The organism is Chryseobacterium candidae (assembly GCF_004916905.1).
Lineage (GTDB): Bacteria > Bacteroidota > Bacteroidia > Flavobacteriales > Weeksellaceae > Chryseobacterium > Chryseobacterium candidae.
In genome coordinates, this window is the sequence record NZ_SDLV01000047.1 from 173,015 (window position 1) to 230,685 (window position 57,671).

The following is a 57,671-nucleotide window of genomic DNA, read 5'->3' on the forward strand; positions in this document are numbered from 1 at the left end:
ATATGGCCGAAAGAATGGGACTGGTCTTCATGAAGATCAACGGACCGTCGTTAGGATATGATATCGTATCAACAGATCCATCTGAAGCCAAAAATGCAGGGGCGAGACAGGAACTTGAAAAACTGAATCTCGCCCTGGAAATGGGAGATAATGTCATGCTTTATCTTGATGATATTCAGCATTGTAATCCTGAGTTTTTACAGAAATTTATTTCACTGGCAGATGGACAGAGAAAAATTGAAGGAATCTACAACGGAGAAAGTAAAACATACGATCTCCGATCCAAGAGATTCTGTCTCGTAATGGCGGGCAATCCTTATACGGAGAGTGGAGAAAAATTTAAAATTCCGGACATGCTGGCCAATCGTTCAGATACTTACAACTTAGGAGAAATATCCGGATCAAAAACAGATCTTTTCGACCTGAGCCTTATTGAAAATGCCCTGATGTCCAACGAATATCTGACCAGACTGACCAATCCGGGAATTGAAAACCTGTATGAGCTTTATGATTGTGTGATTACAGATCATCCTGCTGACAACTTGAAAGGAAACTTCAGCTCCAGTGAAATATCGGATTTCAGAGCAGTACTGAAAAATACAATCAGGGTAAGAAATATGGTGCTGAAGGTAAACAAAGAATATATTGCCTCTGCAGCCATGTCAGACGATTACAGAAATGAACCCTCATTCAAGCTGCAGGGATCATACCGTAATATGAATAAACTGATAACACAGATACAGCCTATCCTGAAAGACAATGAAGTTATCCAGATCGTCCTGGATCACTATCAGAATGAATCTCAGACGCTGACAACAGGGGCAGAAGCCAATATGCTGAAACTGAAAGAGCTGATAGGAATTCTCTCAGAAGAAGAAACCGAACGCTGGAATGAGATCAGAAAAACCTTTGTTAAAAATAAAACCTTAAAAGGTCTTGGAGAAAATGATAGAATGTCCCAGATTGTAGCGCTGCTTGCCCAATTTGGAGATGGGTTGGAAGGCATTAAAGAGGTTCTCAGAAAAGAAAATTAACCCTGTGAAGAATAAAAATAAACTGCATCCATTAAGTGATGCAGTTTATGTTTTTATTGACGGATTACCTTGGCATTTTTATCAGAAAGCTTCTCAGAAATCCATTTCTTCATTTTTTCTTCCTGCTCTTTTTCTTCTTTTTCAGATTGATAGAGAACAACGGTACTTACATTGGCACTGTCTGTATTCGGAAAATTGGTTACTTTACCAATAGAAATATGGTTAAAGTCAGGAAATAGAATATTGATTTCTTTTATGAGACTGGAGTCCTTTATGGTATAACGATCCAGTTGCTGCCTTAAACGATTGATAATAAGATCTTTTTCAGATACTGCACTATTTCGCTGGCCAATTTCATTCAATATTTCGGATTTCAGATCTGTAGCATCCTGTTTTATAATAAGTTCAGTATTGGATATTCCAAGATTTTTAAGTTTTTGATTAATAGAATCCAATTCTTTCTTATCAAACTTTTTGGATAAAAAAGCTAATTCTATTTTCTTCGGTGAAGAATTATAGTTTACTTTTTTATAAATCATAGTATATCCCTTCTGTGTAAACTCATTATTGATAAAATTATCAACACTCTGGCTAAACTTTTTTTCATTCAACAGGTTATAAGCCAGATATGAGCTGGGAAGGATCATAATGATAATTAATGCGCTGATCCCAAACCGGATCTGTCTTTCATATTTTCGATCAACAAGTTTTACCGGTTGATATCTAAGGTATTTGATAATAAGAAACGTAGCGATGCAAATAAAAAAACAATTGATGGTATAAAGATAAAAAGCACCTATAAAGTAACTCCATTTAGCCACAGAAAGCGCATATCCTGCAGTACAGAGAGGAGGCATCAAAGCCGTGGCAATGGCCACTCCCGGAACAGGATTTCCCTGTTTTACCCTTGTAATGGCGATAACTCCAACAAGTCCTCCGAAAAAGGCAATAAGGACATCGTAAATGTTTGGGGCTGTACGGGCCAGAAGCTCTGATTGAGTTTCCTTAAACGGGCTTAAGGAAAAATAAATGAAAGAAACCAATAAACTGACCAGAGTGGCTATCAATAGGTTTTTCATAGATCTCTTCAGCAATTGAAAATTATAGGTTCCCAATGCAAATCCTGCTCCTACTATAGGTCCCATTAAAGGAGATATAAGCATGGCCCCGATAATGACGGCAGTGGAGTTTACATTAAGACCCACGGAGGCAATCACTATTGCACACGCCAAAATCCATAAATTGGAACCGCGAAAAGAAATGTTTTCGGTAACGTTTTCAAGAACTTTCTGCTTGTCTTCCTCTCCAAAATGAAGATTGATAAATCTAAAAAATTTTCCCACCATTATATTTTTGATCTTTTTCTGAAAATAAAAATACATAATTAAATGTAATCTTTACCTTCTGTCTGTTCTATAAAATAAAAACTTGGCATACAAATCTGCTTGAGAAGAGAACTCATTCATAATCTGTATCCATAATATTAGATACTTCTGTATCTGTATCCAAAATTAAATACGCCATAATTTTGTTTAGCTAAAGAAGAAAATATGGAAACAATTACTCAACATCAGAAACAGTTTCAATATGCTGAAGCTTATATATCAGACATGTTGATGCTTAAAAATATCTTTCTGGAAACACAGCATCTGAAAAAAGCAGACCACAGTTTCGGACTTCCTTTTCTTTTGGCTAAAAATGATAGGGAAGTCATTGCTTTTGCCAGTCTTATCGTCAATGAAAAAGAAAAAATATCTTTTAAAATCTATGATAAAAACAGCATGACAGAAGCAGAAAAAAGAAACTTTTCTTCCCGGGCAGAAAGATATTGCAGAAATAATCAAACACCCAATTTTCAGGATCCGGAACAATTGAAAAGTAGTATCAGCAGTATGATCAGCTGGCTGAATCCTGAATAAAAACAGGATAAAATTGTACATTTACTTAAAACCCCTGATTCTATGTCTAAAGATGTGCTGTACCTTAAAATAGCCAATTCTGTCACAGAGCAGATTAAAAGTGAAACCCTGCAGTTTGGAGACAGGCTGCCTTCATTGAGAAGTGCCCAGAAATTATATAATGTAAGTCTGAATACCATAAAACAGGCGTATATGGAACTCGAAAGCCGTTCTCTGGTAGAATCACGTCCTAAATATGGATATTATGTAAGCCAGACTTCCCAGCGGAAACTGGCGCTGCCTTCTGTGACTCAGATGAAGGTTTCAGAAGGGAACAACACCCCTCAGGATCTTATTGACAAGGTGTTCGGGAGTATTGGTGGTACAGATGTTACACAGTTTGCCCTTGGAATTCCGGGGAAAAGTCTTCTTCCGGTAGCGAAGATGAAGAAATGCATGATTGACGTGATGAAAAGGAAAAGCGACAGCGGAACCAATTACGAACCCGTGCAGGGGAGCGAAGTTCTGCGTCGGGAAATTGCCAAATGGTCCATGGTCATGGAAGGGAAAATCACAGAAGATGATCTGGTTATTACTTCCGGAGCGATGAATGCCGTTTATAATTGCTTAATGGCCGTGACGCAACCGGGAGATTCGGTGGCGGTGGAGAGTCCGGTGTATTTCGGAATTCTGCAGGCCATTCATTTATTAGGGTTGAAGGCAGTAGAAATTCCAACTCATCCTATCACAGGAGTGGATCTGGATGCTCTAAAGAAAGTGCTTCCAAAGCTGTCTGCATGTTGTTTTGTAGTAAACTATAATAATCCACTTGGATTCCAGATGCCGGATGAAAACAAAAAAGAATTGGTGAAAATGCTTACCGAACACAATGTTCCTTTGGTAGAAGATGATGTCTATGGTAACATCTATTTCGGAGCCGGAAGACCAAAACCCTGTAAGTTTTATGATGAAGCAGGAATTGTGATGTGGATAGGCTCGGTTTCCAAAACATTGGCTCCGGGCTTTAGAGTGGGATGGGTAGCCCCCGGAAAATTTAAAGAAAAAATCATCCGTCAGAAATTGGTTCAGACGGTAAGCGGACCATCTTTGTTTTCGGATGTGATTGCTGATTTCCTTGCTCACGGACGGTATGACCACCACCTCCGAATGTTCAGGAAAAAGCTGTATGCAAATTATCTCCAGATCCAGAAATCGGTGATTGAATATTTTCCCGATAATACAAAAATTTCAGAGCCTAAAGGCGGTTTTATGCTTTGGCTGGAACTGGATAAGAGAATCTGTACAGAAGATCTTTATGATATTGCAGTCAGCCAGAAAGTAAACTTTGCTCCCGGAAGAATGTTTTCACAATATAATCAGTATCAGAACTGTATGCGTCTGAACTATGCATTAGAGTGGACAGACAGGGTGGAAAGTGACCTGGAGAAGCTTGGAAAAATGATAAAAAACAGAATTTAATAAACCTTATAGCGATGAATGATAGTAAAAATGATGTAAAAATTGTGGCCTATGAATCTCAGTATAAAGAAGCTTTCAAAGCTTTGAATGAAGAATGGATCAAAATGTTTTTTGTAATGGAAGCAGGTGATTATAAGCTGTTGGATCATCCGGAAGAGGAAATTTTAAATAAAGAAGGGCACATTGTCTTTGCTTTGCTGGATGGAGAAGCGGTAGGAACGTGTGCATTGGTAAAAACGGAAGATCATCCTCTTACTTTTGAGCTGTCAAAGATGGCCGTAAGTCCTAAGGCTCAAGGAAAAAAAATAGGCTATCTGCTGGGAAATGCTTTAGTAGAAAAGGCAAGAGCATTAAATGCAGAAAAAATCTTTTTAGTCACCAACTCTATTTTGGTTCCGGCCATAAAACTGTACGAAAAATTAGGCTTTATCCATACCCCTATCGGTCATGCTGAGTACGACCGTGCAGATGTCAGAATGGAGTTGACTTTCAATACGTAAACAAAAAAAATATTAGAACCCGGATAGGAATATCCTTGTTCTAATATCAAATTTAAATCTAATTGCTTTACTGTTTTATTTCTTGATAAAAGTCTTTGTCAGTGTTTTTTTGCTTCCGTTGATTTTAATGAAATACACTCCGGACGGAAGATTTCCAATGCTGATTTTTTCATTATAAAAACCTCTTGAAGACTGCAAATGTGATGTGAAAACAAGAGCCCCTTTACTGTCAATGATATCTGCTTTAATTTGCTTATCCTCAGATTGATACTGAATTCCAATGAATGTTGAAACTGGATTGGGATATATTGTAAACTCATCAGTAATTACCTTCGTATCTTTTGCCGCCAATACTTCGTTGGTACATGCCGGAATTCTGTTAACTCCATCTATTCCCCATGAAGACTGCACCGGAATACAAAGCCAGTTCAATACAGTAGGGAAATGATCTGTTTCTCTTGTTGTTGAGGTATAATCATACACCTTGAAGTTATTAACTGTCCCTGCATTATAAGAAGGAGAACCCGTTACAGTCATATCATTGGTGTTCGGACTAGAGTCTGCCAACGTATTTCCTGAAGTGCCATTACATTTCCAATTGGCTAATAATTGAGAATAATAAGGATGTGAAGGGGTAATGTCCTGATTAGCCCAGTTCACGATGACATCATTGGGAAGGGCCGATTTCCAGATTCTTACATCTTTATAAGAAGCCGCCAGATTGATTCCGTAAGTATTCGTTCCATCCTGATTTAAGGTCAAAGGAAGTCCGGAATCAATATTTCCGATCATATTCATTTTAGCAAAAGTTACCGGAACACCATCTTCATACAGTGTTACAAGACCATCTCTGTCAAAGCTTGCTGCAATATGTTTCCATTTATTGGTTTCTACTTTTCCGCCTACAAGGTCAATTCTGTTAGTTCCGTCCCCAATATTCATCTTTAAAGTCTGACCTGAATAACCAGAGAAAACAAATCCTTTATTTTTTCCGTTAGCCCAGTTTTTATTACTGATCATTACCGGATCACTGGAGTAAGCAGCATTAGGCTTTACCCAAAATTCAATGGTAAAATCCTGATTCGCGCCAAAATTAAAAGGATTCTGATTGGCTGGTTTTGCATAAGTTCCTGCAGGGAAATTCAATTGATTAAATGTTTTATTGGATTCCAGCACTGTTTTGCTGATCTGCTGAGGAGTAAATCCGGGATTGGAATACACCGTAAAAATATTTCTTTCAGAAAGATTTCCGCCTCCGTGAGAGCTGTCTACCGCACCGTGGTCTGTAGTAAGAACTACCAGCCAGTCTTCATTATTATAAGAAGGCCTGCTTTTCATTGCAGTTACAATTTCACCAATATAAGTATCTGTTGTCTTAATAGAATTTACATACTGAGGAACAGTGGATGAGAACCCGTAAGAATGTCCTGCATGGTCTACATCATCAAAATCTACAAAGAGGATGTCAGGATTGTCGTTCTGCAGGGCATTTACGGCAGCATTTTTTACCGCAAGATCTGTTGCCAGATTAGTCTTTACATCAGCGTTTTGAATAATTTTATCGTTGATGGGCGACCAGTGAGCCAGAGAAATGGTTCTCAAATTAGCGTTGTAAGTCTCTGCTCTTGTTAAGAAATCAGGGTAATTAACGAAGTTCGGACTGGTAAAATTATTGTCCTGAACATTGTGTTTGGTGTGCCATACTCCGGTGAGCATAGTGCTCCATCCGTTTCCGCTCCAGGTAGTAGCAGTGCAAAGTCCGTCAACAGAGTAAATGGACTGATTGATGAGGTTTTGAATGTTAGGAGTAGGCGTAGACATCATGACATCTGCACGGCATCCGTCAATTCCGATAAAAAGGACTTTTTTAGTCTGTGCTCCAAGGAAACAGCTCATAACAACAGCCATTGAGAATAGTTTTGTTTTCATGGGAAAATAAGGTTTTAGAATTATAAATATTTACAAATAGTAATTTATTTTTAACTATTGTAAAATTAGTTTACTATTTGTAAACATTTGTGAACTGAAAGTTAATTATTTGATAACTAAAAAGTTTAGAAAAAAGAATTCTAAAACCTTCAATTGGCCATACTAAACCGAGACTGTTTCAAAAGTGTTATTCTGAACGAAATGAAATGTAGTGAAGAATCTAATATTGGGAAGATCAGTAAGATTCTTCCTTCGTCAGAATGACAAAAGCCAAATCACTTAGCTTTTGTGTAAACCTCTGTGAAACTTATAATTTGGCGGGATGGTTAAAAACACAAACATTTTCAATAGAAGTATCCATGAAAACGTTTGTGTCAAGAAGTATTAAAAATAATTTGAAAAAGATGTATTTAAAGAAGATCTTCAGCCTCAGAAATAGTATTCAGAATATAATCAGGTGACGCCTTCTCAAGCTCTGATTGGGTTTGAGCTCCTGATAGAACAGCTATTGTAAGTCCGCAGCCTGCATTTTTGCCCTCTTCAATATCAATAACGGAATCGCCTGCCTTTAAAACCTTATTGGCTTCCGTAATATTGAATTTCTTCATTGCGAGATGAATCATTTCAGGGCTTGGACGGCTTTTCGAAACGTCGTCCGCAGTAATCAAAGCATCAAAATGAATGCTTTCCTTCCAGTTAAGTTTGTTCAAAAGCTGATGCGCAATCTCTGATGTATATCCTGTATTTAAAACGATCTTTTTGTTTTGAGACCTCATGCTCAGCAGAAAATCTTCTGTTCCGTTGATGGGTTTTACCTCAAGGTTTTTATAAGATTCTTTTAGCTGATCGGAAAAATTCTCAAAAATGGCAGGAGCATCCTCTTCATTTCCCTTAATTTCTTTTAAAAGGCTTGTGATGGCTTCCAGTTTTTCCATTCCGGCACAGCTGGATAATACTTTTTCAAGGCTTACAGTATAACCGTAATCATTCACAGCATTGGTAAGTGTTTTGTAGACTACATTATCTTCATCAACGGTTGTTCCGGCCATATCCAGAACTAATAATTCTATATTTTTCATGTAAATGTTATGCGTAAATTTTTTTAATATTAAACTTAGAGAAGCCACCGCTTCCCGTCATTCCTTTTCCCCCGATACCCGTTACAATATGAATGTTGGAAGATGGGCTGTGCTCAAAAATATCCTTTGTCTTGCACTGGGAATAGATCCCAAACCATCTTCTCTGAATTTCATACGTAGGAAGATCAATGATTTTCTTCGCTTCATGAATCATAAATTCATCAATCTCCATATTAAGATCATATCCCAGATCATCCGCATTTTTAGCATCCGCATACTCATGAGAATCTCCTATGATCACAGAGCCGTCAAGGGCCTGTTTGAATAAAATATGCACTCCGTATTTCTTTTCAAACGAATTAGGATCTTCTAAAGCCTTGATTTTCTGAAAAGAAGGACACTCGCTAAAAGACTCATACCTTCTCACGGAAAGTCCGGTAAGAATATTTCCCTGAAGTGAATAGATTCCCTGAGGTTTGGTCTGAAGCATCTGAAGTTTGCTCACTTCCAGATCACTGTCATTGAATACTTTAGGATATAAAGTTTTGAACTCATGCCCGCCGCAGATGATGATTTTAGATGCATAAAATTCTATTCCGTCTGCAGTTACAGCGGTACATTTCTGATCATTTTCATGGGTTTCCAGCACTGTAGTATTATAGAAAATCTGCAATCCCATTTTTTCCTGAAGCAGCTTGTGAAGCTTTACAATCATATCTGCAGAATCTACGGAAAGTTCCTGCGGAAAAAACAGACCTCCTTTGCAGTAATCCGAACGGAGACCGTCAAATTTCTTGATGCAGTCGTTTTTGGATAATAAAACAGATTCATAATCATTATTTCTGTTGATTTCATAAAGCTCTTCAATCAGCTGAAGTTCTTCATCATTGGATGCGATATAGACAGATCCGTTTTGCCTGATGGTAAGATCTGCCTGATTATGAAGTTCATTGTATATTTTGAGACTTTCTCTTCCGAAATTCTGCCATTTAAGATCCATTCCGGAGGGTACTACCTGTCCGAAATTCCTTACCGTGGCACCCTGAGGAACAGAATTTCTTTCCAGTAAAGCTACTTTAAGATTTTTCTTCAGCGCATGATAAGCATGGAATGTTCCTAAAATTCCACCTCCTACAACGATTAAATCAAATTTTGTTGTCATTGTTCTATAATTTATAAAATTTTCGACGTATCGAAATTGATGAATTGATTAGTGTTTGAGTTTGATTTCGGTTTTGATTTCTTCCTGAAAGCCAGAAATGCAACCACCGAAAGAACGAAAACCGTTATGGTGATGATATAATTCAAGTTGATATAAAAATGTAACCACGAAGTCTGAGCCGATCCGAAGTTTTTATACAGCAGGATCAGCACACTTCCCAGATATCCGAATGAATCTACAATATAGATCAGAAAACCAACGTTTCCTTTGATTTCAAAGGCCGCGATCATCCGGTCAAAATAGATTCCATTGAAAGGAATATAACAAATGTACATTCCAAAACCTGAAATTGTCATCCATAAAAAAGGTGCCATATAACCCTGCTGAAACAGATAGGTAGAAAGTCCTACCGTAAGAATTCCTGCAAAAAGAATATAATGATAGCAGGCAAACGCTTTTTTATTGTTTTTCACTTTCACCATAAAGCTTAAAATCACAAGTACCATCACCGCAATAGGAATTTCTGTTAAGGTGAAAATAGAACTGTCTAAATTAAAATGCAGTCCGTCCCAGATTTCCCGGTTGAAGTTATCTCTGAAATCTCTTAAAACGGTTAAGCTGATATAAAGAAATATGATACACACGATCGGAACAAAAAACTTTTGAACCAGTGCTTTTCTTTCTGCACCATTCAACGGCTGTCTTTTATTTTTAAGCAAAATGTCTTCTTCCGAAGGTTGGGGAATTCTTTCAAGAAGCAATCCGAATAAAATCAATGGAATAATAAAAATAAGTCCGGCAGAAAATGGCATCCAGAATTCGGAAATGGAAAATGTATCCATTAAAAATTTTCCTGCTGACTTTGTAAATCCTGAAGAAACTACAAAGCTTGAACATAAAAACAAACCAATAATTTCCGTGGTTTTTCGCCCTTCGATATAGGAGAAAACAATTCCCCAGATCATTCCCAGCGGTATTCCGTTGATGAACATACATATGATATTGTAAGGAGCGGGAACGGCTGCGAATCCCAGTAATGCAAGCTCTGCAATAGCAATGAAAACAAACAGATAAGTAAGTCTTTTCTGGGGTTTTAGTTCAGAAATAAATTTGATCCCGATGAATTTTGAAATAAAATAGCCTACTGCCTGTGCAATAATAATCAGTATCTTATAATCTACCCCGAAATAAGAAATTCCCTCGAAAGAAGCTACAGTAAAGGGTTTCCTGAAGCCGTACATGCAGAAGTATACACCGAAAGCGGCGAAAGCGGCCTTCAGTGTTACTAATGTTTTTTTATTGATGGTTCTGGCCATGATAAGGGTTTAGAAGTTCAGTTTTACTCCAAGATTGAATCGTACTCCGTAATATTCTACCTGTTCAGGACGGTCTTCACTTTTTCCGAAGTGATAGATCAGCGGTTTGTTCAGAATATTGTTCACATCCGCGTATAAAGTCAGATATCTGGTAAACTGATAAGAACCTCCGAAATCAAGATTGCTGTATTTTCCATAATAAGAATCGTTGATATCTTCCTCGGCATATTCTACTGCATATTTCCCTTTGTAGTTGTAAGCAAGCCTTGCGTTGAATCCTTTTTTCTCAAAGAAAAGCTGCGCATTGTATAACTCCTTTGCCTGATAGGGAAGGGCTACCGTTCTTCCGCTTGGTTTTTCCATTTCAGAAGTCATGAATGTAGCATTCAGTTGTACCCCGAAATATTGTAGAAGCCCTGGAAGAAAGTCAAATCTTTTATTAATTCCCAGCTCAATTCCTCCCAGCCATGCCGCTTTTCCATTATTAGGAGCGGTAAATTGTACGCCGTTGTTTCCGTTATAGTTTCCGATAAAAGAATCCTGGAAAATAGGATCTGTAATGGATTTATAGAAAACACCGCCACTCAGAATCCCTACGTTGGAGAAATAATATTCTCCCATCAGGTCAAAATTCAAAGAATAGGTAGGATTAAGATTGGGATTTCCCCCTTTGAATTCGTTATCTGCTTCACTATAAGTTCCTCCCGGAGTCAGATCTCCAAAATTGGGCCTTGAGAAAGTTCTTGTTGCTGCAAAGCGAAGATTAGCTTTATCGTTTAAAGTATATTTCAAGTGAATCATCGGAAGAACGGCCAGATAGTTTTTGGTATTTTCTACCGGTGTCAGTACATTATCATTTACGCTGTAACCTTTCACTTTTGTATTGGTATTGGATAATCTGATTCCTCCTAAAACGGTGATCTTGTCATTCAGTTTATAGGTTGCCATTCCATAAGCATCTGCATGTTTTTCAAACACATCAAAGTTCCTTCCCAGAGCTTTATTGTATTCCAGCGCTTCGGAATCTGCTGTGTTGATTTTCAGATTTCCCTGATGGTCATACCAGAACTGGTTCATTCCTGTGGTAGAAAGTACCGGACCAAATGTATTTCCGATGTGAGCATTCATTTCACTTAAATATTTCGGCCCATTAGGCTGTGTTGTGATGTATTGGGAATAATCAGACAGAAGAGGTGCTGTTCCGCTGCTCCAGTTGTAGAAAATATCGGAGAATCTTGCATTACGCTCTTTATCACGGTATTTAAAACCATATTTTAAAGTCAGTTTATCAGATGCATTGATCTCATGGTTGAAAGCCGCTACGATTTTATCCTTTTCCTCTACAAAAACCTTGTAAAATTCAAGATCTGTAAATCTCATTTGGGAAGCATCCATTTTAAAGTTCGGATCACTGTAAAAACCGAATAAATCATCCGGATTTTTATAATCTAATTTCCCGCCATCTGCTTTCCAATACGCTCTAGGTCCATTTCCATGATTGGAAATATAATCAGGATTGATGCCTACACCGGATTGAGTGTACTTGATGACATAATAAGAATTGTTCTGTTTGTCTGGGATGTTTCCATACTTGAATTTGTTGTCATAATAAGAGAGATCCCAGTCAATTTTTCCTTTGTTTAATTGATGAACCGCTCCCAGGGAAGCAGACGTAAGTTCCGTTATCAATAAATTGTGAATGTTCTGAAGCTCCACTCTTGCCGTATTGTTCGCACTGCTGAATTTATCAAAACGGATTCTATGCTTGTAGTGGGTTTCATCGTCTGATAATGTCCCATACATTCCTTTTAAATAGAAAGTTGTCTTTGGAGAAAGTACATATTCAAAAGCCGTATTAATTCCTGTTGTCTTTCTCACCCCGTTATAATCACGGAGTTCCAGTCTGAAAACGCCTTCATCACCACTTCTTCTGGCCTCGAAATTGTCTGTAGACCAGTTTCTTATGAAGTGGGCGAAATTGAAAAGATACCCGAATTTCTTGTCTTTTGTTCTTCCGCCATATAAAAATCCAAGGTTGTAGACCCCTTTATCGGCTTTGGCATTATATCCGCTTCCAATCGTTGATTTAAACTCTGTTTTCATGGGTGGTGTTTTGGTGATGAAATTCACACCGCCGCCAATTCCGTCGGCCTCCATATCCGGAGTAAATGATTTGTTTACATGCACATAGGAGATCAGTTCCGTAGGGAAAAAGTCGAATGCTGTTGCTCTGGAGGTTGTCTCCTCTTCAGCCGTTGGAAGTCTGTTTCCATTAATGGTTGTGGATGCCCAGAATGGCGGAAGTCCTCTGAGGGAAACAAACCTTCCTTCTCCCTGATCTCTTTCAATAGAAACTCCCTGCACACGCTGTACGGTTTCTGCTGCATTTCTGTCCGGTAATTTTCCGATTCCGTCTGAGGCAATTACATTGGTAATATTGATTGCATTTTTCTGAAGATTCAACGCTCTCGCTTCCGTATTTTTCAATGTTCCGGTCACTACTATTTCATCAATGTTTTTTCGGGGCTGGGAAAGTTTAATGATCCCCAGATCAACCGTTTGCTCCGGTTTCAGATCAATAGTAATGTCTGAAGATTCATAACCAATATAACTGATTTGTAATGTATATTGACCTTCTTTGATATCATTGATGGCAAATTTTCCTTCAATATCGGTTGTTATATTTCTGGATAAGCCTTTTATTTTGACTGTTGCCCCAGGGAGAGGCTGGCTCTCATCAAGAACAGTTCCTATAATTAACTGTTTCTGTGCTGAAACAAAGACCATGAAACAGACAAAAACAAGGGTAAGTAATTTCTCTAATTTTGTTTTCATTTTTACATATATTAAATTTTTTATGCAAATCACGCTAATAATTTTAATATATATAAATATTTTATGTTAAGTATTGTTTAACAAATAAACGCCATTTGTTACAGCTATTTTACTTTGAAAAGCATTGAATCTGATCTTTGAAAATTGGATAAAACAGGTTTAGAGATCACTCATACAACGTTTTTTGTAAATAATACCATATACTTATGAAATAGAGAATTGCTTCAAAACAGGAGTGTTTTGGTTAATATTTCGTTCATCTTGGAAGAAAACAGAAAAATAAAAGTTGCATATTTGTAAACTTTCATGTGTGCTTTAATTCAAAAATTGAAGAATGATGTAAAAATAAGATGATTATTATATGGATGTCTATAATGAATCTACACTACATTTGTCATTTTGAATGTTATGAAGAATCTCAAGTTATTGAATGCAAATAAGAGATTATTCCTTCGTCAGAATGACAAAAGCAAAATAATAAAAACTTTGTGTTAAAAAAATGAGATAGTTAAGCCGTATAAAAATAAAGAACAAGCATCACACAGCTCTCATTGCTGATGCTTACCGGAACGTGAGGAAATTTTCCGTTGAAATACAAAGAATCACCCTCTTTTAAGATGATTTCTTCATTGTCAATCATATATTTCACTTCTCCTTTCAGAATATATTTGAATTCCCAGGCATCCGTAATAACCTTTTCCCTTTTAGAATTGGGTTCGAGAGTCAGCAGTACAGCTTCAAACCCTAAAGAATGAAGACTTTTGCTGAAGATATGCATGTATTTGAACCCTTCAGCTTCCACCTCCTTTTCGATGACTTGCTGGCTTTCTTTCGGAACATAGATGAATTTGGCGTTGGATTTTTTCTCAACTCCTTCAAAAAAATAACTGGCGTCAATCTCAAGCGACTGAATCAGATCCAATAAAACAGGAAGTGAAGGAATAGTCCTTCCATTTTCAATTCTGGAAACAAGGCCGTTGCTCACGTTCGCTTTAAAAGCCAGTTCGTTAATGGTTAAATTATTCTTTTTTCTAATATCCTTTAATCTCTTGCCGATACCTATTAAAAAGTCATTCATACTGTGTGGAATTTAACCTGAATTATTTTTTCATCATTATATTCAAAACAAAGGTAATATTATTCTATAGAGTTTGGATATAAGAGGGAATCAATTCATTGAAATTTATTATTGGGTTTCCCGGCTTTCTCAGATTCTTTCGCCTTTTCTCTCCGGCAAAATTTCCCTATTTTTGTAAAACTCCTTATTTCATCTATGAAAAAAATTATTCTTATCGAAGACGAAACCAGTGTTGTCTCATTTATTAAAAAGGGACTTCAGGAAAATGGGTATGAGATTTCTGTTGCTTTTGACGGGCGTACAGGAGTGCAGCTGGTGCGGGCTAACGATTTCGATCTGGTTATTTTAGACATTATGCTTCCGGAAATGAATGGTCTGGATGTATGCAAAGAAATAAGAAAAACCAATCAGAGCGTTCCTATTTTATTTTTGACTGCTTTGGGAACTTCTGAAAATATCGTTCTTGGGCTGGAAAGCGGCGGAGATGATTATCTTGTAAAGCCTTTTAAATTTATTGAACTGGTGGCACGCGTGAAATCTCTGCTTAGAAGAAGCAATAACAATGGTCCACAGGAAATTGCCGAACCGGAGCCGGATAATGAACACGTATTTCAGTTTTCGGATCTCATGGTGAATGATTATACCAAGAAAGTAACCCGTGCCGGAGAAGATATTTCCCTTACTTCCACAGAATATAAACTCCTGTTGTATTTCCTGAATAATCCTGAAAAAGTAATTTCAAGAGCAGAAATTCTGGATGCGGTCTGGGGCGTAAACTATGAGCTGGGAACCAATGTGGTAGACGTTTATGTCAACTATTTAAGAAAAAAACTGGATAGCCAGGACGATAATAAGTTGATTCATACCGTGATAGGAATGGGGTATGTGTTGAAAAAAACATAATGAATGTTTAATAAAGTCATTACAAATCAAACCAAAACGATGGTGCTTTTGATGCTGGTTTTTACCGCCATCATTTTGCTGTTCAGTGGTTTGGTGTACTTTTCTATTGTTAATTTTTCGCATCAGAGGTTTTATGAGCTGCTGAAGATCAGAACGGCAACCATCGTTCAGATAGAAAAAAGCAAAGATCATCTCGATCTTCCGGAAAACTATGTTCTCAACAGTTTAAATGATGAGGAACTTCCGATGGAAAAAGACTATGTTTTTGCTGTTCCCAGTGATTCCAATTTCAAAAAAATATCTCAGGAAGTTCATATTCCTTCATATTTCTTTAAAAATATTATCAAAGAAGGAGAGTCCAATTATAATGATGAAGAATTCTATTATATAGGACAAAGCTTCAGATATGATGATAAAGATTATATTGCCATTGCTTCAGCCAAAAACCATTATGTGGTTTATTATCTGGGCTTCCTAAAAAGAACACTGCTTACCTGTATCGTACTGTCTCTGTTCTTTAGTATGATTTTTTCTTTTTATCTGTCCAAAACTTTATTCAGACCCATCTTAAAAATTACAGGAAAAGTAAAGGAAATCAGTTCCGAAAACCTTCATTTAAGGCTGGAATCACAGCCTGATAATAAAGAACTGAATGAGTTGGTAGACACCTTTAATGATATGCTCAACCGTATTGAAACGTCTTTCGAAACCCAGAATCACCTGATCGGAAATGTTTCCCACGAACTGAGAACTCCTCTTACCTCCATTATGGGTGAGGCGGATGTGGCACTTTCCATCAGCAGAACGGCCGATGAATACAAAGAAACCCTGGGAATCATTCTGGATGAAGCTGAAAAACTTGATAAAAAGATCAAAGCACTGCTTATGATTGCTCAAACCGGATTTGATGGAAAGATCCAGAAAATGGATAAGGTAAGAATCGATCAGCTTCTTTGGGATGTTATTGAAACGCTCAGAAGAATTGATTCCAGAAACAATATTTACCTTGATATCAGCATGCTTCCCGATAACCCGAAGAAACTGAAAGTACAGGGAAATGAACAGTTATTGCATCTTGCCGTAGCCAATATCATCAGTAATGGCTGTAAATATTCTAATTTCCAGCAGGTTAAAGTTTCGCTTGGAGCTACCAATACAGACGTTTATATTATTGTAAAAGATAATGGTATCGGGATTCCGGAAGTGGAAATGAACAAAATCTACGATCCGTTTTTCAGGGCTTCGAATACCAATAATTACGAAGGCTACGGAATCGGGCTTCCGCTGGCAAGAAATATTGTAAGAATGCACCATGGTGAACTGATTGTAAGCTCGCACGAGAATCAGGGAACAACAGTACAGATGCGTTTTCCTAATTTCTACAGCACTCAGAAGAGCGAAGAAATCAATAAATAAGAATCTCTGTTCTGACTTTTTTTACTTGTTTTTAATTTCATTTTGTTTTGAAAATCAGTATGTTATATTGTTGATTTGGTTTCTTTTCGATTTTAGTTTATTGGGGTATGAACTCCTGTTAACAATTTTCTAATCTCATTTTAATCTCTTTAATCACATTTTAATTCCGTTCCAAAGATCTTCTAATATGGTCGTTCTAGTTTTGTATCATCAAAAAAGATAAACACAATACAAAATAATAAGAACATGACTAAAACAATTTTAATTGCAACAGATTACTCTCTTGAGTCATTGAACATATTGAAAAAAGTACTTAAAGAGAAAGATGCAGCAGAAGATCAGAACCAATATAATATCCTTCTGACTTCCGGATATGATTCCGGAGATTCTATCAGAGATCTTTTATTCAGTACCAAAACATCGATATTCAATAAAATCAGGCCTACGGAATTCTGTGATGCCTACGGAATCATCAGCAATAAATATCCACACCTGGTCAATAAAATCATATGTGATGTCTTTACAGGAAGTTTTCAGAGGACATTCAATCAGTACGTTAAGGCGGAAAATATTGTGGAAGCTTATTATTCTCCTGCTATCAAAAGCAAAGGAAAGGGCAAGTTTGATCTGATTCCTTACATCAAAAAGTGTAAAGACCTGAAGTCTTATGAAATCCCTGTTGAAGTAAGAAAAAGACTTCCGGAAAGAGGAAGACTGGCAGAGATCTTTGTGGAAGCCTAAGAAGTTAAACACTATTTAAAAAGATAAAAAATGTTAAGAAATTATAGTAACAGCAGGACACTGGGAGATAATATCAGGTTGGGGACGCTGACTGCCTTTACGGCAGGTACTATAAATATAGCATCCCTATTGATATTTCTCTCTTTTACGTCGAATGTAACGGGGCACTACGCTATTTTGGCGGCGGAAATCAGTAAAGGAAACTGGACGCAGGTGGGAGTCGTAGGAGGATGGATCTTTTTGTTCTTCTTCGGAAGTTTCGTGTCCAACTTTATCGTTATCAATTTTAATAATAAAAGCAAATATTTTGCCCATGCCATGCCGATTGTGCTGGAAATTATATGTCTTCTTTTTGTGGGAATATACGGGCAGTTTTACTATCAGAAAACACTAGAAGAAACAGAATATTTAGTAGCATTAATGCTTTTCGCTACCGGACTTCAGAACGGTCTTACCGCAAGTATTTCCAACTTCTCCGTAAAAACAACCCACCTTACCGGAACTACTACTGACCTTGGAATTCTGACATCGATGTTTACCCAGAAAAAGTACAGAAAAAACGGAGAGCTGATTGGCAGAGCAAAACTTCTCATGAGTATTATGCTTGCCTATGTAATGGGAGCCGTATTTTCAGGATTAACTTATTACTATCTGGAATTCAGGGTGTTCTATGTCATCAGTATATGTCTTCTGATTGTCATCGGGTACGATACCTATAAAATTCATATCCGTCACTTCAATACAAAATACAGATACAGCAGAATCTATAAAAAGCCCAATCTTTTTGCTTACCTGTATGATAAAATCCATGGAATTCCTAAAAGAGAAAAGAAAAGAAAATTGGTCTTTGAGGATTAAATTAGAAAACACACTATTAATTTTTTGTATAAACTAGCTGTAAATGCCCTTATTTTATTATAAAATAGGGGTGTTTTTCTTAAAAATGATCTTACTAATCAGTATTTCTGTTGTTTTTTGCCCTATTTACTGGCTGCTGAAATGAAAGTTTCCTGATCATAAAAATAAACCTGCTAACGCCCTTCATTACAAACATTAAAAAAATCAGTTGGGGATAAATAGGCAAAAATGTTGATAATTAAATATTAAATCACGATTTTAGTATTTTAATTCCCGTTTTCATTAACTATTTTTGTAAGTTGATTTACGTTTTTATGTCAGATATTATTCAGCTTTTACCGGATCATGTAGCCAACCAAATTGCAGCGGGAGAGGTGGTGCAGCGGCCTGCATCCATTGTGAAAGAACTTTTGGAAAATGCTATTGATGCAGATGCAACGAAAATTGAACTGATCATCAGAGATGCCGGGAAAAACCTTATTCAGGTGGTAGATGACGGAAAAGGAATGTCTGAAACAGATGCCCGCATGGCTTTTGAAAGACATGCTACCTCCAAAATAAAAGGAACAGAAGATATCTTTAAGATTGCCACAAAGGGATTCCGTGGGGAAGCACTGGCTTCGATAGCAGCGGTTTCACAGGTGGAGCTGAGAACGAAACAGAAAGATACTTCCATCGGAACCAATATCTATATTGAAGGAGGAGTTTTCCAGTTTCAGGACCCGGTTCAGACAGCAGACGGATCAAACTTTCTGGTTAAAAATCTTTTCTATAACGTTCCTGCAAGAAGGAAGTTTTTGAAAAATAATAATATTGAATTCAGACACGTAATTGATGAATTTCAACGAGTTGCACTAGCTCATGAGAACCTGGAGTTTTCCCTGTTCCATGATGATGAAGCTGTTTTCAGGCTGAGAAAAGGAAGTCAGATGCAGCGTATTGTGGATGTTTTCGGAAGAAAATTACAGCCACTTTTAATTCCCATTAAAGAAGATATTATCTGGTGTAAGCTTCACGGTTTTGTTGCCAAGCCGGAAGGAGCAAAGAAAGCAAGGGGAGAACAGTTCCTTTTTGTGAATGGAAGGTATTTCAGAAGTCCATACTTCAATAAAGCAGTACAGGAAGCATTTGAAGGGCTTCTTCAACCGGGATATGTGCCTTCGTTTTTCCTTTTTCTGGAGCTTGATCCGGAGAAAATAGATGTCAACATCCATCCACAGAAAACAGAAGTGAAATTTGAAGATGAACATCTTATTTTTGCTTTGCTTCGTTCAACCATAAAAAGATCTTTAGGAATTTATAATGTTTCTCCAAGTCTTGATTTCGACAGAGATCCTGAGCTGGATGAAATGATGAATAAACCGATTCCCAGCAAAGGAAATGGAGGCGGAACCGGTGGCGGTGTTTTTAAAATGCCTGAAATCATTGTAGATAAAGACTATAATCCGTTTCTGGAGGAGAAAAATGTAGTACATCCGGAGGAAATTCAGAACCTTACAGAAATGTATCATCAGAATATTACGGCAGAACCTTCAAAGATCAATCTTTTTGAAGATGAAGATTTTGACGAAGACCTGATGAGGCTTCCCAATGGATACTGGCTTTTCAACAAAGGAGATGTCACATTAATGCTGGATTTGGGAAGAATGCACAGATTATTGGTTTCTGAAGGAAATAAATCCACCAGAAAATCCAATACAAACAGCCATGCTCTTCTTTTCTCTCTGGAGTATCATATGAATGAAATCGAAAAGACAAAATACAATTCGATAAAAAAATATCTTCCGGAATTGGGGTTTGACATGAAAATTGCTCATGAAAGTGTACTTCGAATAGATTCGCTTCCTGAAGGACTGAAAGAAACCCAGGCCATGAAATTTCTCGAAAACCTTTTTGAGATCCTGGACTACAAGACGGAAGAAGAATTTATGCAGTATTACCATAACCAATGGAGTAAAATGCAGTCGAAGTCAAGATTTGACTTTATTTATAAAAAAGATGCGGAACAGCTTATTAAAGACTTTACAGCTTTAGGCTTCCCGGAGTTTTTACCGGATGGCAAAAGATGCTTTTATGAAGTTCCGTTTAACGACTTTAAAAACAAATTTTAAAGAATATGTTTAACAATATACCACCCATCACAAAGAATATCATTATCATTAATGTTATAGTATACCTCATATCTAATTTTATTTTTAAAGGATTGTATGATTCCTTGGTAGGCTATTATCCTTTTTCTCCACTCTTCAAATCATGGCAGGTAATTACACATATGTTTATGCATGCTCCTCTTGAAGAACCTGGAGGGATAATGCATATTTTATTTAATATGTTTACTTTGTTTAGTTTTGGACCTGTTTTGGAGCAAACGCTTGGAGATAAAAAATATCTGATATTATACTTTGCAAGTGGTCTTGGTTCCTTTTTCTTGTTCAATTTGTGGAATTTTGTTGAAATTCAACAAATTGTTTCTGGTCTGGAAAGCTTAGGAGTAAATGCTTCTGAAATTTATTCAAGGGTATCTCTTAACACCGCAGATTATTTATCATTCCATGCGTCTACTCAGGAAGCACAGAATTTGTCAGATCAGCTTTATACAGATTTAAGATCACGAATGTTAGGTGCTTCGGGAGCGATTTTCGGAGTAGTAGCTGCATTTGCAACATTGTATCCCGATTCTAAAATTGGAATCATGTTTATTCCTGTGCCTATAAAAGTAAAATATCTTTTGCCTATTATTGTTGTGGTTTCCATATATCTTGGGGTGTCAGGAAATGGAGGAGGAGTTGCTCATCTGGCTCACGTGGGTGGTGCTTTGGTAGGATGGCTGCTGGCAAGAATTTGGAAAAAACATTTGTACAGATTCAACTAAAGAAGCATTGTGAAGGCTTTCCGACTTATATTGTTCATAATCCACCTGGGAATTTTATTTCTACTGTTGGGTACTTTATTAAACGCTTACATTCCACCAAAGATTTTTTCATGGTTTAATCTGCTTTCTTTGGGCTTTCCTGTACTTATTATAGTATATGTGATTCTAACGGGTTTCTGGGTATTCAGCTGGAAAAAACGAGCTTTTGTATTTATGTTTGCAGGTTTAGCGTTTATAAATCCTGTAAAACGTTGGGTTAATTATTCTTCGCCTGAAAGTGGGAATTCTGATATAAAAATAGTTTCTTTCAATACGAGAGCTGGCGGAAGAGGAAGTGCGGAGACAGGACCTTACCTGAAGTCTCTGGATGCGGATGTTCTTCTTTTACAGGAGGATGCCGGTATAATATATCGATTTGATGGATATCAGAAAGCAAATCCTGGTGGAGGTTTGACGATTTTAACCAAACACAGAATTGTTAAACAGCAGCTCATAGATCCGCAGGATGAAAATGTAAGAATTCCCGGATTACAGGTTGATATAGAAATTAAAGGTAAGGTATACAGATTCATTGATGTCTATCTCAATCCTTTTCGCTTTCAAAAAGATATGGTGAGACTTAATGGAAATACCGATACCGATGAACAAAAAATAAAAGATGTTGTTAAAAGGCTGATTCCCACCTTTAAAAAACATCAGGATCAGGTAACACTTATTCGTGAAGCCATTGACAATTCTCCTTATCCTGTAATTCTAGCGGGCGATTTTAATTCTGTACCCAATTCTTACGAATATTATCATTTATCAGACGGGCTTGAAGATGCATTTGTGGAAGCAGGAAGAGGAAGTGCAACCAGTTTTCACGATTATAAATTTCCTATCAGAATTGATTATATTTTTTCTTCACAATCATTAAAGGTAATATCTTATAAAGTTGACCGTTCTGTAAGTATTTCAGATCATTATCCTGTCATAGTTAAGTTTTCTACGGAGAACAGGTAATCATAAAAATAGTTAAAATTATCTGCTTGGTAGGATTTTTGTTGAAAGAAAACCTTACCAAGACCGTTTTTTCATGAAGTCGAACCAGATATTACTATTTATACATATCGTTGTTGCTGTTTTGCTGTTATGCACATTGGGGAATGCATGGATTCCGCCCAATATTTTTGGCAACCTGAATCTTCTGTCTCTTGGTTTTCCTTATCTGATCCTGGCGCATGTGGTTCTTACGCTGATCTGGATCTTTAAAAAAGAAAAAATTGCTATTGCTTTTGTATTAGGGACATTTATTTTCTATAATCCAATCAGAAGATGGATCAACTTTTCTCCCAAAACGGAAAATTTAAAAACAATACGGGATATCAAGGTATTGACATTTAATGTGAAGTACGGAGAGTATGGCTGGGATAAAGTAAAGGACTACATCAAAGCACAGGATGCTGATATTATTCTGGTACAGGAAAAAGATACCAATCGTGTTATAAAACGTGATCTTATAAAATATCCGTCAGTTATTCTTAAAACTAAGCATAAAATTGTAAGACAAGCGGAACTTATTGATGAGAAAGCCCGTGGAAATTCATTCTATGCTGATATAGATATCAATGGAAAAGTAATCAGAATTATTAATGTATATCTTGAACCTTTCAGACTTCATAAATCGATGTTTACGAAACTTGATAAATTAGGTTTGGGAAATGTTTCAACATTACTTTCTCATATGACTCCTACATTCCAGGCCCACGAAGATCAGGTAAAAAGAATCAGAAAAATGGTAGATTTATCTCCTTATCCTGTTATTCTGGCAGGAGATTTTAATTCTGTTCCCAATTCTTATGAATATTACAATCTTGGAAAAGACCTTCAGGATGCCTTTCTGGTAGCAGGAAAAGGTAGTGCGAGCAGTTTTCACGATTATAAAGTTCCTTTGAGGATTGATTATATTTTCACTTCGAAATCCATCATTCCGTTAAGCTATAAAGTAGACCAGTCTGTGAAATTATCGGATCACTATCCTGTAATTGCAGAATTTCTATTAAATTAGTTCCATGAAAAATTTACTGACTGCGATTTTTATTTATACCGTTCTTTTTACGGCTTGTTCCAAGAAAGAATCTCCGGGCTTCGTAGCTGAACAGGAAGTAAAAATACGTTATGATACTACCGCTATCGACTCCTTTTCTACAGGAGCTGTTTCAGTAGATATTGCACGGAAAATAAGAATGTCTTCTCCTCAGTATATTGATTCTGTAAAACAGGCTAAAAAATTGCAGGATGAAGAAAATAAGCTCAAAGCAGAGCTTGAAAAAGAAAACAAGGCAAAACAGGAAGAAGAAAAGAAAAAAGCAGAGGCTGAAAAGAAGCTGAAGACAGCAGAAAAGCCGTCAGCCCAGGAATCCAAACCAGAATAAATCCGAATTCCATTAAAAAATAAACAATATGAAAAAACAAATTCTAGCTGCAATCGTGATCTCAGTATTCACTGTAGCATGTACAAAATCAACAACAAAAACAGAACAGGTAGAGAATCCTGATGGATCTACCACCACTACCACCACTACCACTACCACTACTGAAACACCTAACGTTGTGGATAGTGCAAAGATCAGCAATGCTAAGGAAGATGTGAAGGCTAAAGTAGATGAAGCAGGTAATAAGATTGATGCTGCTGCCCAGAAGGCAAAAGACAAAATAGATGCCACAGCTGATAAGACAAAAAAGGATCTTAACAAAGCAGGTCAGGATATAAAGACTGAAGCTAATAAAGTAGGGCAGGATGCAAAAGAAGCTGCGAAAAAAGGAGCTTCGAAAATAGAGGAAGCCGCTAAGAAAGTGAAAGAAGATTTAAGCAAATAATTTAAAAGCCGTAGTTCAGTAGAATTACGGCTTTTTTAGTCTGCAGTGGAGAGGGTTAGGAATCTCTCTCTTATTTATTCATTTCCAGGAGTGGATCAATATATTCTCTGTCGTTGCTTAATCTTGGCACTTTATTTTGTCCGCCTAGTTTTCCTTTAGCTTCCAGCCAGTGATAGAACAGATTTTCTTTAGCGATATGTACAATCGGCCTTTTTAGAGTCATATTATTGTATCTTTTTGCTTCATAGTCTGAATTAATGGTCTTTAAATGCTTGTCAAAAGCATCAATAAAATTGTCAAGGCTGTCAGGCTGCCGGCTGAATTCAAAAATCCATTCGTGGGCACCTCCTTCATTTCCCTTCATAAATACAGGAGCTCCTGTAAAATCCGTAATTTGTGCTCCCGTTGTTTCACAAGCTTTTGAAAGGGCAGATTCCACATTGGTGATCATGAGCTCTTCCCCAAAAGCATTGATATAGTGTTTTGTTCTTCCTGTTATTTTTATTCTGAAAGGATTGATCGAGGTAAAGACAACGGTATCACCAATCAGGTATCTCCAAAGCCCTCCATTGGTGGTGATCACCATGGCGTAATTTTTTCCTGTTTCCACATCTTCCAGACTTACTACCTTCGGATTTGAAAAATGAAACTGATCCATCGGGATAAACTCATAAAATATCCCATAATCCAGCATCAGCAGCATCTCATCACTGTCTGATCTGTCCTGGATCCCAAAGAAGCCTTCGGAAGCATTGTAAATTTCGTAGTAATTGATGTTTTTTCCGATGATCTGTCTGAATTGTTCCCTGTAGGGCTTAAAGCTGATTCCGCCGTGAAAAAACACCTCTAAATTAGGCCACAGCTCAGAAATGCTTCCTACATTGGTTTCTCTTAATACTCTTTGCAGAAGAACCATCATCCAGCTTGGTACTCCAAGGATACTTCCTACATCTTCATTTTTTACTTCAGAAGTGATTGCTTTAAGCTTGCTTTCCCATTCTCCCATTAAAGAAACTTTCTTACTCGGAGTGGTGGTAATTTCCACCCAAAAAGGAAGGTTGTCAATTAAAATAGCAGATAAATCTCCAAATTTTGTATTAAAATCTGCATATAGCTCGGAGCTTCCTCCTAAACGTAAATTTTTATAATTAAAAAGCTGGTTTTCGGGATGGTTGTTGGCATAAATGGAAACCATGTCCTTTCCGGCTTTCATGTGGCAGTATTCAAGGCTTTCAGCAGAGATAGGAATGAATTTGCTTTTAGCATTGGTTGTACCCGATGATTTGGCAAAATGTTTAATAAGACCAGGCCAGCTTACATCTTTATATCCCTGTCTGGCTTTTTCAATAAAAGGCTCCATTTCTTCATAGGTAACAATAGGAACTTTGTTTTTGAAATCCTGATAGCTTGAGATAGAATTGAATCCGTATAACTTGCCATATTCTGTATCCTCCGCATGAAACAGCTGAGAAAAAAGTATACCTTTCTGGGTTTCAATAGGATGGTCCATAAAATTCTGTATCTGGTCAATCCTTTGACGGATGAACCAGTTGACTACTGTATTGAAAAGTGCTTTGGTTGCCATTTCAACAAATATAATGATATTTGAATTTTCAGAAAATTTTTTACGTGATTAAATAAAAAAACCGTCACAAAATTTGTAACGGTTTGATATTTATTTGATTGCTTGTTAGCAATATTCATCGTACGCTGCCTGAAGGTTTGCTGCAATGGCCCCTGCAGGGTTTCCTTCGATGTGATGTCTTTCCAGCATGTGAACCAATTCACCATCTTTAAAAAGTGCTACACACGGAGAACTTGGAGGGAATGGAGCAAGGTGTTTTCTTGCCTCTACTACTGCTTCAGTATCAAATCCTGCAAATACAGTTGTTAAATGATCTGGTTTTTTGTCTCCAGTCAAAGAATAAACTACTCCAGGTCTTGCAGCACCTGCAGCACAACCACATACGGAGTTGATTACCAATAATGTAGTTCCGGACTGCTTCAATGCATCTTCTACCTGAGCCGGAGTTTTTAAATCCTGGAAACCTTTATCTGTAAGCTCTGCCTTCATGGGCATTACTAAATCTGTTGGATACATATATTTTGTTTTTTATCTCTACAAAGTTAAGCAATTCTTTGCGTTTGTTCAATATATAAAAACTATCAATTGATTAGTCATATAAAATTAACCAAATATTAATATTGTAATAATATGCTATAAATAATGAAATAATACTAGGAATATTAAAATATTATTGTTAAATTTGAAATGATTCTGAAAAACAAACGATCATGAAAAAACATTTATTGCTTTCCCTCGAGCAATTAATAACTTAAATACTTTCTGAAATATGGTAGTAGCTTAATTCTTTTTTCAGTTTAGAATCAAAACTGATTAACAAACTTTAATATCCAAAGAAATGAATCCCGGAACTGAAGAGCTCCGGGATTCTTTAATCAAATCGATATGCAAAGGTTGTATATCCTTAGTTATGGAATGAGATTGTGTTTGCGAAATTAAGATCAACTCAAAATCCCGAAACCCGAATCACATTATGAAAGGAGCTTTTTAGCCATCTCGGAAATACTTTTTCCGTCAGATTTTCCGGCTAATGCTTTTGATGCCACTCCCATTACCTTCCCTAAATCTTTAGCAGATTCAGCTCCGGTTTCAGAAATAATATTTTTAATTTCTGTTTCTAATTCTTCAGCCGTAAGCTGTTTGGGTAAAAACTGCTCAATAACTTTCATTTGAGCATCTTCTACTTCTGCAAGGTCATTTCTTCCCTGTGCAGTAAATTGATCGTAAGAATCTTTACGTTGTTTTACCATTCTCTGAAGAATAGCAATTTCCTGTTCTGCGGTTACTTCGGCTCCGATAGCTTCAGTTTTAAGCAGTAATATCTGGGATTTCACAGCACGCAGAGAATCCAAAGCCACTTTGTCTTTGGCTCTCATTGCTGTTTTTATAGCTTCGTTTATTGTATTTTCTAAACTCATTTTTATATGCTTTATGCTTTATGCAATAAGCAGTAAGCTTTTGGATTCGGCCAGGATAGCCTATAGCTTACTGCGTATAGCTTATAGCGTTTAGTCTACGTCTTTATTTAAAAATCTGTTTTCTCTGATCTGCATAGATCCATTGTTATCAGACAGGTAAGTGTTGATGTTCTGGTCTGATGCATTGTTTCCGTCGATAGAAATATTTTTTCTTTTAAAAGCAGGAATAGATTCGAATTCACTTGTGCTGTCAAAATTTTGGTAGCGGGAGTTGAATTCTTTTAATTTATTTCTTCTTTCAATCACTCTGTCCTGATCTGCCGTTTTGTTCACGAACGTGAATTCTGATTCTTCAGTTTTTGGAGTTTCAATTTCAGTTTTGTTTTCAAAAGTTGATCTTACTTCAAATTTTGGTTCTTCCTGTTTCTGGTAGAAAGTTTCAATCTTTTGAGTGGGTTCAGCTATCGCAGCATTTGCAGGTGTATTAAATTCTGCTTTTGGCTGTCCAAAATCCGTATTTGGTTCGTTTCTGATAGGCTCGTTTACGAAGAAACTGAATTCAACAGGTTTTTCATTTGAAAATGAGTTGTTGAATGGAGTTCCGGATTGTGGTTCCTCTTTTTTGTTTTCAAAATCAAATGAGAAAGACTGGATTTCAAGATCATTAGGATCTTCATTTTCTTCATCAATAGATAATAAGCTGTATTCCTCTTCTTCATCATTTCTCCAGTTTTGTTCCGGGGTGTTTACCGTATCTTCCTCTTTATCAAAGAATTTTATTTCAGTTCTGGGCTGCTCTTCTTCAATAATCATTTTTTTTTCAGCAGACGTCACATTGAACGGAGTGTCATGCTCTTCGTCATCCAGTCTGAAAAGATTTTTTCCACCAAAATCATGGGCTGCCCCAGGAGCTGATTCTCTTTCTTCTCTTGTTTTGAAAGGAGAATTTTTAGGAGTCTCAAAACTGTCGTTAAGACTAATTCTGATTTTTTCTGTAGGCCCTGCAAACTTTTTATTATCGTTAGAGAACCCCGTTGCGATTACAAGAACGCTTACTGCATCTCCTAATTCTTCATCTGCTCCCACCCCGAAAATGATATCTGCAGTATTTCCTGCTTCTTTCTGGATGTGGTCCATAATGATACCGATTTCATCCATGGTAACTTCTTCAGCCCCACTTCTTATCAATAACAGAACGTTCTTAGCTCCTGTAATCTTATTGTCATTCAATAACGGAGAATCAAGGGCTTTTCTTACAGCTTCTTCGGCTTTATTTTCACCTGAAGCTGTTCCTGTAGACATCAATGCTGTACCAGAATTCTGAAGTACAGATTTAGCATCTCTAAAGTCAATGTTTACATCAAAGTAACCGGTAATAACTTCTGCCATACCTTTCGCGGCATTGGTTAACACTTCATCGGCCTTTGAGAATCCCTGTTTGAATCCAAGGTTTCCGAATTGCTGTCTTAGTTTATCATTGTTGATCACAATAAGCGAGTCAACATTATTTCTTAATTTATCAAGACCGTTTTCTGCCTGTTCCAGTCTTCTTTTCCCTTCAAAACTGAAAGGAACGGTAACAATACCTACGGTAAGAATTCCCATGTCTTTTGCCACTTTAGCAATGACGGGAGCGGCTCCGGTACCTGTACCACCACCCATTCCGGCGGTGATGAACACCATTTTGGTGTTTTGTCCCATAGCAGCCTTGATATCCTCAATACTTTCAATCGCGGATTTTTCTCCAACTTCAGGATCGGCACCAGCTCCAAGACCTTCTGTGATAGAAGTTCCCAGCTGAACTTTATTGGCTACCGGGTTATTATCTAAAGTCTGAGCATCCGTATTACAGATCACGAAATCAACTCCGTGAATTCCTTTCTCGTACATGTGCTTCAAAGCGTTGTTTCCACCGCCCCCTACACCGATTACTTTTATAATGGATGAATTTCCTTTTGGCAAATCAAATGAAAATCCTTGTGTACCTATATTTTCCATAACTATACTTTTAATAATTGATAAGTGATAGATGATAATTGATGAATAATATTCGTTATTAAATTAATAAATATTAAATTATTTCCAGCTATCATTGACCATTAATCTTGTATCATTTATATTTATTCTACTTCTTCAAAGAATTTTTTTACTTTTTCCATAAGCGACTGTCCGAAGGTCAGTTTCGCCTTTCTGTTCTCCTGTCTCTCATTTTCAAAAGACTGCTGCTCCTGAACGGGTACTGCCTGTTGAATAGCCTGAACCGTTTCCTGCTGTACTGAAGGCGTTTCCTGCTTGAGCTGCTCAGTAACAATCTCTCTCTCTTCATCAGCATTCTGCTTTTTGTCTCTGATCTTTAAACTCTCCATCAGTAATCCGATAGAAGTAGCAAATTCAGGACCTTTCAGGTACTGATTTTTGTCGTTGGCGATATATTCATTCGCAAAACCGATTCTGCTGTCAAAACCTGTTGTATAATTGGCCAGCTGACGAAGGTGTTTCAGGTTTGAACCCCCTCCAGTAAGAACGATTCCGGCAATCAGTTTTTTCTTTTGTTCAAAAGCACCGTAAGCTTTCAGTTCTGTATTCACCATTTCCAAAACTTCTTCTACTCTCGCGTTAATAATCTGCGCTAAAGTTTTTAAAGAAATCTCTTTGTCCGGTCTTCCGTGAAGTCCGGGAATGGTTACAAAAGTACTGTCTTTTTCTAATTCGGGAACAGCCGAACCAAACTTTACTTTCAGTTGTTCTGCGTGTTTCTCTATAATGGAACAGCCTTCTTTGATATCTTCGGTAATAATTCCGCCTCCGTATGGAATCACACAGGTATGACGGATGATATTATCTTTAAAGATCGCAATATCTGTTGTACCACCACCAATGTCAACAATTGCCACACCGGCTTCTTTTTCTTCTTTTGTAAGTACAGCTTCTGAAGATGCCAATGGCTCTAAAGTAAGGGCTTCCATTTCTAATCCGGCTTCACGAACGCATCTTGCAATATTTCTGATACTGCCCATTTGCCCTACTACAACGTGGAAGTTGGCTTCTAAACGTTTTCCATGCATTCCGACAGGTTCCTGAATTTCACCCTCGGAATCTACTTTATATTCTTGAGGAAGTACGTGGATAATTTCTTCTCCGGGAAGCATAACCAGCTTTTTTACCTGATCTTTTAATGCTTCGATGTCGTCGTCTGTAATAAATTTATCAGGATGTTCACGCATAATATAATCGGAGTGCTGCAGAGAACGGATGTGTTTTCCTGCAATACCTACTGTTACTTTGCGGATAGGAACTCCGGCACTGGATTGTGCTTCGGATACTGCAGCCTTGATTGAATTAATAGTTTGTGAAATGTTATTCACAATACCTTTATGAACACCAAGACTTTTAGCTTTTCCTACACCGAGAACTTCTATTTTCCCGTGTGCATTCCTTCTTCCGACAATCGCGACTATCTTCGTTGTCCCGATGTCCAGACCTACTGAATACTCTTGATTTTCCATTTTATATCGATTTGATTTTTTCTACTTTTTTATCTATAAGGATAGTTTCCTATTTGTGTATAACTTATTCTATTTTAACTTTTGCCTTAGACTTGGACTTGGACTGGGCCTTGACGGGTGGCTTTTTCTCTGCTTTTTTTGTTTCTTTTGTTTCTTTTGTTTGTCCTTTCGGTTTTGTGCTCTCTTTCGGCTTTACCGAGGTGGAGCTGGTCTTTTTTACCTCTGCTATTTTGGGTTTAGCTTCCGTCTTTTTAGCGGCTGTTGGGGAAGGAACTTTTGCCAATTCCATTTTCCCCGCCTTTAAAATACTGTCGTTTTCTTTAAAATAAGGGTTTAAAGTAGTGACAATCTGATTCTGATATTTCACAGAAACCATACTGTATTTCTGAGGGTCCTGATACACCAGGTATTTTTCCACAAATGTTTTAAATCCTCTTACTTTAAAATCAATATTATCAAGATCTCCGATCTCAACTCTGTAGTTTCCTTCGCTTGTCAGAAGATTATAACTGTCTTTATTTTTAGAGATTCCGATAAAGTATTTCTTACTGAAATCATCTTTATCAATTTTTTCTACCAGTTCTGCCAGCTTCTCATATTCATCAGGCTTTACGTTTCCGGTTACCAGCATACATGGATGTGAGTAGGTTCTTGAAATAGGGAATTCAACTCCTTTCTCATCCACATAAAAGTCTTTTCCGTCTTTATTTAATCTGAAAACAGGTACTCTCTGTTTGATATCCAGATTCAGCTTTCCATTCAGGTTCAAGTAGACGTTGGCACTGTCTACCGCCGGAAGAGAATTTATTCTTTTTTCTAAAGAAGGGATATTAAGGTCTCCTACTTTTCCTGATGGATTTTCTTTTTTTACTAGTTCCCTGATGTCTTTTTCATCCACGAAATAGACCGGAGTTTTCTCACTCATTTTTACAGAAATCTTATTGTCTGTAATCTGTTGGTGGCTGAATCTCTTCAATGAGAAACTCAGTAACAATCCAAGGATGATTACCGTGACAACAATTTTTAATATTCTGTATTTATTTTTCATATTTTTCTTTAATCACAAAGGATGTAAAGCAGTTTTATTTTCTTTATAATTTATTTACAACTCGTTTTACTCCATTTTTGAATAATATTGAATGGAAGTTCAAAATCATTCCAAGTTTTATATCTGTTATTCTTAAATAATTTAAAAGCTGGAAAAAATGATAATCATTAATCTCCTGAATTGCCTTTATTTCAATTATTACTTTGTTTTCAACTAATAAATCTACTCTGAACGCTTTAGAAATTTTTAATTCTTCATATTCAATGTCGATATTTTTTTGACTTTCTACATTCAATCCTCTATTTTTTAGTTCATAAACTAAACATTCTTCATATACATTTTCATAAAGCCCAATTCCAAGCGTACGATGTATTTTCATTCCAGCATCGAAAACAATTTCTGAAATTTTATTTTCAATCATACATTTTGTGTTTTTATTTTTAACGCTATGATCGCAAAGCAATCTTTTTATTTTTTCCGTTCGCGAGGGCGTTTCACTCAGCTACGGCTATATTTTTATAATTTGTTTTAATAATATAATTTGTTTTTCTCATTTGCTGAGTGAAACGCCTTTGCGAACGATTTTATATTTTTATTCGCGAACGCAGCGTTTAATCAAACCTTTTCTATCCATTCACAAATAGGATCATACAGGGTGTCTATATTTCCTGCACCTACCGTAAGAAGGATATCAAAATCTTTCTCTTTTATTTTTTCAAAAGCATCGGATAATGTGGATACTTCTTTTTTATCTAATATTACCTTATCCAGCAGCCAGCTTGAAGTAATTCCTTCAAAATTTTCCTGAAGCTCTCTTGCAGGGTAAATGTCAAGAAGGATCAGCTCATCTGCTTTGCTTAAACTTTCTGCAAACCCATCTGCGAAATCTCTTGTTCTGCTGAAAAGGTGAGGCTGGAAGGCTACCAACAGCTTTTTATCAGGATAAAATGTTCTGATTGAACTCATTACAGCATTGATTTCTGTAGGGTGGTGAGCATAATCATCAATGTAAATCTTACCGTTTTGATAAATATGTTTGGTATATCTTCTTTTAATTCCTTTAAAATTGGCAATTGCTTTTTTCAGCGTATCAAAATCTGCGCCTAAATTATGCAGAATAGCCAGTGCTACAGTGGCATTTTCCACATTATGGATCCCCGGAATTTCCCAGACAAAATCTTTAACTGTTTCGGTTGGGGTATGGAAATCAAAATAAATTTTATCATGATCCATACGAAGGTTGTCTGAATAATAATCTGCAGGCTCATTTACCGCATAAGTCTGATGCCCTCTGCCAATTTCCAGACCTTTTCTTACAAAAAGTTGTTTGTCTTGAGGAACTAACGCTGCGAATTGTCTGAATCCTTCTTCAATATGATTTATATCTCCATAAATGTCCAGGTGATCAGCATCTGTAGAAGTTACTACTGCCCAGTCTGGAGACAGGTTCAGGAAGCTTCTGTCATATTCGTCTGCCTCTACCACGGAATATTTGGAACCGTTGTACAGGAAGTTGGATTTAAAGTTTTCAGAAATTCCTCCCAAAAAACATGAAAATGGAAGATCTGCTTCTTTGCATAAGTGAGCCACAAGGGTAGACGTGGTAGTCTTTCCATGAGTTCCTGCAACAGCTATACAATCTGTATTTTCTGTGATTAATCCTAAAACTTTAGCACGTTTCAACACTTCAAACTGATTTTGGTTGAAGAAATCAAGGATTCCCAGTTTTTTAATGGCTGGCGTATAAATAACTAATGTATCTTCTTTTTTAAGGGAAGTGATCCTTTCATCAACAAGGTCTTCAAAAACAATATCAATCCCTTCATTCATCAGATTCTGAGTCAGTTTGGTATTGGTTTTGTCATAACCCAATACTTTTTTTCCGGATGCATTGAAATAGCGTGCTAACGCACTCATTCCAATACCTCCGATGCCAACGAAGTAAAAAGTCTGATATGTTTGTAAAATGTTCATTTTATATTTAATCTTTAATAACTTCTGAACCAGTTCAGAGTTTTATTACTAATATTTTATAATATAAAGCTTTCATCAATGACTCGCTAATGAATTAAACTTTAACGGTGTAAGGCTGAGCTTGTCGAGGCCTTCTAATCTTTCATCCTATTTTTTGATAACATTGGTAATAAGTCCCAGTTATCATTTATTATTGCTTCCTTCTTTTTTCTACTCCAACCTTTAATTTGTTTTTCAAAGCTTATAGCTTGAGTAGCATCATTAAATTCATGATAGAAAACAAGTTCTACAGGTTTTCTTGTATACGTGTAACTTTCAGGATTAAATCCGTCATTATGTTCATTAATTCTTCTTTCCAAATCGTTGGTAAAGCCTGTATAATAAGAATTATCAGAACATTTTACAATGTATACATAATATATTTTCATTCATTTGTGTTTGCTTACTGACCCTTCGACAAGCTCAGGGTGACAGATCTAATACTAACTGTTTTATTGTATTTATGTCAGGCTGAGCTTGTCGAAGCTTTTCCTGATTATTTTATTACTTTAATAATCTCGTCTACAATCTCTTTTGCAGCATTTGGCTTAGCAAAATACTTCAGATTGTCGGACATTTCTTTTCTTACATTTTCATTCTCGCAGATCTCTGATAATGTATTCCAGAATTTTTCCTGCATTTCAGAGTCTTTTACCATTCTGGCTGCATTTTTTTCAACCAGATTCATGGCATTTTTAGTCTGGTGATCTTCCGCTGCAAAAGGGAAGGGAACCAAAAGGACCGGTTTCTGTGCTACAGCCAGCTCAGAAATGGCAATGGCTCCGGCTCTTGAAACGATGATATCCGCTGCAGAATAAGCCAGTTCCATATCTTTAATGAATTCAAGGATCTGAATATTTCTGGTGTCTGTATCTTTTGTTTCTGCTAAAATATCTTTATAATCAAGCTTTCCTGTCTGCCAGATCAGCTGATAATCTTTATCTACAATTTGTTTTAAATGAGATTTCCATGCATTATTCAGAGTTCTGGAGCCTAAAGAACCTCCTACAGAAAGAATCGTAAGTTTATCTTTATCCAATCCCATTTTTTCTTTTGCATGAGATGTTTCCTGCATTCCTGAAACAATGTTTTCACGGATCGGATTTCCCAGGAATTTTATTTTCTCTGCCGGGAATCCTTCTACTTTTGGATAAGCGGTGAAAACGGCTTTAGCTTTCTTGCTTAAAATTTTATTGGTTACTCCTGCATGGGCATTCTGTTCCTGGATGAAAATCGGAATTCCCATTTTGCTTGCTTCATAAAGAGCGGGTCCGCTGGCAAATCCTCCTGTTCCTACAGCAAAGTCGGGAGCGAAGTTTTTGATAATCCTTTTAGATTTTGATAAACTTTTCAGAATCTTAAAAGGAAGTCCCAGGTTAGACAACAAATTTCCTCTGTCGATTCCTGCGATATCAATTCCTTCAATTTTATAGCCTGCCTGTGGAACTTTCTCCATTTCCATTTTGCCGTTGGCGCCAATGAACAAAAATTCTGCATCAGGAAATCTTTTTCTGATCTCATCTGCAATAGCGATGGCCGGGAAGATATGTCCTCCTGTTCCTCCGCCGGATAATAGTATTTTTAATTTTTTGTCCATTTTAAGCGATATCGTTTATTTCTGCTATACTTTGTTTTTTACCCATTCCTTCTTCATCATAAATCTGAATCCTAGAGCTTATATTTAAAATAATGCCTAACTGCAAATAGGTAACCAGCATTGAGGTTCCTCCGTAACTGATCAAAGGCAGCGGCTGCCCTGTTACCGGGATCAGGTTTACAGCAACGGCTATATTTACCGAAAGCTGGATAAAGATCATTACCCCGAGACTGAGCACAAGCAACGATCCGAAGAAGGCTGGCATTTTACTGGCAATCATTACAATCCTTATCATCATGATCAGGTATAAACAGATCAGGAAAGCCGCTCCTATAACTCCATACTCTTCTACGATGACCGCGAAAATAAAGTCGGAGGCCGATTGCGGAAGCATTTGTTTTAAGGCACTTTTTCCAGGTCCCATTCCGGTAATTCCTCCGTGAACAATGGCTGCCTTGGCCTGCATTACCTGGTAATTTTTCGCTTTTACGCTTTCATCATCTACATCAGCTGATTTTGCTTTGCTTGAGGTAAATGTTTCGATCCTGCTCATCCATGTATGTACACGGTTTCCGCCAATCATGTTCGTATTAAGGGCAATTAATAAAAATAACACAATGGCTACAAATGACGCAGAGATAAATCCTGCAATGTATTTCCAGTGAAGCTGTCCTATAACGAGAACGATTACGGATACCATCAGAATCATTAATGCCGTTGAACCGTTATCTTTGGCTACCAGTACAAAGACAAGCAGAATAGGCCCGAAAATATACATGATATTCTCTATCGGAAGCCTTTCTCTGGTGATCTTCTTGGTTAAATATCTGCACAGGTAGATGATCAGCATTAAAAACGCAAATGAGGAAGGCTGGAAAGAGATCGGTGTTCCCGGGATTTTCAGCCATCTGGAAGCACTGGCTCCGTCAATAGTCTGTCCGGTAAACATGGTAACGATCAACAGAATAATCATCAGGCCGAGCAGAATACTGCTGAGCTTTCCGATGTATTCGTATTTTATAGTTCCTACCAGTCTCATAATGGCTAGACCCAGGACTACAAAGAACATGTGTTTGATAACGTGGCCTGTTGTGGTCCCGTTATTGACAATGTATTCAAGATTTGAACTTGCAGAGTATACGGGGAAGATAGAGAAAATGGAGATCACAAGGATGACCATCCAAAGTACTTTATCGCCCTTTAGAAATTCAAATCTGCTTTCTGTGTTCTGTTCGTCCATAATTTTGTATTGATGCATGATGTACAAAGTAAAATGTACTTTTTACATCTGACATTTTACATTTTTACTTTAATACCTGTTGTTTAAACTGGCGTCCTCTGTCTTCATAGCTTTTGAACAAGTCAAAGCTTGCGCAGCATGGAGATAATAAGACCGTATCGCCTTTTTTAGCCAGTGATTTTGATACTTTCACGGCTTCTTCCATGCTTGAAGTATCATAAATAAACTCTTTCTTATCTTTAAAGAAATCGACGATCTTCTTGTTATCTACTCCAAGGCAAACAATTGCCTTTACTTTTCTTTTGACTAAATCTTCAATTTCGGTATAGTCGTTTCCTTTATCTAAGCCACCAACAATCCAAACAGTTGGCGTTTTCATACTTTCTAAGGCGTAGTAAGTAGCATTCACATTGGTTGCTTTACTGTCATTGATGTATTTTACGTTATCAATTTCAGTAACGAACTCTAATCTATGCTCTACGGCCTGGAATGTCATCAATGAATGTCTGATACTTTCATTGTTGATTTTTAAGATCTTACCGGCAATGGATGCAGCTAAGCTGTTGGCCACATTGTGATTTCCCAGCAGAGACAATTCTTCAACTTTCATTGAGAATTCGTCTTTCATTTTTACTACAATTTCATCATTATTAATGAATCCTCCTTCTGTCAGCTTCTCTTTGATAGAGAAAGGAATCATTTTCGCCTTTATTTCAAGCTTTTCAAGAAGATTTTTACTCATTTCGTCATCTTTGTTATAGATGAAGAAGTTATCATTCTCCTGATTTTCCGTGATTCTGAATTTGGCCAGAGCATATTCTTCATAATTGTAGTTGTACTGATCCAGGTGATCCTGAGAAAGATTCAACAATAAAGAAATATATGGTCTGAAATTCTGAATATCATCCAGCTGGAAAGAGCTTACTTCCAGTACATAATATTCATGATTTTCATCTGCAACCTGCCTGGCAAAGCTGTATCCTATATTTCCTCCCAAACCTACATTCAATCCGTCATTTTTCAGGATATAATAGATCAGGGACGTGGTGGTTGTTTTTCCGTTGCTTCCGGTAATGGCAATGATCTTTGCATCTGTAAATTCAGAAGCAAATTCAATTTCAGAGGAAAGTCTGATTCCTTTTTCATGAATTTTATGAATGATGTCTGCCTTTTTCGGAATTCCCGGGCTTTTTACGATCCAGTCAGCATTTAAAATTCTTTCTTCATCGTGGTTTACTTCTTCAAATTCAATTTCATTATCGGTAAGAAACTGCTTATAGTTATCCTTAATGGCTCCTTTATCTGAAAGAAATACTTCCAGACCTTTTTTCTTAGCCAGATAAGCAGCTCCGCATCCGCTTTCTCCACCTCCTAAAACAACTATTTTCATATTATAAAAGCTTTATGCTATAGGCTTTAAGCTTTATGCTTATTGCTTACAGCTTTTAATTTTTATCTCATTTTTAGTGTGATCAGACATACAATCGCCAATATTACTCCAATGATGATCATTCGGTTTACGATTTTGCTCTCGTGGAAACCTTCTTTCTGATAATGATGGTGTAATGGTGACATTTTGAATAGTCTGTTGTTTTGAGCATATTCCAGCCCGAATTTTCTTTTTCTGTATTTGAAAACAACTACCTGAAGCATTACAGACAGGTTTTCAATTAAGAAGATTCCGCACAATACAGGAATCAGCAGTTCTTTTCTTAAAATAATGGCCAAAACGGCTATCACGCCTCCCAGCATCAGACTTCCGGTATCTCCCATGAAAACCTGCGCGGGATAGGTGTTGTACCAGAAGAATCCGATCACGGCACCTACCATTGCCACGGCGAAAATGGTGGTTTCCCCCATGTTGGGAAGGAACATGATATTGAGGTAGTCTGCAAAGATGATGTTCCCTGAAAGGTAAGCGAAAAGAGCCAGTGTAAGTAATATAATGGCACTTGTTCCTGCTGCGAGACCGTCAATTCCATCGGTGATATTAGCTCCGTTTGAAACGGCTGTTACAATGAAGATCACGATAGGAATAAAGACAATCCATGCCCACTCATGGGCATCTTTATCATTCATCCAAAACAAAATTCCACTATAGTCGAACTCATTATTTTTGGCAAAAGGAACGGTGGAAACAGTGATTTTTTCTGTAGGCATAAAGTTTTGCTCTACATTATTTCGGTTCACCACCTTGGCATCTGCATATTTTCTTTTAACGGTAATATCAGGGTGGAAATACATTGTAATTCCGACAATTAGCCCTAAACCAACCTGTCCTACAATTTTAAATTTACCACTTAAACCGTCTTTGTTTTTTTTAATTTTCTTTAAGTAATCGTCCAGAAAACCAATAGCACCCATCCAGAACATTGAAACAAGCAACAGAACGATATACACATTGGTAATTCTTGTAAACAGCAATACCGGAATGATGGTTGCCAGAATAATAATAAGGCCTCCCATGGTAGGGGTTCCCTCTTTTTGTTTCTGCCCGTCCAATCCCAGATCTCGTACCAATTCTCCCATTTGTTTTGTTCTCAGGTAATTGATGACTCTTTTTCCGTAGACAAGAGCAATAATCAATGAGAATAATACAGCCATTCCGGCACGAAAAGAAATGTATTTCAACATTCCTAATCCCGGAACGTGAATTCCATGGTTGGTTAGATATTCGTATAGATAGTATAGCATAGTTTCAATTGTTAATAAATGATAATTGATAATTGATGAATGATTGAGCAATTATTCTTTCAGTTATCACTTGTAATTTATTTGCTCATTAATTTCCAAAGCTCATTAATTACTTCTTTGTCATCAAAATGATGTTTCACACCATTGATCTCCTGATAGGTTTCGTGGCCTTTGCCGGCAACTAAAACAATATCTTTGGGTTCTGCAAACTTGATGGCCATTTTTATGGCTTCTTTTCTGTCCGGAATTGAAGTGTATTTGCTGAAATTCTGAGGTTCAACACCTGCTTCAATTTCTTTGATGATCTGTGCAGGATCTTCTGTTCTCGGATTGTCTGAAGTGATGATTGCCAGGGTTGATTTTTTAGTGGCAATATTTCCCATTTCAGGTCTTTTTGAGTGATCTCTGTCTCCTCCACAACCGAATACAGTAATTAATCTTTCGTTTTTGGTTCTGATATCGTTAATGCTGTCCAGGATGTTTTCCAAAGCATCCGGAGTGTGTGCATAGTCTACGATAAAGAATATTCCGCCATCAGATTTGAAGGTTTCAAATCTTCCGGAAACTCTTTTTAACTGGCTGATAGCCTGAAGAATTTCATCCTGCTGAAAGCCGAGTTCAGCAGCAATTCCGAAGACAAGCAGTAAATTATATACATTGAATTTCCCGGTAAGGGTCGTCCAGAATTCTTTTCCGTTGAAATTCAACAGCATTCCGTTGAAATCCACTTCCAATAATTTCCCGTGATAGTCTGCCATGGTTTTCAAAGCATAAGACTTCTTTTTAGCCTTGGTGTTCTGAAGCATGACGTTACCATTTTTATCATCTACATTGGTGATAGCGATGGCGGTATCTTCTAATTGATCGAAGAATCTTTTCTTCGTCTTTAAATATTCTTCGAACGTTTTATGATAATCTAAATGATCATGAGTAAGGTTGGTAAAGCCTGCTATTTTGAAGTGTAATCCTTCAATTCTGTTTTGGGCAATTCCGTGGGAGCTTACTTCCATGAAGGCAAATTCACATCCTTTTTCTACCGCTTCAGCCAAAATTCTGTTGATGGTAATAACATCCGGAGTGGTGTGGGTAGCCGGAATAACCTCTTCACCAATTCTGATTTCAACAGTAGAAAGTAAAGCAGCCGGATATCCAAGGTTTTTGAAAATATCAAAAAGAAGTGTGGAAACGGATGTTTTTCCGTTAGTTCCTGTAACTCCTATCAGTTTTAACTTCTGAGAAGGGTTTCCATAGAAATTAGAAGCAAGGTGGCCTAAGGTTTTAGATGAATCTTTTACCTGAATATACGTTACATTTTCAACCAAAGTTTCGGGAAATTCTTCGCAAACGATTGCTGCAGCTCCTTTTTCAATAGCAGATGCAATGAATGAGTGACCATCCACCACCGTTCCTCTCATCGCAATGTAAAGAGCGTTTTCTGTAACCTTTCTGCTGTCGATCACCAATTCAGTAACCTCACGGTTGTTGTCACCGTGGATTTCCATTACTGGGATTCTGTTTACTAATTCTGTTATAATCATCTTTATCAATAAGGCTTTGCCTTATTCTGGTTTAAATGGTCCTTCCGGAACCTTGGTTTTAATTTTGCAGAGACAAATAAATTCTCTGGTTTTTACTGATTGTTGTGCCTTCCAGAGGGAATTGTTCTTTAATTCTTCCTACTCCTTTATAATCGACACGGTAGCCTAAGTTTTCCAGCTGTGGGATTACGTTTTTCCCGATTAATCCTACTACATTAGGCATTTGCTTATCATTGACGGCTACTTTAACATTAGGTTCTACCATTTTGCTCAGGTTTACCTTTTTGTCTACGAGCATTTCTTTTTCAATATTCTGAGGTGTTTTCAGGAATGTTTTTCCTGCAATTTCTTTAAACACCGGTGCTGAAACGGAACCTCCATAAAATCCTTTTGCGGTATTAGGCTCACTGATCATTACATAGCACGTATATTTTGGGGCATCAGCCGGATAGAATCCTGCAAATGATGCACGGTATTTCATTGGGCCAGGCAGCCAGTATTCAAATCTTGCAGTACCTGTTTTTCCTGCCATTTTCAGGTTAGGAGTAAAAATACTTCGTCCTGTTCCTTTTTCTACAGCTTTGGTTAAAGCGCTGGTCATCATTTTAATCGCTTTTTCAGAAGCCATTTTGTTTACCATTACTTCAGGTTTTGCGCTGTACATTACTTTTCCGTCTTTCATGATTTTATCAATGAATAAGGGCTTAAGCATTTTACCTCCATTGGCAACTCCGTTGTAGAAAGTTGTCAGCTGCAGCAGGTTGATGTTGGAAGAGTACCCGTAAGAAATGGAAGCCAGCGTTGCTGCATTCCATCTTTTATTTTGTGGAGTTACGATCTTCGGTTTTGTGATTCCCGGAAGTTCTATATCCATTTTATCGAATAATTTCCAACGTTTCAGGTGGTCAAGGAAAATCTGAGGCTTTTCTGCATAATACTTTGTAATCAGTTTTGAAGTTCCTACGTTACTGGACTTTGCCAATACATCACTGATATCATATGTTCCTCCTCCGTGGCCGTCAGAGATTCTCTGTTTTGCATATACCCAGACTCCGTTTCCTACGTTTACCGTTGTGTTTTCATCAATGAATCCGTCGTCCATTGCTGCTAAAAGCGAAATGGTTTTAAAAGTAGATCCAGGTTCGATATTATCTTTCAGCGCATAGTTGTAAGAGTCTTCGTAATCTCCTGATTCTGTTCTTCTTAAATTGACAAGAGCACGTACTTTTCCGGTTTCAACTTCCATGACAATTACGGTCCCGTGTTTTGCCTCAAAATTAATCAGCTGTTTCTCAAGAGCGGAGTGCGCAATATCCTGAATTCTAAGGTCTAAAGTGGTATACACATCTTCTCCGTCTACCGGTTCCTGCACCTTCCAGAAGTCGATAGGCTTCCATTGGGAAGAATTTATTCTTTGCTCCAGTCTTTTTCCGTCTGTTCCGGTTAAATATTTTGAGAATGCACCTTCCAGCCCGGATTTAAGCTCGCCGTTATCCATACCGATAGTTCCGGCACCGATTTCCGAAGTAGCCAATTCTCTTTTATAGTTTCGGTCAACGATAAATCCTCCTTTATTTTTCCCTTTTTTGAAGATCGGGAACTTTCGGATTCTGTCGTACTGATCGAAATCAAGACCTTTTACTAAAGTATAATACTGGTTTTTCTTTTTCTTCTGCTCGTCAAACTTCTGTCTGAATTCTCCTCTTGATTTTCCGAACATTTTGCTCAGAGAATCAGTAAGTGCTCCGATGTTGTTGGAATACACCGTGTCTTTCATTGTTTTGAAGTCAAGATAGATGTCATATCGCATTACAGTGGTAGCGAGAATTGAGCCGTCGGACGCAAAAAGGTTACCGCGGGCAGCTTTTAAAGTGGCTTCACGATAGTTTTTATTAATGTAATCATCCTTTATTTCCTGAACATTGGTATTCTGAAGGACTACAATTCTTGCCAGGAACATGACAAACACGCACAAAGCTACCACTGCAAAGAGGTAGCCCCATCGTAATGTTTTCTTACGTTTATTGTCGTATTCATTTTGCTTTTGCATCTGTACTGTCCAGTTTTATTAGCAATTTGTGAGGATGGTTTTCCAGGGTCATTAGTGAATCCCGGGCAACCTCTTTCCCCAGCTCTGATTCCATTTTTACTTTGATCAGCTTACTCTGGGCGTAAGCGTTTCGTGATTTATATTCTTCTGTTTCTTCCTTTAAGGCGTTTACAATTTTTATTTTTTTATTGACGAGATGGTTAGTATAAATCATGGCCATCATCAGAACAAACAACAAGAGAAAATACTTATAATGTATTTTGATCTCATCACGATTCAGAAAGTTTCCTTTTATAATGTCTATAAAAGTGAGTCTTTTCTGGGGGCGATTTGTTGTTCTTTTTGCCAAAGTTTTGTTTATAATTGATTAATGATAAATGATGATCGATATTTTAAAATCATTTATCAATTATCTGTTATCATTTATACTTTAATTCCTGTTCTCATCTTGGCACTTCTTGCTCTTGAGTTTTCTTCAATTTCCCGGTCATCAGGAATGATTGCTTTACTCTTTATCAATTCAAATGCCTTTTTATAATTTCCGTAGATATCTCTTTCCGGTTCTCCTTCAAACATTCCGTTTTTCAGGAATCTTTTTACCAAACGGTCTTCTAAGGAGTGATAAGAAATAACCACTAATCTTCCTTCCGGTTTCAATACATTAAAAGCCTGAACCAGCATTTCTTTCAATACTTCAAGTTCCTGGTTGACTTCAATTCTTATCGCCTGAAAAAGCTGAGCATAGAATTTATTCACCTTGTGGGGCGGAATATAGCTGAACAATTTTTTCAGATCTTCCGTAGTGTCTATACTTTTTGTTTTTCTGTGATGAACAATTTCTCTCGCCAGCTTTCTTGCTTCTCTTAATTCTCCATAGTGATAGAAAAGATCTGCAAGTTCACTTTCTTCATATTCATTAATCACTCTTTTGGCATCCAGATTCTGCATTACATTCATTCTCATATCCAAAGGAGCATTGCTTCTTGTGGAGAAACCTCTGTCTGCTTCATCAAACTGGTGGGAAGACACGCCTAAGTCTGCCAAAACACCATCCACCTGTGAAACTCCATACATCAGCAAAGAGTTTTCCAGAAATCTGAAATTCTGATTCACTAATGTAAACCTTGGGTCATCAATTGTATTTTTAAGTGCATCCAGGTCCTGATCAAAACTGAACAATCTCCCTTTGTCGGAAAGTCTGCTCAGGATTTCTCTTGAGTGGCCTCCGCCTCCAAAGGTGCAGTCCACATATATTCCGTCAGGATTCGTCACCAAATCATCAACACTCTGCTTCAACAAAACGGGGTTATGATACATGCTTAATTGTGTTTTTTATTTACTATATAATCAATTAATAACCTACTCCAGTTATTCTTCATCGAAAGAGCCCATTACATCTTCAGCCAGGCTTGCAAAATCAGCTTCGTTGGTAGCAATTACCTTCTCATAGGCATCTTTGTCCCAAATCTCAAAGAGCTCTCCTGCACTGGTAATCACAATGTCTTTCTGAAGATTTGCGAAAACCGTAAGGTCTTTAGAGATCTGTAATCTTCCTGCATTATCCAACTCTACTGTTTTTACTCCTGCTGTAAACATTCGTATGAAATCAGCATTCTTTTTTATGAATCTGTTCAGTTTATTAATTTTGCCCATCAGTTTGTCCCATGCATTCATAGGGTAAACTTCCAGGCAGGGTTGGAACACAGATCTTTTGACTACAAACGCCTTATCGTCGAAGTTTTCCATCTGTTTGATTAAAGATGAAGGAACTTTTAAGCGGCCTTTGTCGTCAATTTTACACTCATATGTCCCAATGAAATTTTTCATTTGGGACAAATTTATATAATAATTTCCAAAATTTCCCACTTTTTCCCACTTTTTGACTCAATGTTAATAAGTTTTATTAAAGATTGAATTTCAATAATGTAAAATACTGATATGAAGATACTTGCTAAAAGTCTTATTTAGGCCATAATAAAGAGGTTTTGAAAAAAAAAGTTAAAAAGGAGAATATTATATTATTTTTATCTTAAATTAGGATAATCAAAATTTTTTTGAGGTTTAATTTGTATTTTTGCAGGGCTTTATTAAGGCGTTTTATGATATTTAGTACAAAAAAAGAAAAGAAATATTCCTATGTAGAAGCGGGAGAAGGACATCCATTGGTGCTGTTGCACGGGTTAATGGGTGGTTTGAGTAATTTCGATAAAATGGTAGATTTTTTTTCGGATAGAGGCTTCAAAGTATATGTTCCTCAGCTGCCGATCTATGATCTGCCGGTACTCAATACCAACCTTACCACTATCGCAAAATATATAATCAAGTTTATAGAAAGTCATATTGAGAGACCTGTCTCTATTGTAGGAAACTCAATGGGCGGTCATGTAGGGCTTATTTTAACTTTGGCAAGACCGGATCTGGTAAAGAATCTTGTTCTTACAGGAAGTTCCGGGTTGTATGAAAGGACTTTCGGAGACAGCTTTCCGAGAAAGAATGACCGTTCATATATCAGAAAGAAAACGGAAGAAGTTTTCTATGATCCAAAGGTAGCAACAGAAGATCTTGTAGATGAAGTTTTTGCAGTGGTGAATGACAGAATGAAAGGAATCAAGACGGTAATGCTGGCGAGAAGTGCCATTAAACACAACATGCTGCACGATCTTCCGAAGATTGTGACGCCTACCTGTCTGATCTGGGGTAAACAGGATAATGTGACTCCTCCTGAAGTGGCAGAAGATATGCACAAGTTTATTCCGAATTCCGATTTATTCTGGATTGATAAATGCGGCCATGCAGCCATGATGGAAAAACCGGATGAATTCAATGAAATCCTGTACAACTGGATAAAAGATAAAGTTTAAAACATATAAGTAACCATTAAGAGCTTTTCTTAATGGTTTATTTTTCTAAAATACATTCAAAAAATGATTATCAAAACAGCAGAGTTTGTAAAGAGTAGCGGAAAATGGCAGGAATGCCCGGAACCAAATATTCCCGAATATGCTTTTATCGGAAGATCGAACGTAGGAAAATCATCACTGATCAATGCCATGATGAATCATAAAGATCTGGCTAAAACATCACAGACCCCGGGAAAAACCCAGCTGATCAATCATTTTTTAGTGAACGAAAACTGGTATCTTACTGATTTACCAGGATATGGCTATGCAAAGGTTTCAAAAGTTCAGCGAAAGGATTTCGAAAAGCTGATTACCAATTATATTCTGAACAGAAGAAATCTTGTTAACCTTTTTGTTCTGGTAGATGTGAGACATACTCCGCAGAAAATTGATCTGGAATTCATCCAGTGGTGTGGTGAAAGCGGAATACCGTTTTCCATTGTCTTCACAAAGGCAGATAAACTGAAACCGAATGCGGTTATCAAAAACGTTGAAGACTATAAAGCCGAGCTTCATAAAACATGGGAAGATCTTCCCGAATTGTATATTACCTCAGCAGAAAAGAAGGAGGGAGGCGATAACATTCTTGATTTTATCCAAAAGACCAATGATTTTTTAAAGAATAATAATATAAGCTTCGATGAGTAGTAATATGATCTGGAAAATTAAAACATTTGATGAGTTTACGGTTCCGGAATTATATGCAGTACTGAAGGCACGAATTGATGTTTTCGTTATTGAGCAGAACTGTCCTTATCCTGATCTGGATAATTATGATCAGAAGGCAGTGCACATCTGGGCTGAAGAGGGCGGGCAGGTTTTAGCCTATTGCCGTGTTTTTGATAAAGGCATAAAATATGAGGAAACTTCTATCGGCAGAGTTCTGACAACAGAGCATGCGAGAGGTAAAAGCCTGGGAAAGCAATTGATACAATATGCTGTGGAAACTATAGAAAACCGTTTTCATACTTCTGAAATCAAAATATCTGCACAGGATTATCTTTTAAGATTTTACAGTGGGTTCGGATTTGTAGATACAGGGAAGAAATATCTGGAAGATGATATTCCGCATACGGAAATGATAAGAAAATAAAAAAGCGGAGAATAAATTTCTTCGCTTTTTTGATAGTTAATTATATTGTGTTTGTTTTATTTTCCTGAAATCGCTTTTAAGATGATAGGCTCCAGATTGGAAGGAAGATCGGCAGATTTGATTTGATACTTTGTAATTTTCATTTCTTTAAACCAGTTTTCCCAATACTCTTTAATAACAGCTTCTTCAAAAGGGTTTCCTTTTTCGGGATTGATTCCTAAAACAATGACTTCGAGATTACTCAGATTTTCATTCGCTTTTACAAATCCATAACCGTTTTTTTCAATGGCATCTTTGAAGTTTGAGGTAGTTAGGTTGTTAGCTTTTACAAGTTTAGTTGTTAGATAAGACGTTTTGTGTGAGTTTTCCTTGTTTTCGTCAAACTTGGTGTTTTGATGATACATATATCCGTCTGTCAGAATGAACAGAATATTCCTTTTATCTTGTTTTATACAATAATCGTTGACCTTGTTTTTAAAGAATTCCCAAATATCTGAGCCTACAAATTTTCCGTCTTTTATAGCAGACTGATAAATGTTTAAAGGTAATTCAACATATTTTTTATCTACGGAATCAAAATAACTTCTTGGAATGTCTTTATTGAAAGAAACTTTCAGCTCTTTTGTGAAATCATTTATCTTAGGGTCAGAAGGTTCCGGATTGAAGAATATCTGCATCTGATCATCATACGTAATGATTCTTTTTGATTTAATATGGTTTAAAAAACCTTTTTCAATGGCTTTAATATATTCTGTATCCCGCTGAAAATACTGCATTGTAGGATTGGGATTGGTTACAGGATCAATTCTGTCTGACAAATCAATTAAAATACTAAGATTAATATTATTAGAGTCAACTGGCGGCGGGCAATTTGTACAAGGCGGTGGCACTGGTTCTTTGCGGCAAGAAACCAAAGAAATAATGAATAATAAATAGAATATCTTTTTCATAATTTTTCAGTTATAAAGATGATAAATACACTAAATTCTGATTATCGGAATTAGCACCTACGGTTTCTAAATTGGTATTGTAGGTGGCAATACAGTCATCAATCATCGTTTGTTTCTCCGTTTTTGAAACGGCTATTTTCTCACCGATAAAAGTGACCCAGCCCTGTACATATTCCGAAGCATACAATTTGTAATCTTTGGTTGGAATAATTACTCCGTCGATAATATTCTGAAGTTCTTCTATTCTTCCTCGTGTTTTAATGGTGGTTTCTTTTATCGTTCCGATACTGGCAAGGATTTCTTCAATTTCTTTTTTTAGAATATTAATCTTTTCCTGAAAGAATTCAACTTTTTTCTGTCTGATTTCCTGTTCGTTTTTAATCTTATCTTTTTCACGATGTTCTTTCATCACAAAATCGAAAACCAGCCCCCAGATAATGTATACAATAAATCCGGCAAAAATAATTCCCCAAAACTGAATTTTGGTAAAAGCAATCTTAAGATCAAAAGGTGGAGAATTAAAGGTTCTGTTTAATTCATATAATTTTGATTCAATTTCGTAGGCTAAAATGCAATCAAAAATAAATGTTACGATAAATAATAATCCAAGCTTGATATAGTTGGCTCTCGTTTTATTCTCCCAGAACATATGAATCAAATAACCTAATCCAAGAAACACAAACGGAATAAGGGTAACAAAAGCTCCTTCAATAACTCCTTCGTTCCATGCCTTACTGAAAGCCTGTGCATCTAAAACACTCTGGATAATCGTACTTTTTGCATCAAAACTTTTAAAAAAGGCCGAATAAGAAGTTGATATATAGAATGTTCCTAAATATAAGGTGATAGGAATCAAAAGAAAAAATCCGATCCAGAATTTTGCAGAAGCACCTCTTGTCGCTTTTATATTATATTTTTCCGGGTTTCTGGGAAGATCAAGAATTTCAGCCTTTAAATTTTCAATAGTATGTTGGTAATTTTTGATTTCTGAGTCTTTAGTTTTTAATTGTTCCTCTTTGGTCTCCTGTGAAACGAATAAAGCTTTGATTTCAGTTTCCCGGTTTTTCTGTTCGTTTATATAGGATTCTTTCAGGTTTTTCTGCTTTTCAACCATTTCTTTTTCTTCATTCTGAAATTTTGAATAAACAGCATCGAGGCAGATGGATAGAGTAGAATGGTTTCCGTTGGTTCTTGAACTGTCTCTGTAGCCTGTTTCATGATAGGTCCTTTTTCGGGTTTCTTCCGGAGATTCATCGTTCGGATTGTTATTGTTTTTAGATAATGGTTCCGGTGTTGGTTCTATCGGAACGGATTTGAGTTTGAATAAATTTTTTATGCTGGTAGTGTCCATGATGGATTAGTTTTTTAATTCATATAAAATTTCACTTTTGTTCTTTCCGATTCTTACGGCTTCAATGAGATAATCTACAATTGCCGTTGCATTTTCTTCCAAAAAACCAAACATCAGAACGTATTTTCGCATGGCAGAATATTCATTTGGGGAAACAATTCCGTCTGCCCAGATCATAACTGTGAGATCATACAGATAATCTATTTTTTCTTCAATAGATTGGGGAACTAATGATTTAAAATTGATTGGATTTAAAAGAATTTCATCTAAATTTTTTGATGAAATTCCTCTTTCTTCAGCACATTTGTAAAGCATTTTCAATTCTAATGCACTGAAATCGTCATCACAGATTGCCATTTGATACAGTCTTAAAAAATGAGCTTTTAGATTTTCCGTTATATGATTGTTTTCCATGGTGGTATTATTCTTTTGTTTTTTCAGGATTAATGATCCTGTCTCTTGAAACAGTCCTTTGGTGAATGGGTATTGAAGGTTCTGAGGTTTCTTCGGTAATTTCTTCTTCCTTTTTCTGTTCTTTTCTTTCTATGAAACTGATCAATAGGAACAGAATTCCGGTTATGATATCAATGGGAATCCAAATGTTTTTCCGATACAGATAAATAGGGAAAACGGGATTAAAGAGAATGAAAATAACCAGAAAAATTATACTGAAATAATGCTGTTTAGAACTCAACGTATTGTATAGGACCAGTAGAGCTCCAATGGAAATAAGAATTCTGAGGAAAGTATAATATTCTATGGGAAGTCTGAAAATACCGATGAAACAGCATAACGCACAGAAGGTGAGAAATGGTTTCATGATGATGCTGTTTAAAATCCTGTGTTAAAATTATATTTACAATTGAATTGGTTTTCAGACATAAAAATAAGTACGAAGAAATCAAAAAATGCAACTAATGCAGGAATGAAAGTCCAGCAGAATACCAGATAAAGTATTCCCCTACCATTTTGACCTAAGTAAAATCTGTGAATGCCTAATCCTCCCAGGAAAAAAGCAAGTAATGCGGCGGTGGATTTTGATTTCATAATTTAAACTCTTGATAAAACTTCGTTCTTTTTTGTTTCAAACTCTTCAGGAGAAATGATTCCGTTTTCCTTTAGGTCTTTTAACTTCTGCAATAAGGCAAAAGGATCTTCATTTTCTATTAACAATGGTTTTTTTTCCTCCTGAAATTGTTGTGGTTGTGTGATAATAGGAGTAGCATTGTTCACAGTAACTCCTCCTGCTGAAGCTCTCAAAGTTTCAAGATTTTTTTCTCTTCTTACACCACGCATTCTTTCTTCTACTTCCTGTGCAAACTGGTATAATTTTCTGGCTTGGTTTTTAGGCAAATAATCCATCATATTGGTAAAGCTGTTTGTTGTTCTCATGATGAATGTAGCACCAACAATCCCTTCTTTGATGTGGCAATCGGCTATATCTACCCAGTTGTAGTCCTGAAAATCCATGGATAAGCCAAAGTTTTTCGGTCTGCAGAAAATGATTCTTCTGTTCGTTAGGGCAATACAATCGGGAGATAAATTAATTACAGGTTTTTTTTGAACAGCTATATATTCCACAGTTTCTTGTGAGGTTAGAAGGCTGTTGATTCTTCCTAAAAGCTTTTCAACAGCTTGAGGATCCTGTTCTTCATTTAAAAAATTCTTTAAGTTCATATTATTTTGTTTTGATTATTTTACATCTTTATAATAAACATATCCTTGTTTTCCATTTGATTTAACTTGTACTTTGTACCACGAGCCTTCTTTGGAAAGTTGAATCAGTTTGGCTTTTTTAGGCACTGTTGTTATTATTTTAGATTTTAAGGATGGCTTCTCATAAATATTTGTGGCTTCTATCCCTGCAATGTATCTGTTGTTGGAATTAATATTAACATTAACCTCATCAATAAAAACTTTTGGTGGTTTACTGGGTTTTGCTTTTTGGGATTTATAAGAATCAGAAGGCTTGTATTTTTCAGATTCACCTCTTTTACTGGATCTGCCTGATGAAGAACTTCTTCCTGAAGAGCCTCCTCCACAAACCCCACACGTTCCACCACCACTGCAATGCCCGCATCTTGAGCAATTGGAACATGCAGTGCAATAAGCAGAACCTGTACATCTTCCACCATGGCCTGCTATGCTGTCATTGGCTTTAAAACAAGAATTTAAAAGAAATAAGCTAAAGGTCAGTATCAGTATAATGAAAGGGATTAATTTTTTCATGACTATTAGTTTTATGAATAGTTTTCCAGAGTCTTATGAAGCTGATCTCTATAATTGTAGATCTCATCCAGAGTATTTAGTAAAACCTTTTCTCCGGCTTCTTTTCCGTTATGAAATGTTTCTAAATATTTGTTCGCTGTATTAAAGTGCAGCCTGCAAATTGGTTTTCTGTTGTTATCATCCAACAAAACTCCGAAATATGAAAGTGTATCCCTGTAAGCAATTCTGGAAGAAGCAATTTTCTCTCTCAGAATTGCTTTTACAATTTGAAATCCTTCCAATTCTTCTTCCGTTGTTACAATTTTGGAATCGTTATTCTCATCAATGGGTTGTGATGTTTTCACATCGTCTTCTCTTTTTTCTATTTGTTCATTGATGCTCAATGCAGATTTTAACCGGAAGCTGATGGATTCGTTAATAGAAGTCGTTAAAGCTTTTTTAGCATATTCTTTGAAAGAAATCATTCTGTTGGCTGTTAAAGGCTTTTCAAAGAAACGGTTCACCAGAAGTTTTACCAGTTCGTCAGATGGGTTTTCGATTTCTTTTTCGAATTCTTTTCTGATGGCTTTGATGTATTTTAATGCTTCTGCAGAATCAAGAATATTCTCCAAATTATAATCTTTCTTGGTGAAATTTTCAAGAATTTTGATGGAACTGTCTTTCAGATCTTCAATATTGATGGTAAAAAACGGTTTTTCATCCATAATATTAGGTTTTTCCAGATCTGTATAAAAGTTATATACGATACCATTGGTCAAAACTCCGAATCTCGTTTTCGAAACATGATAATACCTGTGAAGCTGTGAATTATGGGCATCTGCGCTTTCTTTCCAATGTTTACATTCGATAATGAAGATGGGTTCATCATTATTTTTGATAACATAATCCACTTTTTCTCCTTTTTTCGTTCCAATGTCACAAACATGTTCGGGAACAACTTCCGTAGGGTTGAAGATATCATAACCAAGGATTTGTATGAAAGGCATTACGAAAGCATTTTTTGTAGCTTCTTCCGTTCCTATCTGTTCCTTCAGTCCAATTACTTTCTGATGCAATTGATCCAGTTTAATTTTAAGATCCATCGTATTATTTTTTTTAAGTTTCATCAACTATTTCTGCTGTTGGAGCATTTAATTTTACGGAAGCAATACCGTTTTCCAGTCCTGATTTTGAACTGTACATTTGGCTGTTCCCAATAATTTCACCGTTTCTTGCTTTTAACACGAAATAATCTTTTCCGTTTTTCGCTACTCTTCTTTCGTATCTTGAAAGATCCTGTGAATTAACTTTTACAGATTCGATTCCTTTTTGACAAGATGCTTTCTGAACATATCCCTCGCTTGTTAAAATAATTTCGCCATTTCCCGCCTTCAGATTAAACTGATATTCGTTGTTGACTCTTTGTGTGATGATGAATTTTCCCATGATTGATTTTATTTATTAGATAATCCAGTGATCATTTTTTGTTAATAATCACTGGAAATAAAGACTTGTTAAGCGTACTGAATTAATTCCCAAGTAACAGCTTTACCATCATAAGGAGGCATTCTATTTCCTTTTGAAATTGGAGCTGTTGTAGAAGGATTTCCAACGACTTTCCAAACTCCAGATTCAGGACAATTTTCTCCTGTCTTCGCTTTTGTTCCTAATGGTTTTCTTTCCATTGTAAAAATTTTTATTGGTTTAACACTCCAAAAATATGAGCATTAAATTCTGGTTGATTACGGAAAACCGTAAAGAGGATTATTTAATAAAAAAACCTTCCAGAAATACTGAAAGGTTACTCGTATTAAAAGTGAAGTAGTTATATAATGCCAAGGTCTTTGCAGATGACAATTAGTTCTATATTGTTCTTGGCACCGAGTTCAAAGCGAAGATCATTTAATCTTTTTTCTATAGCGCTTTTACTATCCGGGGTTATTTTCTTTTCTTTAAAATATTGTTCAATTTCACTTTGTTTCCATCCTTTGGCAAGGAGCTCAATAAGGTTAACATCATATTCTGTAAACTCAAAAGAAGTGTTTCGTATAGAATTTAAAATTTCCTGCGGAATAACTATTTCGCCGGAAAAAACTTTTTTGATCGTACTTCTGAGATCTTTACCGTCATTTCTCCCTTTGCTTACAAAGCCATTGATGCTATGTACTTTAAACAGATCATCAATTATTTTGGGTTTCTTTTCTATAGAAAAAGCGATAATTTTCAAATTCGGCTGAATTTTTTTTACTTCTTCGATTAATTTTTGTCCGGAATTGATTTTTTGCTCTATATGATCTTTATCAAAAGACAAGTCTGTAATCAATAAATCATATGAAGAATTGTTTGTAACCGCCATTTTTATTTTTTGTAATGCTTCATCACAATAATTGACAAAATCAAAATTTTGAATTTGTAATTCTGTAAGGGTATTGACTACTCCCAGATTTCTGACTTCGTGATCTTCGGCTATAAGGACTTTTTTAAACATATTTTGATTGTATTGGAATGGTTATTCGAATAATTAATCCACCTGCAGGATTTTTTTCAAAAGTAATATCTCCTCCGATGCTTTCAATACGGTTTTCCGTATTATGGATGCCTGTTCCTTTTTGTTGGGCTAAATTATTAATTCCTATACCGTTGTCTGTGTATTTTATTTTCAGTTTGTCATTGTCTTTTTCAAATTTTACTGAAGCTAATTTTGCCTGACTGTGTTTTTTCATATTCACAAGAATCTCTCGCAAAACATAATAAAGCTCAAGTTGGGTATTATAAGAAATGTTTTCCCAGACACTTTCTTTATAACCAACCGGTAAAACTTTTTGTTCATTGGAAGAGTAGGATGTTATCATATTGATAAAGCGTAGTGCAAAATCTTTTTCTGCAATACTCTCATGAGAAATATCTCTGGACTCTTCATACATTTTTTCAATATTGTTAAGAATTCTTGTTTTGTCCATTTCGGGATTATTCTGAACATCTATCATCATGTGATAAAGCCCATTAGCAACTACATCATGAACTTTTTTAGACAATTTAAGCTGAGTGTTTTTTACTTCGATTTCTTTTTCTTGTTTTAGCAATTCTTTTTCTTGCTCTATTCTTTTCTTTCTTCTTCTAATCCAAAAAAAGATTCCAATTAAAGCTAAGAATAAAGCACTTATACTAATATTTCGATATAATAGTTGAATTTCTTTTTCAGTATTTTCTCTTTTGAGTTTTTCAGAATCATACCTTTCGAACGCAAACTGATTTTTAGATTTATTACGAGATGTTTGTAAACTATCAGATAGGTTCTGATGATTTTTGAAATAAACTTTTGCTTTTTCTGGATTTTCTAAAGAAATAATTTTCCTTAATGCACTTAATCTGTCATCTGGACTTTTGTTTATTAAGGCGAAATGAAGCATATTATTTGCATAAGACAGTGCTCTTTGTGGGTTTTTAAGTTCAAAATATTCTGTTAAATGTGAGTAAGAAGCAATTAATCCCCAATTATCTTTTATGCTGTCTCTAACTTTTAATGCATCTAATAACTCTTGTTCAGCATTATAATTTTTATCTTGAAGAAATTTGAAGTAGGCTTTATTATCATAAACTTTTGAATAAAGAATGGGGTACTTTTTTAAATCTGAATAATTAAGAATTTTATTAAAAAGACTAATTGCAGAATCAAATTTTTTTGAATAGCTGAAAGCAACAGCTTTATTATTTAGATGAGTTAGACTATCTACAGTATTTTGCGAAAATTTTGCAGCAAGACTATAAAACTTTGCAGCCTTATTATATTCTTTAAGGTTTTGAAAAGCGATACCTAAGCTATTATAATTAGAGGAAAGCTCATAAGAATCTTCTTTTTTGTTTAAATATTTAATTGCAGAAAGACCTGTTTCTTGACTACCATAATAATCTCCATAGCCATTCTGTATAATGGCCATATTTACGAGGCAATTACCTGCAAGCGAATTGTTGTTATTCTGAATAAAGTAATCTTTAGCTCTATTGAAGTATTTAAAGGCACTATCCTTTTCTGAGGCATCTAAATACTCGTAAGCCATATTATAGTCTATTTCATCTGCTTTATTTCTGGTGTTTTTATTACATGAAAATAAAACTGTAATTAATATTAAAAAGGTAATATTTTTCAATTAGTTTTTATGTTAAAAATAATGAAAAAAGCGAAAGAATTAGATCTTTCGCCTTAATTATTATTTTTTTGGAGGAGGAGTTTGTCCTGTTTCCCCTCCAGTATCTCCTCCAGTAGAGTCACCCGGGTCTGCGGGACTATTTTGAACCTGTACTGTCCCTGGTGTTAGGTTGTTATCAGTTGTTGTTACTGTATTTGCGTTATTATTTGAAAATGCTAGCCCTAGTAGCATTAGAATGAACTGTATCATTGCCTAAAAAGTTTTAAGATTTTGAAAAATTTTCTTCCTCTCGAGGGTTTAATCCCGAGCAGTACACGATTAAAATTTCGAAGCGCTTCTTAATTTTTTAGGGAAGTGAACCTTCAAAAACGGAGGAGAAACATCTGCTTCCCAACCCGGAGTTTTCCTCCGTTTTATCTGGTGATTTTGAAATCAGTTTTGTAAATTTGTTTTTGTAATGTTTTGTATCTCACTGATCTCTGTAGCAAAGGTGCGACAAAACATGGCGCAGGTGTTAGACACGTTTCGGACATCTGTAGACACGAAATGGACAGCGGAGGCTTTATGGGAATCCGTAATGTGGTATGATAGATAATCGCCTATTTTGTAAAGACAGAAAAAACGAGATATGTCCAAGAAAAAACTGCTAATTCATGAGGTATTTGAGAAGGCAAGAAAAGACTTCCCTGCTGAAAACACTAAAAATGGTTGGTGTAAAGAACTTGTTGACCATTTTGAAAAAAAGTTGAATTTTATAATTAACGAGAAGACATTTGTTCGGTATTATGATGCTTGCATACGGGATAGTAGTGAACCCAATATAAAGGACATAAAAATTCTGAATAAGCTTAGCGAGTATGTAGGCTATGTAGACTTTGCTCATTTTTCCAATACATTTATTAAGAAAGAGGAAAAAGAAAAGTCAACTACAGTGAAAATAGATGTTGACGATAATGAGGAGTTGTTTGGAAAAGGTATTAGAATTATTATTACTCAGTATTTTAATCTACCTGAATTCATAAAGAAAAATGGATTAGGCATTACAGGTATAATTCTTATAGGAAGTGTTTTATTAGGAAATTATAAGTTGCCCAAAGGAAATGATAAAATTCAGAGTGGTCTTGGCTTTTTCGGGGCTATGACAGTAGATAAAGATTGCATGTTTTGGGATAAAAGTGAATATAAGCTTGCCAATTGTGAAGACAAAAATCCTTTGCTTAATCTTATTCCTAAAGACACTGTTCAGATAAAGTATTTTAAAAGAATTACCAGAAAAGATACTCTTACAGTAGGAAATGCAATGGGGAAAACCTGGTATTCCAAGTTTAACGGAAATGTTGAGTTTTTTACGATGGATGGAGTAGATCCTGATACAGGAAGAGAATTGAGGTCTTCCACGCCTTATATTATTGGGAAATATGCCGGGCCATCGTTTCATAAAGAAGTTCCCGCATATTAATAAAAAAGCGAAGATTTCTCTCCGCTTTGTATTACTCTGCATCCAGCATTCCCAATTCTCCAAAGTGTTTTTTAAACTTCTGGATTTTAGGGCCTACTACTGCGCTGCAGTAAGGCTGTGTTGGGTTTTCGTTATAATATCCCTGATGGTACTGTTCTGCAGGCCAGAATTTGTCGAATTTCGTTAATTCCGTTACATAAGTTCCTGTCCATCTTCCTGAATCCTGAGATACTTTGATGGCTTTTTCGGCCTTTGCTTTCTCTGCATCATCTTTATAGTAGATAACAGAGCGGTATTGGGTTCCGATGTCGTTCCCCTGTCTGTTTAATTGAGTAGGATCATGAAGGAAGAAAAATACATCCATCAGCTGTTCGTAGGAAATAACAGCAGGATCGTAAGTGATCTGTACTACTTCTGCATGTCCCGTCTCTCCAGTGCAAACCTCCTGATACGTCGGGTTATCTTTATGTCCACCAGAATATCCTGAAATAGCAGATTGTACTCCTTTCAGCATATTGAAACAGCTTTCCACACACCAGAAACATCCGCCTCCGAAAGTAATCTGTTCTAAATTATTGTTATCCATTTTTGGTAATTATATTGTTTTATGAACTTTTCCAGATCCGGAAAAAGCTGATCAAAAATATGAAAAACTTTTTCATTTGAACATGCTTTTACGTCTTAAACTTAAATTGCAATGATAGATGTAGCAAATGATTTTAAACACAAATAACACGAATGCTTTTCACAAATAACACAAGGAAAATAATGATGCAATTTCTTGCATTTAATTACCACAAAGTATTTTAAAGCAGTTAGTATTAGCAATGTCATGCTGAGCTTAGTCGAAGCATTTTAATTTTAAACATAAATAACACGAATGTTTTTCACAAATAACACAAGGAAAATAAGGA

56 protein-coding genes (1 of these 56 cut by a window edge) are annotated in these 57,671 nt (G+C 36.3%); 18 read left to right on the forward strand and 38 right to left on the reverse strand.

From position 1 onward, the window contains the following. On the forward strand, positions 1 to 1,034 hold the final stretch of the coding sequence (locus EK417_RS18400; protein ID WP_136522986.1) for a DNA repair ATPase. It extends 3,766 nt beyond the left edge of the window; 1,034 of the gene's 4,800 nt are visible here — the last part of the coding sequence; its start codon lies off the left edge, out of view; its stop codon occupies positions 1,032 to 1,034. A 53-nt stretch (positions 1,035 to 1,087) separates the two neighbouring features. On the opposite strand, the gene EK417_RS18405 is transcribed toward EK417_RS18400, so the two are convergent. Continuing rightward, on the reverse strand, positions 1,088 to 2,380 hold the full coding sequence (locus EK417_RS18405) for a DUF389 domain-containing protein (protein WP_083688786.1): 1,293 nt from the start codon (positions 2,378 to 2,380) through the stop codon (positions 1,088 to 1,090). A 204-nt stretch (positions 2,381 to 2,584) separates the two neighbouring features. Between EK417_RS18405 and EK417_RS18410 the strand changes: the two genes are divergently transcribed. From EK417_RS18410 to EK417_RS18420, 3 genes are read left to right on the forward strand one after another with little or no spacing between them, the layout of a single operon-like run. Beyond that, a complete protein-coding gene (locus EK417_RS18410; RefSeq protein ID WP_110367466.1) occupies positions 2,585 to 2,953 on the forward strand; it encodes a hypothetical protein in 369 nt (122 codons plus the stop codon). A 42-nt stretch (positions 2,954 to 2,995) separates the two neighbouring features. Beyond that, positions 2,996 to 4,411, forward strand: coding sequence for an aminotransferase-like domain-containing protein (locus EK417_RS18415; RefSeq protein ID WP_136522987.1), 1,416 nt, complete (start codon positions 2,996 to 2,998; stop codon positions 4,409 to 4,411). Positions 4,412 to 4,425: 14 nt separating this feature from the next. Continuing rightward, positions 4,426 to 4,911: a GNAT family N-acetyltransferase gene (locus EK417_RS18420; RefSeq protein WP_076595244.1), complete on the forward strand. Its 486-nt coding sequence runs from the start codon at positions 4,426 to 4,428 to the stop codon at positions 4,909 to 4,911. Positions 4,912 to 4,986: 75 nt separating this feature from the next. Here the strand turns inward: EK417_RS18420 and EK417_RS18425 are convergent, their stop codons facing one another. From EK417_RS18425 to EK417_RS18450, 6 genes are all read right to left on the reverse strand, one after another. Further along, a complete protein-coding gene (locus EK417_RS18425; RefSeq protein WP_136522988.1) occupies positions 4,987 to 6,840 on the reverse strand; it encodes an alkaline phosphatase family protein in 1,854 nt (617 codons plus the stop codon). Positions 6,841 to 7,250: 410 nt separating this feature from the next. Continuing rightward, entirely contained in the window at positions 7,251 to 7,919 is a 669-nt protein-coding gene (locus EK417_RS18430; RefSeq protein ID WP_136522989.1) for a phosphonatase-like hydrolase, read from the reverse strand. Positions 7,920 to 7,926: 7 nt separating this feature from the next. After that, on the reverse strand, positions 7,927 to 9,081 hold the full coding sequence (locus tag EK417_RS18435; RefSeq protein ID WP_136522990.1) for a TIGR03364 family FAD-dependent oxidoreductase: 1,155 nt from the start codon (positions 9,079 to 9,081) through the stop codon (positions 7,927 to 7,929). A gap of 11 nt (positions 9,082 to 9,092) precedes the next feature. Beyond that, positions 9,093 to 10,397, reverse strand: coding sequence for a DUF5690 family protein (locus EK417_RS18440; protein ID WP_136522991.1), 1,305 nt, complete (start codon positions 10,395 to 10,397; stop codon positions 9,093 to 9,095). A 9-nt stretch (positions 10,398 to 10,406) separates the two neighbouring features. Further along, complete coding sequence (locus EK417_RS18445; protein WP_136522992.1) at positions 10,407 to 13,232, reverse strand: TonB-dependent receptor; 2,826 nt, start codon at positions 13,230 to 13,232, stop codon at positions 10,407 to 10,409. 508 nt (positions 13,233 to 13,740) lie between these two features. Continuing rightward, entirely contained in the window at positions 13,741 to 14,310 is a 570-nt protein-coding gene (locus EK417_RS18450; RefSeq protein ID WP_110367473.1) for a helix-turn-helix domain-containing protein, read from the reverse strand. 195 nt (positions 14,311 to 14,505) lie between these two features. Here EK417_RS18450 and EK417_RS18455 point away from each other — a divergent pair, with 195 nt between their 5' ends. The 10 genes from EK417_RS18455 to EK417_RS18500 all read left to right on the forward strand — a co-directional run bounded on the left by EK417_RS18455 (position 14,506) and on the right by EK417_RS18500 (position 23,959). Beyond that, positions 14,506 to 15,213, forward strand: coding sequence for a response regulator transcription factor (locus EK417_RS18455; RefSeq protein WP_076595250.1), 708 nt, complete (start codon positions 14,506 to 14,508; stop codon positions 15,211 to 15,213). A 3-nt stretch (positions 15,214 to 15,216) separates the two neighbouring features. Then, entirely contained in the window at positions 15,217 to 16,629 is a 1,413-nt protein-coding gene (locus EK417_RS18460) for a sensor histidine kinase (RefSeq protein WP_076595251.1), read from the forward strand. 246 nt (positions 16,630 to 16,875) lie between these two features. Next, on the forward strand, positions 16,876 to 17,370 hold the full coding sequence (locus tag EK417_RS18465) for a hypothetical protein (protein ID WP_136522993.1): 495 nt from the start codon (positions 16,876 to 16,878) through the stop codon (positions 17,368 to 17,370). A gap of 30 nt (positions 17,371 to 17,400) precedes the next feature. Next, positions 17,401 to 18,228, forward strand: a complete 828-nt coding sequence (locus EK417_RS18470) for a YoaK family protein (RefSeq protein ID WP_136522994.1) — start codon at positions 17,401 to 17,403, stop codon at positions 18,226 to 18,228. A 314-nt stretch (positions 18,229 to 18,542) separates the two neighbouring features. After that, on the forward strand, positions 18,543 to 20,339 hold the full coding sequence (mutL, locus tag EK417_RS18475; RefSeq protein ID WP_076595254.1) for a DNA mismatch repair endonuclease MutL: 1,797 nt from the start codon (positions 18,543 to 18,545) through the stop codon (positions 20,337 to 20,339). A gap of 5 nt (positions 20,340 to 20,344) precedes the next feature. After that, positions 20,345 to 21,100 (forward strand): rhomboid family intramembrane serine protease, encoded by a 756-nt coding sequence (locus EK417_RS18480; protein WP_076595255.1) that lies wholly within the window; start codon positions 20,345 to 20,347, stop codon positions 21,098 to 21,100. Positions 21,101 to 21,109: 9 nt separating this feature from the next. Further along, a complete protein-coding gene (locus EK417_RS18485; RefSeq protein ID WP_498365957.1) occupies positions 21,110 to 22,102 on the forward strand; it encodes an endonuclease/exonuclease/phosphatase family protein in 993 nt (330 codons plus the stop codon). A 73-nt stretch (positions 22,103 to 22,175) separates the two neighbouring features. Further along, complete coding sequence (locus EK417_RS18490; protein ID WP_168802029.1) at positions 22,176 to 23,147, forward strand: endonuclease/exonuclease/phosphatase family protein; 972 nt, start codon at positions 22,176 to 22,178, stop codon at positions 23,145 to 23,147. A gap of 4 nt (positions 23,148 to 23,151) precedes the next feature. Next, complete coding sequence (locus EK417_RS18495) at positions 23,152 to 23,514, forward strand: hypothetical protein (RefSeq protein WP_076595258.1); 363 nt, start codon at positions 23,152 to 23,154, stop codon at positions 23,512 to 23,514. A gap of 28 nt (positions 23,515 to 23,542) precedes the next feature. After that, the gene (locus EK417_RS18500) at positions 23,543 to 23,959 is read left to right on the forward strand and encodes a hypothetical protein (protein ID WP_076595259.1); all 417 of its coding nucleotides are present in this window, start codon (positions 23,543 to 23,545) and stop codon (positions 23,957 to 23,959) included. A 70-nt stretch (positions 23,960 to 24,029) separates the two neighbouring features. Here EK417_RS18500 and EK417_RS18505 read toward each other — a convergent pair whose 3' ends face one another. The 18 genes from EK417_RS18505 to mraZ form a co-directional block, all read right to left on the reverse strand. Next, on the reverse strand, positions 24,030 to 25,544 hold the full coding sequence (locus EK417_RS18505; protein ID WP_110367478.1) for a GH3 auxin-responsive promoter family protein: 1,515 nt from the start codon (positions 25,542 to 25,544) through the stop codon (positions 24,030 to 24,032). A 105-nt stretch (positions 25,545 to 25,649) separates the two neighbouring features. Next, positions 25,650 to 26,060, reverse strand: a complete 411-nt coding sequence (locus EK417_RS18510; protein WP_136522996.1) for a BrxA/BrxB family bacilliredoxin — start codon at positions 26,058 to 26,060, stop codon at positions 25,650 to 25,652. A gap of 455 nt (positions 26,061 to 26,515) precedes the next feature. Then, positions 26,516 to 26,962 carry a GatB/YqeY domain-containing protein gene (locus tag EK417_RS18515; protein WP_076595261.1) on the reverse strand — a complete coding sequence of 149 codons (447 nt, stop codon included), beginning with the start codon at positions 26,960 to 26,962 and terminating at the stop codon, positions 26,516 to 26,518. A 90-nt stretch (positions 26,963 to 27,052) separates the two neighbouring features. Further along, positions 27,053 to 28,960, reverse strand: a complete 1,908-nt coding sequence (gene ftsZ / locus EK417_RS18520) for a cell division protein FtsZ (RefSeq protein ID WP_076595262.1) — start codon at positions 28,958 to 28,960, stop codon at positions 27,053 to 27,055. 122 nt (positions 28,961 to 29,082) lie between these two features. Then, positions 29,083 to 30,468 (reverse strand): cell division protein FtsA, encoded by a 1,386-nt coding sequence (ftsA, locus tag EK417_RS18525; RefSeq protein WP_136522997.1) that lies wholly within the window; start codon positions 30,466 to 30,468, stop codon positions 29,083 to 29,085. A 64-nt stretch (positions 30,469 to 30,532) separates the two neighbouring features. Further along, positions 30,533 to 31,516: a cell division protein FtsQ/DivIB gene (locus tag EK417_RS18530; protein WP_136522998.1), complete on the reverse strand. Its 984-nt coding sequence runs from the start codon at positions 31,514 to 31,516 to the stop codon at positions 30,533 to 30,535. 43 nt (positions 31,517 to 31,559) lie between these two features. Beyond that, positions 31,560 to 31,937 carry a GxxExxY protein gene (locus EK417_RS18535; protein WP_076595265.1) on the reverse strand — a complete coding sequence of 126 codons (378 nt, stop codon included), beginning with the start codon at positions 31,935 to 31,937 and terminating at the stop codon, positions 31,560 to 31,562. Between the two features lie 194 nt (positions 31,938 to 32,131). Beyond that, complete coding sequence (murC, locus tag EK417_RS18540; protein WP_136522999.1) at positions 32,132 to 33,490, reverse strand: UDP-N-acetylmuramate--L-alanine ligase; 1,359 nt, start codon at positions 33,488 to 33,490, stop codon at positions 32,132 to 32,134. A 134-nt stretch (positions 33,491 to 33,624) separates the two neighbouring features. Next, on the reverse strand, positions 33,625 to 33,918 hold the full coding sequence (locus EK417_RS18545) for a GIY-YIG nuclease family protein (RefSeq protein ID WP_076595267.1): 294 nt from the start codon (positions 33,916 to 33,918) through the stop codon (positions 33,625 to 33,627). Positions 33,919 to 34,025: 107 nt separating this feature from the next. Continuing rightward, positions 34,026 to 35,126 (reverse strand): undecaprenyldiphospho-muramoylpentapeptide beta-N-acetylglucosaminyltransferase, encoded by a 1,101-nt coding sequence (gene murG / locus EK417_RS18550; protein WP_136523000.1) that lies wholly within the window; start codon positions 35,124 to 35,126, stop codon positions 34,026 to 34,028. A gap of 1 nt (position 35,127) precedes the next feature. Further along, the gene (locus EK417_RS18555; RefSeq protein ID WP_076595269.1) at positions 35,128 to 36,366 is read right to left on the reverse strand and encodes an FtsW/RodA/SpoVE family cell cycle protein; all 1,239 of its coding nucleotides are present in this window, start codon (positions 36,364 to 36,366) and stop codon (positions 35,128 to 35,130) included. A 64-nt stretch (positions 36,367 to 36,430) separates the two neighbouring features. Beyond that, entirely contained in the window at positions 36,431 to 37,756 is a 1,326-nt protein-coding gene (gene murD / locus EK417_RS18560; protein ID WP_136523001.1) for a UDP-N-acetylmuramoyl-L-alanine--D-glutamate ligase, read from the reverse strand. A 62-nt stretch (positions 37,757 to 37,818) separates the two neighbouring features. Next, on the reverse strand, positions 37,819 to 39,060 hold the full coding sequence (gene mraY, locus EK417_RS18565) for a phospho-N-acetylmuramoyl-pentapeptide-transferase (protein WP_076595271.1): 1,242 nt from the start codon (positions 39,058 to 39,060) through the stop codon (positions 37,819 to 37,821). Positions 39,061 to 39,137: 77 nt separating this feature from the next. Then, entirely contained in the window at positions 39,138 to 40,598 is a 1,461-nt protein-coding gene (locus EK417_RS18570) for a UDP-N-acetylmuramoyl-L-alanyl-D-glutamate--2,6-diaminopimelate ligase (RefSeq protein ID WP_136523002.1), read from the reverse strand. A 58-nt stretch (positions 40,599 to 40,656) separates the two neighbouring features. Then, a complete protein-coding gene (locus EK417_RS18575; protein ID WP_110367484.1) occupies positions 40,657 to 42,648 on the reverse strand; it encodes a penicillin-binding transpeptidase domain-containing protein in 1,992 nt (663 codons plus the stop codon). After that, positions 42,632 to 42,997 carry an FtsL-like putative cell division protein gene (locus EK417_RS18580; RefSeq protein WP_002981890.1) on the reverse strand — a complete coding sequence of 122 codons (366 nt, stop codon included), beginning with the start codon at positions 42,995 to 42,997 and terminating at the stop codon, positions 42,632 to 42,634. Before EK417_RS18580 ends, EK417_RS18575 begins: the two co-directional genes overlap by 17 nt. A 74-nt stretch (positions 42,998 to 43,071) precedes the next feature. Then, entirely contained in the window at positions 43,072 to 43,965 is an 894-nt protein-coding gene (rsmH, locus tag EK417_RS18585) for a 16S rRNA (cytosine(1402)-N(4))-methyltransferase RsmH (RefSeq protein WP_076595275.1), read from the reverse strand. A gap of 51 nt (positions 43,966 to 44,016) precedes the next feature. Next, complete coding sequence (gene mraZ / locus EK417_RS18590) at positions 44,017 to 44,475, reverse strand: division/cell wall cluster transcriptional repressor MraZ (RefSeq protein ID WP_041461948.1); 459 nt, start codon at positions 44,473 to 44,475, stop codon at positions 44,017 to 44,019. Between the two features lie 272 nt (positions 44,476 to 44,747). On the opposite strand from mraZ, the gene EK417_RS18595 reads away from it, so the two are divergent. The 3 genes from EK417_RS18595 to EK417_RS18605 all read left to right on the forward strand — a co-directional run bounded on the left by EK417_RS18595 (position 44,748) and on the right by EK417_RS18605 (position 46,641). Beyond that, positions 44,748 to 45,509, forward strand: coding sequence for an alpha/beta fold hydrolase (locus EK417_RS18595; protein ID WP_136523003.1), 762 nt, complete (start codon positions 44,748 to 44,750; stop codon positions 45,507 to 45,509). Between the two features lie 63 nt (positions 45,510 to 45,572). Then, positions 45,573 to 46,196: a ribosome biogenesis GTP-binding protein YihA/YsxC gene (gene yihA / locus EK417_RS18600; protein WP_076595277.1), complete on the forward strand. Its 624-nt coding sequence runs from the start codon at positions 45,573 to 45,575 to the stop codon at positions 46,194 to 46,196. Beyond that, positions 46,189 to 46,641, forward strand: coding sequence for a GNAT family N-acetyltransferase (locus EK417_RS18605; RefSeq protein ID WP_076595278.1), 453 nt, complete (start codon positions 46,189 to 46,191; stop codon positions 46,639 to 46,641). The genes yihA and EK417_RS18605 overlap by 8 nt, the downstream gene beginning before the upstream one ends. Before the next feature lie 56 nt (positions 46,642 to 46,697). Here EK417_RS18605 and EK417_RS18610 read toward each other — a convergent pair whose 3' ends face one another. The 12 genes from EK417_RS18610 to EK417_RS18660 form a co-directional block, all read right to left on the reverse strand. After that, positions 46,698 to 47,591: a hypothetical protein gene (locus tag EK417_RS18610; protein ID WP_136523004.1), complete on the reverse strand. Its 894-nt coding sequence runs from the start codon at positions 47,589 to 47,591 to the stop codon at positions 46,698 to 46,700. A gap of 10 nt (positions 47,592 to 47,601) precedes the next feature. Beyond that, positions 47,602 to 48,942 (reverse strand): DUF4200 domain-containing protein, encoded by a 1,341-nt coding sequence (locus tag EK417_RS18615; protein ID WP_136523005.1) that lies wholly within the window; start codon positions 48,940 to 48,942, stop codon positions 47,602 to 47,604. 6 nt (positions 48,943 to 48,948) lie between these two features. Further along, positions 48,949 to 49,356: a hypothetical protein gene (locus EK417_RS18620; protein WP_110367487.1), complete on the reverse strand. Its 408-nt coding sequence runs from the start codon at positions 49,354 to 49,356 to the stop codon at positions 48,949 to 48,951. Between the two features lie 7 nt (positions 49,357 to 49,363). Further along, complete coding sequence (locus tag EK417_RS18625; RefSeq protein ID WP_110367488.1) at positions 49,364 to 49,762, reverse strand: DUF6804 family protein; 399 nt, start codon at positions 49,760 to 49,762, stop codon at positions 49,364 to 49,366. Between the two features lie 11 nt (positions 49,763 to 49,773). After that, entirely contained in the window at positions 49,774 to 49,989 is a 216-nt protein-coding gene (locus tag EK417_RS18630) for a TM2 domain-containing protein (RefSeq protein ID WP_076595283.1), read from the reverse strand. Between the two features lie 3 nt (positions 49,990 to 49,992). Continuing rightward, positions 49,993 to 50,619, reverse strand: a complete 627-nt coding sequence (locus EK417_RS18635; RefSeq protein WP_110367489.1) for a PH domain-containing protein — start codon at positions 50,617 to 50,619, stop codon at positions 49,993 to 49,995. A 15-nt stretch (positions 50,620 to 50,634) separates the two neighbouring features. After that, on the reverse strand, positions 50,635 to 51,171 hold the full coding sequence (locus EK417_RS18640; RefSeq protein WP_083688788.1) for an SH3 domain-containing protein: 537 nt from the start codon (positions 51,169 to 51,171) through the stop codon (positions 50,635 to 50,637). Positions 51,172 to 51,182: 11 nt separating this feature from the next. Then, positions 51,183 to 52,253 carry a type I restriction endonuclease gene (locus tag EK417_RS18645; protein ID WP_110367491.1) on the reverse strand — a complete coding sequence of 357 codons (1,071 nt, stop codon included), beginning with the start codon at positions 52,251 to 52,253 and terminating at the stop codon, positions 51,183 to 51,185. Between the two features lie 13 nt (positions 52,254 to 52,266). Further along, a complete protein-coding gene (locus tag EK417_RS18650; protein ID WP_136523006.1) occupies positions 52,267 to 52,596 on the reverse strand; it encodes a YegP family protein in 330 nt (109 codons plus the stop codon). A 68-nt stretch (positions 52,597 to 52,664) separates the two neighbouring features. Then, entirely contained in the window at positions 52,665 to 52,835 is a 171-nt protein-coding gene (locus EK417_RS21205) for a hypothetical protein (protein WP_168802030.1), read from the reverse strand. Positions 52,836 to 52,975: 140 nt separating this feature from the next. Next, positions 52,976 to 53,638 carry a response regulator gene (locus EK417_RS18655; protein WP_136523007.1) on the reverse strand — a complete coding sequence of 221 codons (663 nt, stop codon included), beginning with the start codon at positions 53,636 to 53,638 and terminating at the stop codon, positions 52,976 to 52,978. After that, positions 53,631 to 55,298 carry a tetratricopeptide repeat-containing sensor histidine kinase gene (locus EK417_RS18660; protein ID WP_136523008.1) on the reverse strand — a complete coding sequence of 556 codons (1,668 nt, stop codon included), beginning with the start codon at positions 55,296 to 55,298 and terminating at the stop codon, positions 53,631 to 53,633. The genes EK417_RS18655 and EK417_RS18660 overlap by 8 nt, the downstream gene beginning before the upstream one ends. 628 nt (positions 55,299 to 55,926) lie before the next feature. Here EK417_RS18660 and EK417_RS18665 point away from each other — a divergent pair. Then, the gene (locus EK417_RS18665; protein ID WP_076595290.1) at positions 55,927 to 56,757 is read left to right on the forward strand and encodes a hypothetical protein; all 831 of its coding nucleotides are present in this window, start codon (positions 55,927 to 55,929) and stop codon (positions 56,755 to 56,757) included. A gap of 31 nt (positions 56,758 to 56,788) precedes the next feature. On the opposite strand, the gene msrA is transcribed toward EK417_RS18665, so the two are convergent. Further along, positions 56,789 to 57,343, reverse strand: coding sequence for a peptide-methionine (S)-S-oxide reductase MsrA (gene msrA / locus EK417_RS18670; RefSeq protein ID WP_076595291.1), 555 nt, complete (start codon positions 57,341 to 57,343; stop codon positions 56,789 to 56,791). Positions 57,344 to 57,671 lie beyond the last annotated feature (328 nt).

Coding starts and splice junctions, on each gene's coding strand:
- EK417_RS18405 (WP_083688786.1), bottom strand. CDS start 2,380: ATGGTGGGAAAATTTTTTAGATTTATCAATCTTCATTTTGGAGAGGAA.
- EK417_RS18410 (WP_110367466.1), top strand. CDS start 2,585: ATGGAAACAATTACTCAACATCAGAAACAGTTTCAATATGCTGAAGCT.
- EK417_RS18415 (WP_136522987.1), top strand. CDS start 2,996: ATGTCTAAAGATGTGCTGTACCTTAAAATAGCCAATTCTGTCACAGAG.
- EK417_RS18420 (WP_076595244.1), top strand. CDS start 4,426: ATGAATGATAGTAAAAATGATGTAAAAATTGTGGCCTATGAATCTCAG.
- EK417_RS18425 (WP_136522988.1), bottom strand. CDS start 6,840: ATGAAAACAAAACTATTCTCAATGGCTGTTGTTATGAGCTGTTTCCTT.
- EK417_RS18430 (WP_136522989.1), bottom strand. CDS start 7,919: ATGAAAAATATAGAATTATTAGTTCTGGATATGGCCGGAACAACCGTT.
- EK417_RS18435 (WP_136522990.1), bottom strand. CDS start 9,081: ATGACAACAAAATTTGATTTAATCGTTGTAGGAGGTGGAATTTTAGGA.
- EK417_RS18440 (WP_136522991.1), bottom strand. CDS start 10,397: ATGGCCAGAACCATCAATAAAAAAACATTAGTAACACTGAAGGCCGCT.
- EK417_RS18445 (WP_136522992.1), bottom strand. CDS start 13,232: ATGAAAACAAAATTAGAGAAATTACTTACCCTTGTTTTTGTCTGTTTC.
- EK417_RS18450 (WP_110367473.1), bottom strand. CDS start 14,310: ATGAATGACTTTTTAATAGGTATCGGCAAGAGATTAAAGGATATTAGA.
- EK417_RS18455 (WP_076595250.1), top strand. CDS start 14,506: ATGAAAAAAATTATTCTTATCGAAGACGAAACCAGTGTTGTCTCATTT.
- EK417_RS18460 (WP_076595251.1), top strand. CDS start 15,217: ATGTTTAATAAAGTCATTACAAATCAAACCAAAACGATGGTGCTTTTG.
- EK417_RS18465 (WP_136522993.1), top strand. CDS start 16,876: ATGACTAAAACAATTTTAATTGCAACAGATTACTCTCTTGAGTCATTG.
- EK417_RS18470 (WP_136522994.1), top strand. CDS start 17,401: ATGTTAAGAAATTATAGTAACAGCAGGACACTGGGAGATAATATCAGG.
- mutL (WP_076595254.1), top strand. CDS start 18,543: ATGTCAGATATTATTCAGCTTTTACCGGATCATGTAGCCAACCAAATT.
- EK417_RS18480 (WP_076595255.1), top strand. CDS start 20,345: ATGTTTAACAATATACCACCCATCACAAAGAATATCATTATCATTAAT.
- EK417_RS18490 (WP_168802029.1), top strand. CDS start 22,176: ATGAAGTCGAACCAGATATTACTATTTATACATATCGTTGTTGCTGTT.
- EK417_RS18495 (WP_076595258.1), top strand. CDS start 23,152: ATGAAAAATTTACTGACTGCGATTTTTATTTATACCGTTCTTTTTACG.
- EK417_RS18500 (WP_076595259.1), top strand. CDS start 23,543: ATGAAAAAACAAATTCTAGCTGCAATCGTGATCTCAGTATTCACTGTA.
- EK417_RS18505 (WP_110367478.1), bottom strand. CDS start 25,544: ATGGCAACCAAAGCACTTTTCAATACAGTAGTCAACTGGTTCATCCGT.
- EK417_RS18510 (WP_136522996.1), bottom strand. CDS start 26,060: ATGTATCCAACAGATTTAGTAATGCCCATGAAGGCAGAGCTTACAGAT.
- EK417_RS18515 (WP_076595261.1), bottom strand. CDS start 26,962: ATGAGTTTAGAAAATACAATAAACGAAGCTATAAAAACAGCAATGAGA.
- ftsZ (WP_076595262.1), bottom strand. CDS start 28,960: ATGGAAAATATAGGTACACAAGGATTTTCATTTGATTTGCCAAAAGGA.
- ftsA (WP_136522997.1), bottom strand. CDS start 30,468: ATGGAAAATCAAGAGTATTCAGTAGGTCTGGACATCGGGACAACGAAG.
- EK417_RS18530 (WP_136522998.1), bottom strand. CDS start 31,516: ATGAAAAATAAATACAGAATATTAAAAATTGTTGTCACGGTAATCATC.
- EK417_RS18535 (WP_076595265.1), bottom strand. CDS start 31,937: ATGATTGAAAATAAAATTTCAGAAATTGTTTTCGATGCTGGAATGAAA.
- murC (WP_136522999.1), bottom strand. CDS start 33,490: ATGAACATTTTACAAACATATCAGACTTTTTACTTCGTTGGCATCGGA.
- EK417_RS18545 (WP_076595267.1), bottom strand. CDS start 33,918: ATGAAAATATATTATGTATACATTGTAAAATGTTCTGATAATTCTTAT.
- murG (WP_136523000.1), bottom strand. CDS start 35,126: ATGGACAAAAAATTAAAAATACTATTATCCGGCGGAGGAACAGGAGGA.
- EK417_RS18555 (WP_076595269.1), bottom strand. CDS start 36,366: ATGGACGAACAGAACACAGAAAGCAGATTTGAATTTCTAAAGGGCGAT.
- murD (WP_136523001.1), bottom strand. CDS start 37,756: ATGAAAATAGTTGTTTTAGGAGGTGGAGAAAGCGGATGCGGAGCTGCT.
- mraY (WP_076595271.1), bottom strand. CDS start 39,060: ATGCTATACTATCTATACGAATATCTAACCAACCATGGAATTCACGTT.
- EK417_RS18570 (WP_136523002.1), bottom strand. CDS start 40,598: ATGATTATAACAGAATTAGTAAACAGAATCCCAGTAATGGAAATCCAC.
- EK417_RS18575 (WP_110367484.1), bottom strand. CDS start 42,648: ATGCAAAAGCAAAATGAATACGACAATAAACGTAAGAAAACATTACGA.
- rsmH (WP_076595275.1), bottom strand. CDS start 43,965: ATGTATCATAACCCCGTTTTGTTGAAGCAGAGTGTTGATGATTTGGTG.
- mraZ (WP_041461948.1), bottom strand. CDS start 44,475: ATGAAAAATTTCATTGGGACATATGAGTGTAAAATTGACGACAAAGGC.
- EK417_RS18595 (WP_136523003.1), top strand. CDS start 44,748: ATGATATTTAGTACAAAAAAAGAAAAGAAATATTCCTATGTAGAAGCG.
- yihA (WP_076595277.1), top strand. CDS start 45,573: ATGATTATCAAAACAGCAGAGTTTGTAAAGAGTAGCGGAAAATGGCAG.
- EK417_RS18605 (WP_076595278.1), top strand. CDS start 46,189: ATGAGTAGTAATATGATCTGGAAAATTAAAACATTTGATGAGTTTACG.
- EK417_RS18610 (WP_136523004.1), bottom strand. CDS start 47,591: ATGAAAAAGATATTCTATTTATTATTCATTATTTCTTTGGTTTCTTGC.
- EK417_RS18615 (WP_136523005.1), bottom strand. CDS start 48,942: ATGGACACTACCAGCATAAAAAATTTATTCAAACTCAAATCCGTTCCG.
- EK417_RS18620 (WP_110367487.1), bottom strand. CDS start 49,356: ATGGAAAACAATCATATAACGGAAAATCTAAAAGCTCATTTTTTAAGA.
- EK417_RS18625 (WP_110367488.1), bottom strand. CDS start 49,762: ATGAAACCATTTCTCACCTTCTGTGCGTTATGCTGTTTCATCGGTATT.
- EK417_RS18630 (WP_076595283.1), bottom strand. CDS start 49,989: ATGAAATCAAAATCCACCGCCGCATTACTTGCTTTTTTCCTGGGAGGA.
- EK417_RS18635 (WP_110367489.1), bottom strand. CDS start 50,619: ATGAACTTAAAGAATTTTTTAAATGAAGAACAGGATCCTCAAGCTGTT.
- EK417_RS18640 (WP_083688788.1), bottom strand. CDS start 51,171: ATGAAAAAATTAATCCCTTTCATTATACTGATACTGACCTTTAGCTTA.
- EK417_RS18645 (WP_110367491.1), bottom strand. CDS start 52,253: ATGGATCTTAAAATTAAACTGGATCAATTGCATCAGAAAGTAATTGGA.
- EK417_RS18650 (WP_136523006.1), bottom strand. CDS start 52,596: ATGGGAAAATTCATCATCACACAAAGAGTCAACAACGAATATCAGTTT.
- EK417_RS21205 (WP_168802030.1), bottom strand. CDS start 52,835: ATGGAAAGAAAACCATTAGGAACAAAAGCGAAGACAGGAGAAAATTGT.
- EK417_RS18655 (WP_136523007.1), bottom strand. CDS start 53,638: ATGTTTAAAAAAGTCCTTATAGCCGAAGATCACGAAGTCAGAAATCTG.
- EK417_RS18665 (WP_076595290.1), top strand. CDS start 55,927: ATGTCCAAGAAAAAACTGCTAATTCATGAGGTATTTGAGAAGGCAAGA.
- msrA (WP_076595291.1), bottom strand. CDS start 57,343: ATGGATAACAATAATTTAGAACAGATTACTTTCGGAGGCGGATGTTTC.